At 30.3% G+C, this 57671-nt stretch carries 52 protein-coding genes (2 of these 52 only partly in view); 23 read left to right on the top strand and 29 right to left on the bottom strand.

Annotated elements, in window-relative coordinates; translation table 25 throughout:
- A protein-coding gene (locus tag GW846_03940) for a PilT/PilU family type 4a pilus ATPase (protein ID NDK09905.1) crosses the window boundary here: on the top strand, nt 1-378 show its 3' portion. It extends 705 nt beyond the left edge of the window; the window shows 378 of its 1083 coding nt (coding positions 706-1083); the start codon falls outside the window, past its left edge; it ends in the stop codon at nt 376-378.
- Between the two features lie 74 nt (nt 379-452).
- Here the strand turns inward: GW846_03940 and GW846_03935 are convergent, their stop codons facing one another.
- The 6 genes from GW846_03935 to GW846_03910 form a co-directional block, all read right to left on the bottom strand.
- On the bottom strand, nt 453-1085 hold the full coding sequence (locus tag GW846_03935) for a type II secretion system protein (protein ID NDK09904.1): 633 nt from the start codon (nt 1083-1085) through the stop codon (nt 453-455).
- A gap of 233 nt (nt 1086-1318) precedes the next feature.
- On the bottom strand, nt 1319-2539 hold the full coding sequence (locus tag GW846_03930; protein NDK09903.1) for a type II secretion system F family protein: 1221 nt from the start codon (nt 2537-2539) through the stop codon (nt 1319-1321).
- A gap of 9 nt (nt 2540-2548) precedes the next feature.
- On the bottom strand, nt 2549-4450 hold the full coding sequence (locus tag GW846_03925; GenBank protein ID NDK09902.1) for a SpoIIE family protein phosphatase: 1902 nt from the start codon (nt 4448-4450) through the stop codon (nt 2549-2551).
- Nucleotides 4451-4458: 8 nt separating this feature from the next.
- Entirely contained in the window at nt 4459-5694 is a 1236-nt protein-coding gene (locus GW846_03920) for a type II/IV secretion system protein (protein NDK09901.1), read from the bottom strand.
- A gap of 103 nt (nt 5695-5797) precedes the next feature.
- Nucleotides 5798-6943, bottom strand: a complete 1146-nt coding sequence (locus GW846_03915) for a hypothetical protein (GenBank protein NDK09900.1) — start codon at nt 6941-6943, stop codon at nt 5798-5800.
- 148 nt (nt 6944-7091) lie between these two features.
- Nucleotides 7092-7871: a prepilin-type N-terminal cleavage/methylation domain-containing protein gene (locus GW846_03910; protein NDK09899.1), complete on the bottom strand. Its 780-nt coding sequence runs from the start codon at nt 7869-7871 to the stop codon at nt 7092-7094.
- 151 nt (nt 7872-8022) lie between these two features.
- Here GW846_03910 and GW846_03905 point away from each other — a divergent pair, with 151 nt between their 5' ends.
- From GW846_03905 to GW846_03895, 3 genes are all read left to right on the top strand, one after another.
- Complete coding sequence (locus GW846_03905) at nt 8023-8739, top strand: hypothetical protein (protein ID NDK09898.1); 717 nt, start codon at nt 8023-8025, stop codon at nt 8737-8739.
- A gap of 14 nt (nt 8740-8753) precedes the next feature.
- A complete protein-coding gene (locus GW846_03900) occupies nt 8754-12074 on the top strand; it encodes a hypothetical protein (protein NDK09897.1) in 3321 nt (1106 codons plus the stop codon).
- Nucleotides 12075-12199: 125 nt separating this feature from the next.
- A complete protein-coding gene (locus tag GW846_03895) occupies nt 12200-12544 on the top strand; it encodes a hypothetical protein (GenBank protein ID NDK09896.1) in 345 nt (114 codons plus the stop codon).
- Between the two features lie 69 nt (nt 12545-12613).
- On the opposite strand, the gene GW846_03890 is transcribed toward GW846_03895, so the two are convergent.
- A complete protein-coding gene (locus GW846_03890) occupies nt 12614-13054 on the bottom strand; it encodes a hypothetical protein (GenBank protein NDK09895.1) in 441 nt (146 codons plus the stop codon).
- Between the two features lie 84 nt (nt 13055-13138).
- Between GW846_03890 and GW846_03885 the strand changes: the two genes are divergently transcribed.
- The 3 genes from GW846_03885 (at nt 13139) to GW846_03875 (ending at nt 16300) form a co-directional block, all read left to right on the top strand.
- Nucleotides 13139-13738 (top strand): prepilin-type N-terminal cleavage/methylation domain-containing protein, encoded by a 600-nt coding sequence (locus GW846_03885; GenBank protein NDK09894.1) that lies wholly within the window; start codon nt 13139-13141, stop codon nt 13736-13738.
- Nucleotide 13739: 1 nt separating this feature from the next.
- On the top strand, nt 13740-14900 hold the full coding sequence (locus GW846_03880) for a hypothetical protein (GenBank protein NDK09893.1): 1161 nt from the start codon (nt 13740-13742) through the stop codon (nt 14898-14900).
- Nucleotides 14901-14977: 77 nt separating this feature from the next.
- Entirely contained in the window at nt 14978-16300 is a 1323-nt protein-coding gene (locus GW846_03875) for an HlyC/CorC family transporter (GenBank protein ID NDK09892.1), read from the top strand.
- Here GW846_03875 and GW846_03870 read toward each other — a convergent pair.
- On the bottom strand, nt 16263-16973 hold the full coding sequence (locus GW846_03870) for a hypothetical protein (GenBank protein ID NDK09891.1): 711 nt from the start codon (nt 16971-16973) through the stop codon (nt 16263-16265). The two genes, GW846_03875 and GW846_03870, sit on opposite strands and share 38 nt — an antisense overlap.
- A 79-nt stretch (nt 16974-17052) precedes the next feature.
- Between GW846_03870 and GW846_03865 the strand changes: the two genes are divergently transcribed.
- The 3 genes from GW846_03865 (at nt 17053) to GW846_03855 (ending at nt 20824) form a co-directional block, all read left to right on the top strand.
- Nucleotides 17053-17523 carry a hypothetical protein gene (locus GW846_03865; GenBank protein ID NDK09890.1) on the top strand — a complete coding sequence of 157 codons (471 nt, stop codon included), beginning with the start codon at nt 17053-17055 and terminating at the stop codon, nt 17521-17523.
- A 1204-nt stretch (nt 17524-18727) separates the two neighbouring features.
- The gene (locus GW846_03860) at nt 18728-20065 is read left to right on the top strand and encodes a type IV secretion system DNA-binding domain-containing protein (GenBank protein NDK09889.1); all 1338 of its coding nucleotides are present in this window, start codon (nt 18728-18730) and stop codon (nt 20063-20065) included.
- Between the two features lie 72 nt (nt 20066-20137).
- Nucleotides 20138-20824 (top strand): ATP-binding cassette domain-containing protein, encoded by a 687-nt coding sequence (locus tag GW846_03855; GenBank protein ID NDK09888.1) that lies wholly within the window; start codon nt 20138-20140, stop codon nt 20822-20824.
- A gap of 25 nt (nt 20825-20849) precedes the next feature.
- On the opposite strand, the gene GW846_03850 is transcribed toward GW846_03855, so the two are convergent.
- Both GW846_03850 and GW846_03845 read right to left on the bottom strand, forming a co-directional pair.
- Nucleotides 20850-21416 carry a class I SAM-dependent methyltransferase gene (locus GW846_03850; protein ID NDK09887.1) on the bottom strand — a complete coding sequence of 189 codons (567 nt, stop codon included), beginning with the start codon at nt 21414-21416 and terminating at the stop codon, nt 20850-20852.
- Between the two features lie 45 nt (nt 21417-21461).
- A complete protein-coding gene (locus tag GW846_03845) occupies nt 21462-21827 on the bottom strand; it encodes a hypothetical protein (protein ID NDK09886.1) in 366 nt (121 codons plus the stop codon).
- Nucleotides 21828-21974: 147 nt separating this feature from the next.
- On the opposite strand from GW846_03845, the gene GW846_03840 reads away from it, so the two are divergent.
- Nucleotides 21975-22697 (top strand): J domain-containing protein, encoded by a 723-nt coding sequence (locus GW846_03840; protein ID NDK09885.1) that lies wholly within the window; start codon nt 21975-21977, stop codon nt 22695-22697.
- A 4-nt stretch (nt 22698-22701) separates the two neighbouring features.
- On the opposite strand, the gene GW846_03835 is transcribed toward GW846_03840, so the two are convergent.
- Nucleotides 22702-23256: a hypothetical protein gene (locus GW846_03835; GenBank protein NDK09884.1), complete on the bottom strand. Its 555-nt coding sequence runs from the start codon at nt 23254-23256 to the stop codon at nt 22702-22704.
- A gap of 75 nt (nt 23257-23331) precedes the next feature.
- On the opposite strand from GW846_03835, the gene GW846_03830 reads away from it, so the two are divergent.
- The 5 genes from GW846_03830 to GW846_03810 all read left to right on the top strand — a co-directional run bounded on the left by GW846_03830 (nt 23332) and on the right by GW846_03810 (nt 26165).
- On the top strand, nt 23332-23730 hold the full coding sequence (locus tag GW846_03830) for a hypothetical protein (protein NDK09883.1): 399 nt from the start codon (nt 23332-23334) through the stop codon (nt 23728-23730).
- Between the two features lie 2 nt (nt 23731-23732).
- Nucleotides 23733-24671: an RluA family pseudouridine synthase gene (locus GW846_03825; GenBank protein ID NDK09882.1), complete on the top strand. Its 939-nt coding sequence runs from the start codon at nt 23733-23735 to the stop codon at nt 24669-24671.
- Nucleotides 24672-24749: 78 nt separating this feature from the next.
- On the top strand, nt 24750-25211 hold the full coding sequence (locus GW846_03820) for an Hsp20/alpha crystallin family protein (GenBank protein ID NDK09881.1): 462 nt from the start codon (nt 24750-24752) through the stop codon (nt 25209-25211).
- 9 nt (nt 25212-25220) lie between these two features.
- Nucleotides 25221-25460 (top strand): hypothetical protein, encoded by a 240-nt coding sequence (locus GW846_03815; protein NDK09880.1) that lies wholly within the window; start codon nt 25221-25223, stop codon nt 25458-25460.
- A gap of 45 nt (nt 25461-25505) precedes the next feature.
- Nucleotides 25506-26165, top strand: a complete 660-nt coding sequence (locus GW846_03810; protein NDK09879.1) for a hypothetical protein — start codon at nt 25506-25508, stop codon at nt 26163-26165.
- A gap of 44 nt (nt 26166-26209) precedes the next feature.
- Here the strand turns inward: GW846_03810 and GW846_03805 are convergent, their stop codons facing one another.
- The 4 genes from GW846_03805 to GW846_03790 all read right to left on the bottom strand — a co-directional run bounded on the left by GW846_03805 (nt 26210) and on the right by GW846_03790 (nt 32326).
- Nucleotides 26210-27784, bottom strand: coding sequence for a DUF916 domain-containing protein (locus GW846_03805; GenBank protein NDK09878.1), 1575 nt, complete (start codon nt 27782-27784; stop codon nt 26210-26212).
- A gap of 120 nt (nt 27785-27904) precedes the next feature.
- Complete coding sequence (locus tag GW846_03800; protein NDK09877.1) at nt 27905-28351, bottom strand: hypothetical protein; 447 nt, start codon at nt 28349-28351, stop codon at nt 27905-27907.
- 78 nt (nt 28352-28429) lie between these two features.
- On the bottom strand, nt 28430-28576 hold the full coding sequence (locus GW846_03795; protein ID NDK09876.1) for a hypothetical protein: 147 nt from the start codon (nt 28574-28576) through the stop codon (nt 28430-28432).
- A 129-nt stretch (nt 28577-28705) separates the two neighbouring features.
- Nucleotides 28706-32326: a cadherin repeat domain-containing protein gene (locus tag GW846_03790; protein NDK09875.1), complete on the bottom strand. Its 3621-nt coding sequence runs from the start codon at nt 32324-32326 to the stop codon at nt 28706-28708.
- Between the two features lie 287 nt (nt 32327-32613).
- Here GW846_03790 and rsmA point away from each other — a divergent pair, with 287 nt between their 5' ends.
- The 3 genes from rsmA to GW846_03775 are packed head-to-tail and all read left to right on the top strand — an operon-like array spanning nt 32614 to nt 35610.
- Entirely contained in the window at nt 32614-33423 is an 810-nt protein-coding gene (gene rsmA, locus GW846_03785; GenBank protein NDK09874.1) for a ribosomal RNA small subunit methyltransferase A, read from the top strand.
- Nucleotides 33424-34623 carry a glycosyltransferase family 4 protein gene (locus GW846_03780; GenBank protein ID NDK09873.1) on the top strand — a complete coding sequence of 400 codons (1200 nt, stop codon included), beginning with the start codon at nt 33424-33426 and terminating at the stop codon, nt 34621-34623. It begins immediately after the preceding gene.
- A 3-nt stretch (nt 34624-34626) separates the two neighbouring features.
- Entirely contained in the window at nt 34627-35610 is a 984-nt protein-coding gene (locus GW846_03775; protein ID NDK09872.1) for a glycosyltransferase family 4 protein, read from the top strand.
- A gap of 1 nt (nt 35611) precedes the next feature.
- Here GW846_03775 and GW846_03770 read toward each other — a convergent pair whose 3' ends face one another.
- From GW846_03770 to GW846_03750, 5 genes are read right to left on the bottom strand one after another with little or no spacing between them, the layout of a single operon-like run.
- Entirely contained in the window at nt 35612-36484 is an 873-nt protein-coding gene (locus GW846_03770; protein NDK09871.1) for a glycosyltransferase, read from the bottom strand.
- 8 nt (nt 36485-36492) lie between these two features.
- A complete protein-coding gene (locus GW846_03765) occupies nt 36493-37578 on the bottom strand; it encodes a glycosyltransferase (protein NDK09870.1) in 1086 nt (361 codons plus the stop codon).
- Entirely contained in the window at nt 37569-39485 is a 1917-nt protein-coding gene (locus GW846_03760; GenBank protein ID NDK09869.1) for a glycosyltransferase, read from the bottom strand. The genes GW846_03765 and GW846_03760 overlap by 10 nt, the downstream gene beginning before the upstream one ends.
- A gap of 5 nt (nt 39486-39490) precedes the next feature.
- Nucleotides 39491-40048 carry a class I SAM-dependent methyltransferase gene (locus GW846_03755; protein ID NDK09868.1) on the bottom strand — a complete coding sequence of 186 codons (558 nt, stop codon included), beginning with the start codon at nt 40046-40048 and terminating at the stop codon, nt 39491-39493.
- A gap of 10 nt (nt 40049-40058) precedes the next feature.
- Entirely contained in the window at nt 40059-40820 is a 762-nt protein-coding gene (locus GW846_03750) for an NAD(P)-dependent oxidoreductase (GenBank protein ID NDK09867.1), read from the bottom strand.
- Nucleotides 40821-40961: 141 nt separating this feature from the next.
- Here GW846_03750 and GW846_03745 point away from each other — a divergent pair, with 141 nt between their 5' ends.
- Nucleotides 40962-41792 carry a hypothetical protein gene (locus tag GW846_03745; GenBank protein ID NDK09866.1) on the top strand — a complete coding sequence of 277 codons (831 nt, stop codon included), beginning with the start codon at nt 40962-40964 and terminating at the stop codon, nt 41790-41792.
- A 23-nt stretch (nt 41793-41815) separates the two neighbouring features.
- On the opposite strand, the gene GW846_03740 is transcribed toward GW846_03745, so the two are convergent.
- The 4 genes from GW846_03740 to GW846_03725 all read right to left on the bottom strand — a co-directional run bounded on the left by GW846_03740 (nt 41816) and on the right by GW846_03725 (nt 46635).
- Complete coding sequence (locus tag GW846_03740; GenBank protein ID NDK09865.1) at nt 41816-42811, bottom strand: polysaccharide biosynthesis protein; 996 nt, start codon at nt 42809-42811, stop codon at nt 41816-41818.
- Nucleotides 42812-42821: 10 nt separating this feature from the next.
- Nucleotides 42822-43865 carry a UDP-N-acetylglucosamine 2-epimerase (non-hydrolyzing) gene (gene wecB, locus GW846_03735; GenBank protein ID NDK09864.1) on the bottom strand — a complete coding sequence of 348 codons (1044 nt, stop codon included), beginning with the start codon at nt 43863-43865 and terminating at the stop codon, nt 42822-42824.
- A 1-nt stretch (nt 43866) separates the two neighbouring features.
- A complete protein-coding gene (locus GW846_03730) occupies nt 43867-45387 on the bottom strand; it encodes a polysaccharide biosynthesis protein (GenBank protein NDK09863.1) in 1521 nt (506 codons plus the stop codon).
- Nucleotides 45388-45471: 84 nt separating this feature from the next.
- Nucleotides 45472-46635 (bottom strand): NADP-dependent malic enzyme, encoded by a 1164-nt coding sequence (locus GW846_03725; GenBank protein NDK09862.1) that lies wholly within the window; start codon nt 46633-46635, stop codon nt 45472-45474.
- A 149-nt stretch (nt 46636-46784) separates the two neighbouring features.
- On the opposite strand from GW846_03725, the gene GW846_03720 reads away from it, so the two are divergent.
- Complete coding sequence (locus GW846_03720; protein ID NDK09861.1) at nt 46785-49988, top strand: hypothetical protein; 3204 nt, start codon at nt 46785-46787, stop codon at nt 49986-49988.
- A gap of 85 nt (nt 49989-50073) precedes the next feature.
- Nucleotides 50074-50874 (top strand): high-affinity iron transporter, encoded by an 801-nt coding sequence (locus tag GW846_03715; protein NDK09860.1) that lies wholly within the window; start codon nt 50074-50076, stop codon nt 50872-50874.
- A gap of 18 nt (nt 50875-50892) precedes the next feature.
- Here the strand turns inward: GW846_03715 and GW846_03710 are convergent, their stop codons facing one another.
- From GW846_03710 to GW846_03690, 5 genes are all read right to left on the bottom strand, one after another.
- Nucleotides 50893-51201 (bottom strand): divalent-cation tolerance protein CutA, encoded by a 309-nt coding sequence (locus GW846_03710; protein NDK09859.1) that lies wholly within the window; start codon nt 51199-51201, stop codon nt 50893-50895.
- Between the two features lie 27 nt (nt 51202-51228).
- Nucleotides 51229-52101: a hypothetical protein gene (locus GW846_03705; GenBank protein ID NDK09858.1), complete on the bottom strand. Its 873-nt coding sequence runs from the start codon at nt 52099-52101 to the stop codon at nt 51229-51231.
- Nucleotides 52102-52186: 85 nt separating this feature from the next.
- The gene (gene tgt / locus GW846_03700; protein NDK09857.1) at nt 52187-53335 is read right to left on the bottom strand and encodes a tRNA guanosine(34) transglycosylase Tgt; all 1149 of its coding nucleotides are present in this window, start codon (nt 53333-53335) and stop codon (nt 52187-52189) included.
- Between the two features lie 78 nt (nt 53336-53413).
- The gene (locus tag GW846_03695) at nt 53414-54001 is read right to left on the bottom strand and encodes an HD domain-containing protein (GenBank protein NDK09856.1); all 588 of its coding nucleotides are present in this window, start codon (nt 53999-54001) and stop codon (nt 53414-53416) included.
- A gap of 13 nt (nt 54002-54014) precedes the next feature.
- Nucleotides 54015-55376: a hypothetical protein gene (locus GW846_03690; GenBank protein NDK09855.1), complete on the bottom strand. Its 1362-nt coding sequence runs from the start codon at nt 55374-55376 to the stop codon at nt 54015-54017.
- Between the two features lie 137 nt (nt 55377-55513).
- On the opposite strand from GW846_03690, the gene GW846_03685 reads away from it, so the two are divergent.
- On the top strand, nt 55514-57671 hold the 5' portion of the coding sequence (locus GW846_03685) for a hypothetical protein (GenBank protein NDK09854.1). It continues 1925 nt past the right edge of the window; only the first 2158 of its 4083 coding nucleotides appear in the window; it begins with the start codon at nt 55514-55516; its stop codon lies off the right edge, out of view.

Genomic DNA, 57671 nt, shown 5'->3' with positions numbered 1-57671 from the left:
TCGACGCTTCATACTCGAAGTGCAGCTCAAACTATTTCAAGAGTTATTGATATCTTTTCTGAAAATGAAAAAGACCAAGTTCGTATGCAACTCTCAGATGCATTGGTAGCCGTGTTTTCTCAAAGACTTCTTACAAGAATAGATGGGACTTGAGTTCATATGGTAAAGGAAATACTCGTTAATAATAGTGCCGTATCCAATCTCATCAGGGAAAATGATATACATCAAATACCTACAGCCATGCAAATGGGGAAGAGAGAATGAATGCAGCTTCTTGAGGATGATATACTGAAACTCATTCAACTTTGAGAAATCACTGAGGAAGAAGGAGTAAAATATGCAAATAATCCAAGAATTATTTTAGAACAAAGAATGTAAAAAATTAGATATAAAAAAAGACTCTCGAATATTCGAGAGTCTTTTTTTATATCTAAGATATTGATTACTAAGAATTAGTAAACAAGACCACCAGAAATATTTTGGTTATTAACAATACCAGTTGTTATAGTAGGTGTAGCAATAATACCATCAATTGCACTTCCATCAACTTGAAAGAAATTACCTGTAACTGCAGAGTTAAAGTTAACACCATCAGCTTGAGGGATTTGACCAGCAATTTGGTAAACAGCGTACCCGTCTCTTGTTGCAGTGTCGCTATCTAGGTCACCATCAATAAGAACTGACATTACGTAAGGTCTTTGAGTGTTTCCAACAGCATAAGAGAAGTTATCTCCATTTTGTTGAAGAGCAGCAAAGTTAACAGCACCAACTTTGTAGTTTCCAGATGCAAGAGCACCAGAAATAGTTTTAACAGTTGTTGCACCAGAATAGTAAACAGCAGTACTAGCAAGTGTGTTACCAGAACCTGTAGTTTGGTTAACTACATTTCCAAGAGTAACTGTACCATCACTGATACCAGTTTCTACAGCTGATGTAAGAGTTCTTAGGTCAGAAGTAACCTTAGAGTTCTTAGCATCTTGAGAATATCCTTGTAGAGATATAAATGCAATTGTACCAAGAATAGCAAGAATCGTGATAACAACGATAAGCTCGACAAGGGTAAACCCTTTTTGTACTTTTTTCATAAACGAAAGAAAGTTACGCAAATAAAATAAAATTAAGTTTCAGAACTTAAAGCTACATACGTAGGTATATAACTGCATAGGATAGTACTCAATATCTTGACTAAAATCAAAATATAACACCTTTTTCCTCTTGCATTTGAGAGTAATTGTTTTTAAAAATGTTGTGTAATAGAAGTGTATGAAAAAAAATACTTCAATGAAGAAGTATTTTTGTAGACTTATTATTATTGGTGTTACAAGTTTTTTGCAACTTCACCCATCGAGAAGAATGGCATCATTATACCGATAATAATTGTACCAACGAGTGCACCAACAATTACGATAACAATCGGCTCCATCATAGATGACATATTTCAAATATATCTCTTGAGCTCGTTGTTATAATTGGTTCCTATCTTTTTGAGTGAGACGGAAAGTGTCCCTGTTTCCTCCCCGGTACTTACTACGTAAGCAAATTCTTCAGAAAAAAGTTTGTTAAGATATACATTTGTATCATAATCCAGGTTAAGCCCCAGTGATTTTGACATAGTCAGTCCAACCTCAACCTCGTTCTTTATACGAATAATTTCACGTTTATAGAGCATATTTGGAACAACCTTACTCGATGTTTTTATTGATTCAAGTAAGAGCACTCAAGCGTCGAGGAGAATAGTAAACGACTTTATGAAATATATGATATTTGATTGGCGAACCACGAGTCCAAATATAGGTGCATGAAAGGCTATTTTAGCAAATACGAGTTGGCCTGTATAGGTAAGTTTAAATACTTTCATTGTTATAACAAACAACACAATTCCAATTATAAGTTTCCACCAACTACTAATAAAGAAGTTTGAAACGGCAACTATAAATTGTGTCAAACCTGGAAGTTCAGCTCCAGCTTTTGCAAAGGCTGCAGTAATACGAGGTACGATAAATACCATCATAAATACCACCATACACAGAGTCAGCACCATTAGAACCATAGGATATACCATGGCTCCCTTAACCTTTCATTTGAGCTCTATACTTTCAAGTAAGTTCATATCTAACTCTTGCAGAATTTTCCCTAATTGACCAGTTTTTTCTCCAACTTCAATCAGGGCAGTGGTCAGTGAATCAAATACTTTAGGATACTGAAGCATTGTTTCATGAATTGCGACTCAGTGATCGATATTATTTCTCATTTCTTCAACGATTCTTTTTATGAGTGGATTTTTTGATTGTTTTAAAAGGATTCAAAGGGCTCATTTTACATCAATACCAGAATTAATAAAGATTGAAAACTTATTAATAAATTGCCATACATCTTTTTGACCAGCATGAGCAAATAAAACTATCTCTTTTTTTGCTTTTTTCTTAACTCCAAACTCCGTTTTAAGTTGTTGTTTTTGAGCTTTCTTTAAAAGAGCGATAATTTTTGCATTATCAAAATTTCAGCCTTTATCGTAAAATTTTCTTTGTAAGATACCCATTTTTTGTTTTTATATGTTTCAATCCTTTGATATAATCTCGTTGCACTCTTGTATAACTGTATTGAAGTCTTTCTTTTTAAAGAGTTCAAGTAAGACATTATATTTATTTTCCAGTTTCGTATTTCTCTGACTTATTTTATATTCCTCTTCGTTGTCTATAGCTTTCTTAAGATAATAATTTATTTTTTTATGAATGAATCATTCTCGGATATATCTTGTAGCTTCTTGTTTTAATTTTAAAAATTCGCCAGTATAATACAATCATTTCAGTGTATTAATAATCATCAGAGTTTGTTTATCTTTTTTTATCTCTTTAAGTTCTTCTTCAAGTTGATCTTTTGTTTTTCATTCTAAACGTTTTACTTCTTTATTGCTCAGTCATTCTTTTGCTTTAATCTTTTCTATTTCATCAGATCACGCATTGAGAAGATCCTTGTCAGAATTTCTTCTGAACATGAGAATAGTAGTATCATCTAAGAAATTACTTCATCCTCTGTAAAGTTTTAAATCTTCTATCAGATCATTATAGATTTCTCTGATGTCTCAGGTTGCTTGTGATGACTGAAGAAATATTTTTTCAAGCCTTTCAATTCCATATATTTTATTATCTTCATCTTTTGCTTCAAGTACACCATCACTATAGGTAAGAACCACATCTTGGTCTAGTAATTCAAGAGTTTTTGGCTTGATGTCTTCTATTTTCTTGATTAAACGAATTCCTCAAGCAAGTCCTCATGCTATAACTCTTTCTATCTTTTTTTCTTTATGTCTATATATAAGAAGAGGCTCATGTCACATTCCAGATATATTAAACGCATTTTTATATTTTTTATCTAGTTCAAAAAATATTCATGTTACAAAGTTTTTACTTTGGAGATTTTCCTTGAGGGTATTGTTCACTATATATGTGAGATTAACAATATCGTCTTTTGGAGCCTCTTCTTGAAAGGCTTTTGAGAGGAGTGACACAATAAGACCTGCTCTGACTCAGTGACCAGTTGCATCTCAAATATAGAAGCTATATTTATTTTTTGTTTCTGTGAATCAAATACTATCACCAGATATCTTATCGGATCAAAGAATCTTTCCAAAAATATCAAATCAGAGCATATTTTTCTTCTCTACTTCTTTGATGAGTCCTTTGTGTATATTTTCTAGCTTTTTCTCAGCAATTTCTAGTTTAGCTTTTGATTCTTCTTCGATGAGAATCTTAACTTCATCCAAAAGTTTTTTTCTATCATACTTTTCTTTCATCCTCTTATGAAATTTTAGTTTTTCAATAAGTTGAGGAATAAATCAATTTTGTTTTTTCTCTTCCTTGAGTCTTTTTCTTTCTTGAGCTTGTTCATTTTTATCCTTGAGTGTTAAACCTGCTAATCGAATAGCTTCAAGTTCAGCGTTGTCACTGATTCGTTTTTTATCAAGACTTTGATTTTTTTGAATACTTTTTAGTATATTTTTTTTCTCTTTTGCATAATAAGTAATTACTTCAGAGTTATCTTTATTATCTTCAAGAAAATGATTGAGTAAATTGAGTGCTTCATTATTATTTTTTGAAGTTGTAAGTTTTCTTACTTCTTGTTTAATCTTTTTAAACCTGATTTTAAATCTTTCTGCTACTATTCTTCTATCGTACTTAATTTTATCTACTTCATATTTTTTTTCTAAAGCAGTGATAGTGAGCATATTTTTTTCAAATATTCTTCTTTGTTTTTGTAACTCTCTATAGTCGTTTTTAATTTTATATTCAAGTTCACTAAACGCTGCTTGTTCTTTTTGCTTGATATCTTGAATCGCACTTTCTGCTAAATCCCATTCTTTCAAGTATATATACGATTTAATAGCCTTTACTGCTTCAGTAAAAGTGTGGATATTTTCTGTATTTATTTCTTTTCTTTTTCTTCAGAACATACTTTGTATTATACGAGTTTAAAGGCTTCTTCAATGGTCGTTTCTCAAAGAGCAGCTTTGAGAATCGCATCTTGTACTATAGTTATCATACCATGCTTCACAGCCTCTTTGGCCATATTGTTTGCACTATCTTGAGCCAATATAAGTGGTTCCAAATAATCTTCAACAATCAGAACTTCATGTATACCAAGCCTTCATTTATATCATGAATCGTGACATTTTTCACATCAAGCACCATGATAAAATTTTATTTGATCAATCTCACTTTCTTCCATAATATCTATAAGAAACTCTTTTATTTTTTTTCTCTTGAGATCTGTAAGTTTGATTTCTGCTTTACAATGGACACACAGTCTCTTCGCAAGTCTTTGAGATATTACCATTTTCATGGCACTTGCGAGGAGAAATGGCTCAACTCACATGTTAATCATACGTTGAATCGTACCAGTTGCAGAGTTCGTATGTATCGTAGATAACACCAAATGTCAGGTAAGTGCTGCTTCTACTGCCAATGTTGCAGTCTCCTTATCACGTATTTCCCCGACCATAATGATATCAGGATCCTGACGAACAAGACTTCTTAGACCAGATGCAAAGGTATAATTGATACCTGGATGAACTTGAGATTGATTGACATACTCGATGTCATACTCGATAGGATCTTCGAGAGTTGAGATATTATATTCAAGGGGATTAAAGTTTTTTAAAATACCAAAGAGGGTAGTAGATTTACCAGAACCAGTCGGTCAGGCTACCAGCATAATACCGTACTTACTTTTGAGTGCTTCTCGTACTTTTTCTAGATTGACGTCTATGAGTCACAGCGCTTCAATATTTGTAAGGTTCTCATCTTGTTTCAAGATACGCATAACCACTTTTTCTCAATAGTTTGTTGGCAGAGTTGAGAGACGAATATCGATATTTTTCTTTGTATTATCTTCAGGACTATACACTATCTTTCCATCCTGAGGTTTTTTATTTTCATCAATCTTAATCTTTGAGAGTACTTTTAGTCTCGTGACTATAGCTGATATATTGTCTCTCCCTATCTTATCAATTAAATGAAAGTCACCATCTTGTCTAAACCGTATGAGAAGAAATTTTTCTTGTGGTTCTATATGTATATCAGAAGCATCAAAAGAAACTGCCTCTTTAAAAATGTTATTTACATATGCAACAACATCTCCAATATTATTCTTTATTGGCATCTCTTTTATCTCGTCACGTTTATCTATATCTGGCATAAATGTTCTTTTTTATTAAGCTACTATTCATAGTACCATATAACTATTTAATATAACAAAAAAACCCTCTTGATTTACAAGAGAGTTATGGTGCAAGTATGTTTTATTGTGATTGAGAATATTTATCTAATAAATAGCTTTTGAGTCTTTGTCTTGAAATTTGTTCATTACTCAACTCAGAATTTTCTTCAGAATTGAGATTATCTCAGATTAATGCTTCAATTTCCTCATCTGTGATTCATGTTTGAGTATCTTCTACTATAGGTACTTCTACCACTGGAGGAACTATTGGTTCTGGACTTATTATTTCATCCTCATCAGCATTATATATATCTAAAATACTTGCTTTATAAATCGAAAATGAGTGTTTTTCTGGAAACAGTATCATTATAGATGCTATAAATATGACACTGAGCGATATAATTCAGATAACAAATCAGGTTCGAGTTTTTGGTGCGTATTTAAAATTTTGGATTTTTTTTATGATATTTACTGACTTTTTTTGAAATCATGATTCGTAATTTGCAAACTTTACTGATTTTTTAGGATCTTTTTTATCATCTTCAAGTTCTTCTTTTTCTTTATCACTTGCAGCTTTTTCTTTAATTTCTTGCGCAGCCGAAGCTTGTATTCTTTCCTCTTTTTTTCTTGATATTTGTCCCAGTATAGATATTTTGTTACTCGGTTTTGCTTCTATTTCTTCTTCAGTAGTGACATCTTCTTTTATTGGAGCTTGTTGTTCCAGTGTTTGTTCAATTTCAGATTCAATTACTGTTTCATTAATATCTTTTTCTGTTTCTGCTTTGTTATCTGAAACTATATCATCAGAGACTAATATATCTTTTTGAAGCTTCACTTCTTCTCAATCTAAAGAAATAGCTACTTTATCTCATTTTTTTTCACTTTCTATTGGTTCTACATCAATTTCTGGAGTTGAAAGTGATTCTGTGTCTATATTTTCAGTTATCTCACGAGTATCAGGTTCTACTTTTTTAATAGCTTTGAGAGATATTTTTTTTATGAGTGGTTTATCTTCGGGTGTTGGTGTACCGTCTTTTCATTCATCATCTCAAGGAGTCAAAATCGGATTGACTTCTTTTTTTAATTCTGAGGCTGATTCTTGTACTGCTGTATCTCCAACAGCAATATTTCAAGCTTTGACTGCATCTTCATCAATTATTTTTTTCTCTTTTTTATCTTTAGACATTGCCTTGAGATTTAAAGGAGCTTTTTTTGTTGTTTCTGACATAATATACTTAGTTAGTAATAGGACATACACTAACTATAAAATACTTTTTTAAATAAGTCAAAAAATATAATAAATAAAAGTCAACATTCTACAAATAAGCACTAGAAAATCATTCTAATGCTTATTTACATAATATATATTAGCTGAATTAAGGTGCTAAACATCAAGTATTTGTAAGGGTACCTGACGAATTGAGAATCTGATACTCATCTGTTGTACCACTTGGACTAATTCATTTTGCAGCAGTGAATATTTCTCAGCAACTTCTATAATCAATATTTTGCCAGTAAGTTGATTGTACATCTAAGAGAGCAGTACTAAAGGGAGTGCCATCACTTTGAGGAGTAGCATTCTCAAAACCATAAGGGAGGTTATGAAATCCCTGATCATACACAAATAGGGTACGATTTATATTTCCGTTCGTAGCTGTTTCACTTGCATTTATTTCTACAGCTCATTGACCACTGAGAGCTAATACAATGGTAGGGAGTATGTTTTTAGAGACGCTTTTATAATTTCATTGCACTAAAGCTAGAGGGGAATCATTGTTTTCTAAGCTCATTGCGATTTGGTATTCTTGTTTGGACCTTGTAACAGAATACACATAAGGTATATCTAAATCTGGATCAAGGGAAAGACTCTCAGCAGTCGATAAACTAACATCATTATTCAAAAATCATTGATTTGCGACTAAAAATCAATGGTTTACTATTTGAAAACTATTTCCAGGAGCAGGAAATGCTCATCTTTGTCTTTTATAGAGATTTAGTTGGGATCCTATAGTTGCTGCGTCACTTTTTCTTTTTCAATCTCGAGCATCAGCAAGATTATTGGTATAACTATAAAATCATATCGTAGTGAGTATTACAAGTATGGTTGCTGCTACAATTATTTCTACCAATGTAAATCAAGAGTCGTTTTTTTTCATAAATGAGTTTTTATTAAATCTTTTACAAGCTAATATTTTTTGTAAGAATATATATGAGAAAATAGACAAGTACTTTTGGTCTACTTAATTCGTTTTTACTTTAAAATATGCTATTGTAGTTACAGTTTTCTTACAAATAGTATAATTCAAAATGAGTACACAAAAAATTAACTTTCAAAAATACGTTGCTTATACATCAATTGCTTTTTTTATAGTTTTTGCAATTCAAACCTACGCTGCTGATATTCCATATACGATATCTACGCAATGAGCTACTCAATCTTGATCAAATAATTCTATTATCAGCACAAACTCAAGTTGGAGTGGAGCTTTGAGTTATGTAAATAAATGAGATAACTCAAGTGTTATATGAAATTATTTTACAGGTATATACTATGATAGTGTGTATTGATTTTTTAAGACTGATTGGTCTAGTACTCCAAGTGAAAATGTAAGAGTTATAGATTCTACTTCAAAATGTTCAAGTGGTTATGGGTATAAGTTAGGTTGATTTGCAAAAAGTGAGGATTTTTGATATGTTGACTTTGACTATAACTCAAATATTTATGTGTACTATTGTGTATCTGATTGAGCTCTTCATGGCTATAGTTACAGTTTGAATAATGGATTTCAAAATTTTGAAGGAATCGCTTTTGAAATACAAAAACAAGCTTCTAATCCATCCGCGAATCCTAGTGGGACATGAGTTTTCGTAAATGACGAATCAACTATTACTCAGCCAGGAACTAACTCTCTAACTCCAAATGAATGAAATGCTATAAATTCTAATTTTACTCCTGAAACAATTCAAAATGATAGTTTTAAGTTTGAATCGGTGAATGAGTCACTTTTTTATATTATTAAATAATCCTAATTTTGTCTATGAATGGTACTAGAAATATAAATACATCAGTGATAGTAATCTTGCTATTATGTTTCGTAATTGGAACTCATGCTGCAGATACAACAGAGGATTTCACAGCTACGAAATCTAGAGTTGATTCCATAAAAAGAATAAACTCATCTCTTCCAAATGTTCCACAACAGAAGTGAAACATTTGAGAAATTGTTTCTAAAATGTTTAATACTAATGGAAGGATTTGAAACTTATATATAAAAGCATTTTCAAATATAACTTGAAATAGTAACAATAATATTCCTCTATGGAATGGGACAAGATTTGCAGCCTCAAGTATTACAAATATTTCAGGGAGGATTGGTATCTGAGTTCCAGTTCCTACTCAAGTTCTTGATATTGCCTGAAATGCTAAAGCAACTTCATTTATTTGACCACTTACTTGAAATGCATCTACAGCTTCAACGCTACAGACAGCTCGAACTATTAATGGAGTGAGTTTTAATGGATGAGCTAATATCACATTACCAACTGTTAATACGAGCGGAAATCAAACAATTAGCTGAACAAAAACATTTAGTTCAACCATCGCTTGAAACATAACTTGAAATGCTGCTACTACTACAAAATTATCGACTCCAAGAAATCTTAGTTTTACATGAGTAGTGAGTGGTTCAGCATTGTTTGATGGATCAAGTGATATTTCACTTACTTCATCGCTTGCAGATAATTCAATAGATGGAACAAAACTGGTAAACAACTCGGTATCTGAAACACAGATAAATGATAATTTTGTTGCAAGGAATTCAACTTTACTTAATGGGAACTCAAGCTCAGAATCGAATGTTTGAGGGAGTGTAGCAGTTAGAAATATTAACTGAGATATTAATGCGAGATTGTTTCGTTCAGAATATGATACTACAAATGCTACTATTTGATTCATCATGACTCAAATAGATACTGCATCCAATAATTATTTTAGACCAAGTACCCCAGCTCAGTTTCGAGCTTGAGTGACAGACGGAGCATATATAGGTATAAATACGAGTTGAGACCAAATTTTAGATGGAACAATAGATGGAACAGAAATTGAAGACAATTCCATTACTTGAGCTGATATAGCTGCTAATAGTATAAATGGTAGTGAATTGGCAGCTAACTCAGTAAGTTCTTCTCATATAATGGATGGCCAGGTTACAGGTGCAGACATTGCGAGTAACACTATTAGTGAAACACAAATATCTGACAGTTTTGTGGCAAGAGACTCTCAACAATTAGATGGTATAAGTGGGAATCAATATACAAGATCAGATGTATATACTTGAACAGACTTTAACGCATTAACTGATTCATCAAGAGTTACATCTATAAATGCAAATACTAATACTCCATTTTGATCGGCCTGGTACAATGTATATAATTCACGTCATAGAGGAGGTATAACTGACGGAAATGCATTTTGATCTCAAATTGCAATTTGAATGACTAATTTCCAAAATAGGATAGCATTCAGAAATCAATCAAGCTGAACTTGGGGAAGTTGGTATGAAATTTTTAAATATTGAGATAGTTGAGATAACATCCAAGATGGAACAATTGATTGAAGTGAAATACAAGATAATAGTATTACGACGACAGATATATTGAATAACACTGTAGACGAAAATGATATATCAGATTCGTTTATTGCGAGAGACTCTCAATTACTAAATTGAGTCGCAAGTTCCTCAAACAATGTCTGAAATACCGTTGCAGTAAGGAATGTAAATTGAGACATCAGTTCAAGACTTTTTCGTTCAGAATTTGCTGATCAAACTTGAGTATCTCAAAGCTCTAGTATAGCGTTTAGAAATAATGATTCTTCGGACAATTTTATCAGATTTGTAGATAGAAATGGACTTTTAGCTTATATTTGAAAGTCTAATGATTCAGATCTATTAGATGGAATTAATAGCACTCAATTTATACGTAGTGATAGTGATGATTCATTTAATGGTAGGCTCTCTCCAGTAAGTACGAATAGTAGAAGAGCATGAATATATTGAATATATGATTCTACTCGAATAGGTCATGTATGGTCCATGTGAACTCAGTATGCAATAGATGATAATGGAGCAACATATTGAAGTTTGTATGGATTAGCGTATAAACACACAAATAATACAACTTGAGGTACCATGGCTTGAGGTCATCAAATTTCTTGGGTTGAAAACTGAGTACCTAAAGTGTCACTATGAGACAATGTATGGACGAGTGGGAGTTTTATTTGAAACGGAGCAAGTATAACTAACATCAGTGGAGATAATATACAAGACGGAACAATTGATGGATCAGAAATACAAGACAATACTCTTACAGCAGCAGATATAGCATCAAACAGTATTACGTGAAATGAACTGAGTAATACCTCAGCATTTACCATGTGAGCAATTACAACGAATGGAAAACTATTTCTAAATCAAGGTACTGCTTATGATTTATGGATAGAGTGAAATGGGACTACTGGGACGAGCCCAAGAAATCTTGCATTTTTATGAGTTAAATCTACTGATCAATTAAGAGTAAATTTTTGATGAGAGTATAGTTGAGGAACGTTAATTCAAGGTAATGTGTGAATTTGAGTATCTCCAACTCAAGCCTTGGATGTAGCTGGAAATATTGATGCTTCATGAAATATAACTGCTTGAGCGGGTATGTTTGTCTGATGAAGTGCTATAATTATGAGCGGAGTTAATAATGTTTGAACGGCTCCAGATATACAGTTTAAGTCTGCTTGAGGTATGGCTGCAGAATGAGGAATGTATATAAATATAGATTCTGATAACAATGAAGCAGATCAAGATTTTTCTATATGAAATGGTACAAATACCGTGAGTACTTGAAAACTATTTATCGTTACCGAAAGTGGGTATAATGGTTTTTGAACTGATACTCCTACGTACCGTATTCAACTTCCTAATGTTACTAATAATAAATGAAGATGACAAGCAAACTCTTGGGTAACGTATTCTGATGGTCGATTCAAAACTGATAAAAAAATTATAGATAACGCACTTTCTAAAGTTCAAAAAATAAATGGTATTACTTATAGATCCATTGAATGAGAAAATGCAATCAACAATGATAGGCAAGTATGATTTATAGCTCAAGAAGTATACAAAGTACTTCCTGAGGCTGTCAGCATATCAGAAACAACAGTTTTGGTAGATTGAGAAACAAAAGTGATACCTGATTATCAGTCTATTTCATATGACAAAATAACAGCTCTTCTGGTTCAAGCTATGAAAGAACAACAACTTCAAATAGAAGAACTTCAAAATCAAATCTTAACTCTTTCTCAAAAATAAAAATATATATAATTTTATTTTTAAACATATTTCTTACAATACTCAATTTACTTTAGAGCTTTAATATTTGAAATACAGAAGTCAGTCCTATACTGACTAGTACTATTATTTATTAAATATTGTTTATGGCACTTACGACTAAAACAAAAGTAAATCGATTTTCAAGCTGGAGAGATTATTTGCTTCCAGCATACTTGATTATATCAGCTCTTATTATACTATTGGTTATTTATAATTTTATAACTAATTCAATTTATGCTGTTTGACTTCAAAATGGAGCGAATCAAGGATACCAAGCAGCAGTTGGTCAACTCATCGAACAAGTAAAAGATAAGTGTGATCCAGTTGAAGTCACTCTTGATAATGTTGCTACTGTTCAAGTTATAAATGCTGCTTGTATTCAACAAGCATCTTCACAACAAGCTGCTCCAACACAAATTGATACTCTTCAACAAGAGGCCACTCAATAATCATAATACATTAAAAAAAACAGTCTCGAGACTGTTTTTTTTAATGTAATTTTTACTAGTGTATGTTAACTAATTCACTTTTACTAATTTTTTAATACTTGCTCTTATAATCTGATTTTCTTCAAGAAATGTGATATCTTCCGTATCAACCCAAAGTGTTTGAGAATATATGTCCCCATCATAGCTATTAATATCAGCAATAAATTCTCCTTGCTCATTGATATACTTGTATCTCTCGTTTGTAGCTCAGGTAAAGATCTCGTATTCTTTTGTAGCAATATTTTTGTAAACATAAAAGACTTCTTTTTCTTGAAGGAGGGAAGTATCAGTATTCTTTACTGCGTTTGATATGTTCTGTTTAAGTACTTGAGTTCTATTGTTATCATTATACTTAACAGTTAAGTCAGTACTGAAAATGAGTATGTTTATAATTCACAACATTACAAAAGAGAGGATGAATACTCATACAACAATTCAAACAAATGACTCTGCTTTCGTATTTACTCGCATTGATAATATATTTTTTTAATTATAATACTTTATATTAAATATAGATTTTTTTTACTATATTGCAAAACTACTCGTGTTTAAACTATGGACAATAACAAAAATGCATTCACGCTCGTAGAACTTTTAGTTTCTATAATTATTTCCACACTTTTACTTTGAGGGATCTTTTATCTTATTAGTGACACGATTCTCGGCATTTCTACTACAACCAGAAATGCTGATTTTTTAATGGATTTTAACAATTTTGCAACTATATTCAATTCTTGAAATATGGTTATAGTGAAAGATGTAGCAGAAAACTCTGGTTTTGACGCAGGATATCTTCTCAATACCCAGTGAGATTCAGGCGTATTGGTAGGAGTTGTAAATAGAGACACGCTTACCCTTGCAGTTGACTCTGATTTTGACATATATTATCCCAACATACTCTGATACAGAGTATTATCTGAATCTGAAATCAGTCAAATTGTTTGAGACCCCACAATTATTGAGACTTTGAAATTCAATTGAGATGCTACATTTCCTGATTTTTATGTGAAAGATTTTCAAATGAACTTTTATAATTCTTGAGATATTCTTGATATTAATTTAAAACTATTCCCAGTGTTTAATGAGGCACGCATATGAGTTGATTGGACTGAAATAAATAGAGAGGATATATTTGAATATACATTGACATTTTAATATGAAAAAAATAAATAATATACTTCGTTGAACTGTTTTAGTCTATACACTCGTGCTTGTAATATTAGGAGTTATCATGGCAACGGTTATTCTCAATGTTGCTGTACAGCTCTCTACAGAGTATGATTTACGAAATATAGATCTCTCACTGAACAGTATAATAAAATCTAAGTCAGATTTAACTTATAAGTACGCAAAGGATCTCAATGCAAATGGAAGCTGATTTGTTGATATTGTAGGGTGTCCTACAAACTATACTATGAGTGGAGCAACTCTCAGACAAACAAATTTAAGCAGTCAACTTACATATACTTGATGAATAATTTCATGTGAATGATCATTTAATGGAAATCCTGTTAGTTTTTATTTTAATTCCGGATATTCAGATCTACAATTTGCACAGTATCTTTGATCACAGCTTATAACAAACTCTTGAAGTACGAGTTGAAATTTTCCAGATGCAGAAAATACATTTATTGACCTGAGTCTATCGTTCCCACTTGTTCCAGACGGTATAGATGACAATTTTAACAGTGATAACTATACTATAAGCTCAACGTGATCTCAAATGTATCCAAATTGATATGTAGATGATGACGCTGGTGCCAGACTCTTATCCTATTGATATGTACTTGATAATTCGTGACTCTACAATATATTTTGGTCAAATACTAAAATGAAACAATATATTGAAAATAATTCGAACAATACTGATACTATCTATAAGAAAATACAATGACTATCAAATTGATATCTCAAACTTGATATTAACAAGACTTTTAAAGCAGTTTTATACATCATAAATAAATCGAGTTATGATGAAACAAATGAATTAATAATTCAAAATACATTAGTTTGAACAGGCGAGCTTGCTACTATCTGATACTTACAAAATGACATGAGTATAGCCTCTGGGACCTGATCTGCCTTTCAATTTGATTTTACTAGTTTTGATTACGCATTATTTATAGAAAATACCTCAGGATCTGGGGCTCTCTTGTACAAGGTACAACTCGAGGATGCACTCACAGGATCATGAGTATATATGAATCCATTAGATGATTCTCAAACAGGAATACTCTGATATTTAGGATCTCATATACTCATAGATGCAGAGGGGAGACTTATTTGAGAACAGCTTGAGAACTTCACTTTAAAATAATTTTCAAATTATAGATTTTTCTTTATAATTCTTCCGAAATCTCTTTTTGAGAGCTAATTCTTTATTGTTAAAAATTTATGGACCCCTCGATATACTTTATATTTATTTTATTGTTTGTGTTGTCTGGATTTTTTTCTTGAACTGAGATTGCACTAATGAGTCTTCCAAGTCATAAAATCGAAAGTATTGTGAAACAAAAGCTGTTTGGGGCAAAATCCTTAGCTATAATTAAATCAAATACTGATAGACTCCTTATTACCATTTTGGTGGGAAATAATCTTGTAAATGTTTATACAGCTGCTCTTGCAACTCAAATTTCACTCACATTTGCTCAAAATTCTTGAATGGAGGAGGCAGTAGCAGTCGCGATTGCTACCTGAGCCATCACTTTTCTACTCCTTATGTTTTGAGAAATAATCCCTAAGAGTTTTGCGAGTAAAAATGCTGAATCAATATCACTTCTCGTATCTCCAGTATATAGATTTCTCATGATTCTTTTGTTTCCAATTATTTGGATTATAGAAAAAATTATCAAGTTATTTACAGGAACAGCTAAACCAATTAGTATATCTGATGAGGAAATAGAGACATTTTTAGATATGTGAAGATCTTCATGAACGCTTGAGGATGATGATCATACGAGACTCAAAAATACGCTTGAGTTTTCAGATACACTTATAGAGGAGATTATGATTCCAAGAGTGAAACTTGAAGCACTTTCAGATGAAAAAACCGTATCAGAAGCTCTTGAATTTTATATGAAACATACGCATAGTAGAATCCCAGTTTTTCATGAAACAATTGATGATATAGTTGGTATTATCACAATTCGTGATCTACTCAGAGAAAAGTCACAAGGGCACGAATCTCGTAAACTCTCAGAACTTCATTTTAAAAAGCTTATCAAGGCTCCGCTCAGTCAACCTATAGATGTATTACTTGAGATATTCAAAGAGAGTAGGCAACATATGTCTATTGTTATTGATGAGTATGGTTGAGTAGCCGGAATAGTAACTCTGGAGGATATTATTGAGGAAGTTTTTGGTGAAATTCATGATGAGACAGACTATGAGACTGATGAAATAATTGAAAATGGAAACAATAGTTACACTATAGACTCATCAATTTCTATGGATGATATACTTGAGGAGTTTGAACTTGAATTTTCAGATATCGGTTTTGATGAAAAAGAGTTTGGTTCTGAGACGGTAAGTTATATTTTGACTCATGAACTTGAAAGATTTCCAGAAAAAAATGAAACTATATGTTTCAATGTCCTAGATGATAAAGAAGAAGCAAGTTGAAATACGCTTTGTTTTACTATTTTAGAAGTAGAGGATGCTATGATAGGAAAAATAGAAGTTACACTGAATCTTGTAAAATCTGATCTCGAATGATAATTCGCTTATCCTCATTGTGAAATTTTAGCATCGTATCAGTTATTATAACTCAATAAGGTTTTCACAATTGTGAGAATCTTTTTTTTGTCCGTGGGAGAAATATACTTTTGAAAATCTTTTCAATAAAATTTCAAACTCGAACTCACTTTAGTTCACTTTGTAGATGAGTTATTCTAGAATTATCACTCTTTTCGGGAGTAATAATATTTTGATAGGAGTTAGCTTTTTGAAATTTTTCAAATGTTTCATTCTTATTTATGATTGGAACAAGCGTTTGTATCCAATAAGCTAAATATACATCATTTTCAAGAGCAATTTCACTGATATCTAAGTTCTGCTCAGATATAAAAAATGAAAGACAAAATTTTCAAGCATGATTGTACTTATTTTTTCTTTGTCAGGTAAGTATCATACTTAGTGTCATCATTATTCTGGCAGTCCAGAGTCTGTTAGTTTTTGAAATAATAAAAAGATCTATATCAGAATCTTTATTTGTTGCGTTCATAGCAAGTGAATTGCAGACACATATACACTGTATTCAAGGCAATGAGTTAAATAATTTTAAAAATTTTTCTACCTTTTTCCATAAGCTCTTTTCATGTTCATTTTTTTCACTTTTTACTCATAAATGATTTTTAAGCTTTTGAATATGAGTGGTTGAGATATTTTGCATAAAAAAATTTGATTATTGAGAGACTTTGTCATAGTATATGAATAATACCTAATGTTTTAAATTTTTTTACTTTCTTCTTATGAGATTTCTTTGTGTGAATTGTAGTTACATATACGACGAGTCCCTTGGAGAGGAGTCTGATGGAATTGATGCTGGGACGGGCATTGATGAAATTAGCGAGGAAGTACATTGTCCCTCATGTGACTGAAGTTTCGAAGATTTTTCACCTATAGAAGATGAAGTTTTGTATGCTGAAAATCCTAAATATTTAAATCAAATAGAAAAAGAGCATATCCCATCAATTGTATACCAAGATTCGGAAAGAGTGGAGGTGCAAATCTGAGAAGAGATGCATCCTGTTTGAGATGATAATAGAATCACATCTATCTATCTAGTTGATGAAGAAGGTCATATTGTTGAGGAGATATTTATAATGGAGGAAGAAGATCCAGTGGCTGAGTTTGATATATCATGATTGGACTCATATGAAATACGAGCAAGTTGTTCTCGTCACTGACTTTGGTCAACTGGACTCTTAGAGGTAGAATAACACATAAAAAAATTCACTATTTTAAAAAAATATGCTATACTACAAGCATATTTTTTCTTTATATATGCAAAAAAAATACTTAGAAATACTTGTAGATAGGCAAAATGAAAAAGGACCAGATATTTTCCACGAAATTCTGGTTATTTTACATAAGGCGTATTCAGGAAAAAATAATTGAGATTCTTTCACTTTTGAAGTTACAAAACTCTGAAATAGAATTAGGTTTTTTATAATATGTTCTGAGAAATACTCTTGATTTCTTAAGAATCAAATATACGCTCATTTTAATAATGTTGAGATATATGAAATATCTGACTACCTTGAAGCCATCCCGAATGATAAAATCTCTGTTTGAAAAATTGGAGTTTCTAAACATTATTTGTATAGCCTCAAGACCTTTGAGGACCCAAGTGTCAGTGTTTGAAAATTAGGAGTGATAGATCCATTTAGTTCTCTTACTTGAGCGCTTTCTAAGACTTGAAAGTATACTCTCAATACATTTCAAGTTAATTTTAGACCTGTTAATTCCAAAAATTGGAAAAAAGATGCCAAGAAAAAAATACAAATTCTTAGCTCAGATTCTCCTCAATTTATAAAAGACCTTCTTTTACATCCAGGTTTTCCATATTTAAAATTAATTTTTTCTCCATTTATATTATTGGCAAAATTTTTAAGACTCATTTTGTGAATTTGAGCTTCTCAGGAAGCTGATAACACACAAGTACTTGAAAGAGAATCTCAGGATCTACGATCTGATTTACAGGATAATCCAGATTCAATTGATCCAAAGTTTTTACCAAAACTCAGAAGTGAATGATTTGAAATAGATGTAAATCTTATATGTGCCTGAGAGGATCAATTTGAAGTAGAAGCCTCTATTAAAGAGATAGCTTCGACGCTTTCGGTGTATTCAAATTTTGGACAAAATAGTTTTAAACTTGATTACATTTCTCATGAAGTTATTGATATTGAATCTGCAAAACAAAGAAAAATAACGAGATGAAATATTGTTTCTAGTGCTGAGCTATCATGACTTGTACATTTACCAACCAGTTATGTTACAACTCCATATATAAACTGGGTTTCCAGTAGAGCCTTTGAGCCACCATCAAATCTCCCGATTATTGATCCTGATTTAGACGATGATATTCATCCTCAATCAATTCTTACTCCTGTTTGAAAAACTAATTTTAGGGGTACAGATATGAGTTTTGGTATTAGTCCAGATGATAGACGTCGTCATATGTATATCATAGGGAAGACGTGAATGTGAAAATCTGTCTTGCTTGAAAACATGATTATGGATGATATTCATAAAGGTCGTTGAGTGGCTGTTATAGACCCACACGGAGATTTGGCTGAATGAATTATAGGGCTTATACCAAAGAGTAGAACGAACCAAACGATTATTTTTGATCCATCTGATACAGATTGGCCAATAGCATTTAATATGCTTGAAAATATCTCTGATGATCAACGTTCTTTTGTAGCTTCATGACTTGTTTGAATATTTAAGCGTATTTTTGGTGAGTCGTGGGGACCTAGACTTGAGCATACGCTCAGAAATACAATTTTAGCACTTATGGAATATCCAAACACGACTCTTATTTCTATTCCACTGATGTTAACCAGTGAAGTATTTCGGGCTAAGGTAGTGAAGAAAATAACTGATCCAGTTGTGAAAAAGTTTTGGACTCATGAGTACGGAAAACTGACTCCTCAACAACGAAATGAAACTGCAGGACCAATACTCAATAAAGTTGGACAATTTCTCTCTAGTACAATTCTAAGAAATGTTCTTGGGCAACCAAAGAATTCATTTTCACTGCGATGGGCTATGGATCATAAAAAAATTATTATAGTTAATCTCTCAAAGTGAAAGATTTGAGAAGATGCTTCAAGTTTGCTATGAGCGATGATTGTCACAAAATTTCAGTTAGATGCCATGAGTCGGGCTGATATACCTGAGAGTAAAAGAATAGATTTTTATCTCTATGTAGATGAGTTTCAAAACTTTGCAACTGATAGTTTTTCTACTATCTTATCCGAAGCTCGAAAATATAAGTTGAACCTTGTAATGGCAAATCAGTATATTGATCAAATGACTGAAACGGTTCGAGGAGCTGTGTTTGGGAATGTCTGAAGCCTGATTTCATTTCAAGTGTGATACAACGACTCAAAAATGCTTGCAGAAGCATTTGCTTGAAATATTGAAGCAGATGACCTGATGAATCAAAAAAAATATACAATTTATATCAAAGAACTCATAGATGGAATGCCATCTCCAATATTCTCTGCCGTGACCTTTCCTCCACACCCTAAAGATGAAGAAGAATTTCAAGAGAGATATCAAAAAATACTTCAAGTTTCAAGAGAAAGGTACTGTAAAAAGCGATCTGTAGTAGAGTGAAAAATAAATCAATCAATGGCAGATATAGAAAAATCTGAAGAAGAATGGGAACAACGAAAAGAAGAATACAAAGAAAAAAAAGAACAAGAAAAACGTGATAAACAAAGGGCTAGAAATACCGAAAAACAATAATGAATACTTGCAACAAGCTTGCAATTCTCAGCTTCTTATATATTCTCAATGAGAAATAATTAAAAATATAGTATGAAAATAGACAATCTCACTCTTAGTTTTAAAAATAAAATAGTTCTTAGGAATATAAATCTCAGCATAAAACCTTGAGAATTTGTATTTTTCATTGGATACTCAGGTTCAGGTAAAACCACACTTATTCGCTCTATAATATGAGATTTTAAACCTGAAAGATGAGATATCGTACTGGATAATGGTTGATTCTTATACAGAAATCTCACTGAAAAATTATTACTCGATTATAGAAGAAGTATTGGAGTAATATTTCAAGATTATAAGCTTATGGAGTCAAAATCAGTGTATGAAAACGTTGCTTTTGCAATGGAAGTATGTGGGTATAAGGATCATCAAATACAAAAAAAAGTCCCTCAAACTTTGGAGCAGGTATGACTTCTTACTAAAAAAGATACATCAGTACAAGAACTTTCAGGGTGAGAAAAACAAAGAGTTTCAATTGCCAGAGCACTGGTGCATGATCCAGCTATCATTATTGGAGATGAACCAACTGGGAATCTAGACCCTGTTACTGCAGCTGAGATTATGAAAATATTTTTAGATCTTAATAAAGATGGTAAAACAGTTATCCTCGCGACTCATGATAAAAATATAGTGAACTCTATGCACAAAAGAGTCATAGTATTTAAAGATAAATCTATAGTTGCTGACCATATAGGTTGAGAATATAATTTAGAGTTTTAAAAAAAAGAGCAATTAGCTCTTATTTTTACATTTTTGAAGGAATTATTATTTTATCAAAAATTCATACGAGGCTATTTGCTCTAGGCCGTATTAAATCAATCTCTTTCATAATTTCACTAAGTTGATGGTATTCTTCTCAATAATACAATCCGTCTGGTTGTAAATGAGAATGAATTCATTGTAACATATTACTCCTAAATCAGTCATTTTGTTGTTCCCTGTAATAATCTTCATCAAAGACTAAATTTGTGTATACTACATCAAATAATTTTTCATCAGGTTCTCTACTTTTCATTTGAATAGCATTTATATCGACAATACTACTAAGTTCTGGATATTTACGCATGTGACGAGGATTCATATCTAATCATCTCACATCATGAAATCAAGCACTTAAAAAAGCATTTAATAATTCTCAATTTCAGCTTCCAACTTCTAAAATTCTTAATGATCTATCATTGAACTTTCATACTAACGAATCAAGCCCATATCTTTCTAATCTTACTCATATTCATTGAACAATCTTGGGAGCATAATTTTCCTTTGTGCAGTTTTCCCAATAATAATCACTAAATTCATCATTTCTATTCATTTTTCAACTTTTAATTAAAGTAATTTAATAATTCCAACATATTCTTTAATTCCTTAAAATACCTTGAACTTTTCAGTAACTCATTCTCATTTGAGAGTAGCCGTTTACTATGGCTGTTTCTATTTCTTTACCTCTGAGTCATCTCTCACTTCTATCTATGTAGCCAAATGTTTTTCAGGTATGATAAATAAATAGTCAGTATGTTCTAATGAGATCTTGAAGCTGATATGTAGTGATGTTTCATTGAGCATATTGAGATATGATTTCATTTCTCAGTACAGCGTCCACATGCCTGAATCTGTTAAATGTAAATTGAACATTTGGGTTCTTAAAAGTTCTTGGGTTGAGTGTTGGGAGGTTTTGAAATTTATAAATTTCTGTCCCAGTTTCAAGTTGTAACAGTTGGCTCATATATCCCTCTTGTGCGTGACTCACAAATATGCTTGAAAAGAAACATAATAGACATATAATAGTGAGGTGAATAGTTTTATTCATACAAAAAAAGAATTAAAAAATATAAATAATTTATATTATAAAATTAATAAAAGTCAAATAAATATGGCACAAAACTACTACGATATCCTATGAGTTTCTAAAACTGCAAGTGCTGATGAAATCAAAAAAGCTTACAGGAAACAGGCAATGAAATATCATCCAGACAAAAATAAAGATGATACCTGAGCTGAAAAAAAGTTTAAAGACGTCAACGAAGCGTATCAAACACTTTCAGATTCAAGTAAAAGGAAGCAATATGATACTTTTTGAAGTTCAAAATGAAATCCCTTTTGAGGTGCTTCATGAAATCCTTTTGGTTGAGCAAGTTCTTGAAGTTATAGCTCTGGGTGAGCATCTGGATTTGAGGATATTTTTTCACAATTTTGAGGCGCATGAAATAGTCGATCTCGAGGTCAAAATGTGGAATTTGATTTTTGAGATTTATTTTGAGGTGGGATGTGAAGAGGATCTTCTGGAAGTAGACAAACCCAAGAGGAAGCAAAGAAACCTGAGACACTTGATTTTGAAAAGGTATATCAAATCCCAGTTTTTGATATGATTTTAGGGTGTAAAATAGAAGTAACTGGAGTTTATGGCCAAAAAGCTAAGCTCACTATACCTGCTTGAACGAAACCTGGGACAAAGTTTAGAGTTAAAGAGTTTTGAAAATCTGAGGGAAATAAAAAATGAAATCTCATTGTCAAAGCTGAGGCTCTTATGCCAAAAAATATTTCTGAAGTTGATAAACATATGTTAGAAAGAATCAGAGAAAATATTGGATACTAAAAAATTAGAGCAATTGCTCTAATTTTTTTTGTGTTTCTTCAGGTATTTTCCCCAGTCTAAGAATATCAGAATATGAATGAGTATGTATGAATTTTAAAATTTTCTGAACTAATGGGTCAGAATTTTTATCTGGAAGATTTCATACAATTCAAACTATTTTAAGGGAGGTAATGATGAGTTGTTGAACATTTATTTTGTCTCAGTACGCAATCATTACAGTCAGTAGATTAAATATTTCATAATGTGGACTTCAATAGGGGAGTTCTTTGTAAATGAGTGCTAATATTTTTAAAAATTTTTCTAATTCACTATAAGTCCTTTCTACACTTTGAAATGACGAAATGATACTAATTTGAGAGAGAGTTGCTAGGCTCTTTGAGTGAGAAGTGAGAACCTCACAGCTTATATGTTGTCATATATCTATAGATTTTTCCTTGTTTTTCTTTTTTCTGCTTACTCGAAGTACTCCATAATCTTTGAAAAATACTGTATATTGTATCTCTTTTTCCGTTGCTTTAAAAACCTGAAATACGACTCACTCAGTCTTGAATATACCCATAAATCAAAAAAAAATTGAATTTGTTAAAATTTAGTTATAATTTTAGTGAATTTTAGATTTTAGCAAATATATCTCATGTCCGATAATCAAATCACAGAACAACAAGTAGATAGTATTATTCATGAGCTTCTATGACTTCACTCTGATAATGTAGATATAAATACTTGAGATTTTCAAGATTTACTCAAACATTCTCTCTCACTTAATACTATGGAAAAGAAGAGGGTAGTTGACGCAGTCCCAACTCTTTCTCAATTTCAATTTGATGAGCTTACAAAAGTTTTCACTGAAGAAAGAGATAAATTTAGAGATCTTGCAAAGGATCATCCTGAAGATATTAAAAAATTGCTCACAAAGCAACAAAACGAATGGATTCACCTTGGAGATCTTTATAAATCAGAACTTGAAAATAAAGAAAAGGAATCTGAAGACAAAGTAAAACAAGACGAAATAAAAAAATCCCTTTGACTATAATAATGAACTACAATTTCTGCATACACATTAACAAAGCTACGAGAGTTGATATCTATCTATCAGCTCTTTTTTGAGAACTTTCACGTTCATATATACAAAAACTCATTGATACAGGATGTGTGAGAGTAAATGGTGAAACGGTAAAAAAGAATCTTAAGCTTCAGCCAAGAGATGCTATTACAATTCAAGAAATAATAACGAGTTATGAGATTCTTGCTGAAAATATTCCTCTTGATATCATATTTGAAGATGAAAATCTATGTATAATCAATAAGCAAGCCGGTATAAATGTCCATCCAACTCCCGGAATAGAAGGCAAGTCAGGGACCCTTGTAAATGCATTATTATACCACTGTAAAGAAAAACTCCCAGTTATTTCAGGAGAACAAAGACCTTGAATTGTTCATAGATTAGATAAAGATACGAGTTGAGCTCTCATAACTGTAAAAAATGATATGATGATGCATTATATTTCTGATATCATTAAAAATAGAGACATAAAGAAATATTATATCGCTATAGTTGCTGGAGTGCTTACACAAACAGATTTCACTATTACCTCTGATATAGGACGAGATCCCTACAACAAGATTAGGATGACAATTCAAAATCCTCTCAATCCAAAACATGCAATTACGCATTGAAAGGTTATTTGATACGTTGATGAAGAATATAGTATTATCAAAATAGATCTTGAAACTGGGCGAACACACCAAATCAGAGTTCATTTAGCGAGTATTGGGTACCCAATTTTAGGGGATAGTGTGTACTGAAATCCAAAGGTAAACAAAAGAATAGCAACAAAGCACCAGATTCATAGACAAGCACTACATGCGTATAGACTTGATTTTGAACTGTACTCAAAAGCTGTTTCATTTATTGCTCCACTAAAGCATGATATGCAAAGTATGATCTGAGAATTAGACCTTGAAAATATTTAAAAAAAACAATCTTTTAAAAGATTGTTTTTTTGATGCTTTTTCCTACAATATTATGTATTATATTTTAGAAAATGAGATATGTTTAAGCTCTTTGGTCTCTGAGATGAAGATAATCACGAAAAAAAAATACACGTACGTTCAGAAGATGATTTTGATGGTAGCGATGAGCATAGTGAGTCATGAGAGGCAAGTGAGTCAGAATTAGGACAGATATCACTTGATGTGCTTGAAAATCATCAGAGTATATATATATTGGCTCCTGTAGCAGGTGTAGAACTCTCAGATATAGATATTTCAGTTCATGAGACTACACTGACTATTTCTTGAGTGAGAAACAAACCGAAAGAGTTTTATGAAAACTCTATGGAAATAAAAAACGAAGAATGTTTCTGGGGGAACTTTACTAGAAAAATAATACTTTGAGAAAATATGGATTTTTCTCAGATTCAAGCAGTTATGGAAAATAACCTTTTAGTCATCCATATTCCAAAAATACGTTTTGATAGCAAAAATATCAAAATTAATAGAATACAATCTTAATATACTCCAATGATTTTCAGAAAAAGCAGAAAAACCGTTTCAAAAAATGTTTGAAAAGTTGATAAATTTATTACCGGAATAGTGATAACAGGTGCCGCTGCATCTATTTTTTGACTCAGTAGGACAGAAAAATGAAAACAAGTCAGTCAAAAAGTCAGTACATCGAGTAAAAATATCTTTCAAAAAGGAGTTACTACTTTTTGAAAATTTACAGTTGGAGTTTTAAATATATTTTCAAAGAAAAAATAAATGAATAGAAAATATTTCTATATTCCGATTTCCTGTCTCATTTCAATGAGTATATATTCTTGAAATGCTTTTGCAGCTGAGCTAGAGTGTGAATATGCTTCTGCCTTCCAAACTTGTAAAATCGCACAACAAAATGGAAGTTCTAGGAGTATAAAAAATCCAATATGTACTTCAAAACCTTCAAATGAAGCTATCTTAGATCAAATAATTTTGGATAGTACGTTTCGAGAAATAGATGATGAAATTAATCAATACCTCGGTCAACTTGCAAGTCAAAAGGATGCATATTTCGGTCCTAATAAACAAGATGATGTTTCTCGAGCTATAGATGATGTCACAAAAAATCTTTCTGTAGAGGGAGTATATTATAAGAAGTACAAGACACTTTGTAATGGTGGAATACTTGCTGAAAGAATTAAATGTAGTTGATCTATTCCTAATCTTGCTGCAGCTCCTCTTCTAGACCAAGATTTTGATGCATCATCTTGTATGAGCCTTGTTAATTTTAAGATGGATGTTTATAAAAAAGTAGCTATGAGTACCTTGATTGAAAATAAAGTACAAGTTCAAGCTGATAGTCATAAGAAATATACGCAAGAACAACGAACAAAGTATGATGGTTTACTGAGTATGATGCAAACAATTGTAGGTCATATTGGGAGACTTGCAAGAGGAGTAACTCATTGGACTCCAGATCCATTATAAAACAGTACAAAAAAACTCTCACTATTGTGAGAGTTTTTTGTATATTACTTTTTAGTTTTTGAAACTCTTGTCTTTGGAGTTGGATTTTTTACAGGACTTTTTTTAACGCTTTGAACTTTTTTATTTTCAACTTGAACTTGAGATTGTTGCTCAAATTTTCGATGTTCTTTTTTATTTTGAATTGTTTTACAGTATGGACACGTTTCCCATGTTGATTTAATTTCCTCTTTACAGTTCCAACATTTTCTTTTTCTTCCAGCTGCAAGCCACCATCTTATTCATAGGAGAGTGAATACTCAGGCAAAACCAAATAATAAGAGTCACAGTATTACATAAGGATTATTAGTGATTTGTTGTTCAATATACTGAACCTCAAACTCTTGAGCAGATTCAAAAACTATTTCTTCTCCATTTTCATCATAATATATTATTTCTATATCGGCATCTATAATTTTGTTTTGTCTTTTTTCAGATACTCGTTCCCAAAACATTAAAAATCATGCATCATCTTTATTTTTTTGGGTATAGTATTCACTTGGAGTCCAATAGTTGATAATTTGATTTCAACTATCATCATATGATTTATATGGAAATCATTTCCATTCTGATTCAAAAAGCCTTTTAGTTTTAGGAAGAACATTTCATCCTTGATCGTTAAATGGAATATAGTCTACAATTTTTTCTCCAATTACTGCTCATTGTTCGTTGGTTATTGATTCTTTTCCAATTCATTTAATCACATTTCCATCTTCATCTTTAAGAACTATTTTTCAATTTGGTTTTATATGTGTGTTTCAATTATTTTTAATAGGGACTCAAAATGATACATTAAAGTCACCAGTAAATAAATCAGGATTATTGAAAATGTTTGACCTAGGATTATTTCAGCTTTGATTTACCGAGAAACACAAGTTATCAAATCTACTACTCGTAAAGTCTCACAGGGGGCAATGATCTGGGATTTGATATATTTTTACTCCACCAACATTTCAAAGATACCAAGAGTTATCATCAGGTTTTGTTGATATATTATCCAAATCTTTCAGACTTGATGCTGATCAACTTCATGTATATGTAGATCATCCAACATTAATTATAGGATTTCATATTTCAGCATCGACGATAACTTCTCAAGCAACATTTACTAAAATTATTATTCCATAATCTACGTTTATTCAGATATTACCTCAAGTACTTGTTTCTGAACCTGCATTATTAAATATGACAGCTCAGTAATGTCATCCTGGAGTGGCTGTTTCAGGAACAGTAATATTAAAATTAATAGTTCATTCTTCTCATGGAGCTAGACTCACGCTGTTATTTTGTAATGTAATCCAAGTAGAGAGCTCTTGATCTGGAAAAACGAGTTCTGACTTACGCACGAGACTGGGAACTCACGCAGTTCCGTTTGATTGAAAATCGGAAGTAGTTATAGGAAGAGTGACTGTTTTATCAGAATTATTCTGAATACTTGCAGGAAAATTTTTAGATTCCCCTGGTTGCATTTCAAGCTCATACTTGATTGGAGTGAGGGTATAATTTATAGCAGCATATGAATACTCAACAACTGATACAAAAAATATAAAAAACATACAAACGACTGAAATTACTATTTTCATACATAAAATCTAGAAATAATATATCAGAATATTAACTATAAAGTCTAAAAATCAAAAAAAGTCTCGCATTGTAGCGAGACTTTTGATGCTTTTGCAGTGTATAAGAGTTTTGCTTTGGTATTAGAAGTTTCAAACAACAGTAAATGTTACTCTATCTTCATAATCACCAGCAGGAGTTTCTTGTTCTGCAATAGCAGATACAACGAATTCTACATCATCTTCTAGATTAGTAGCTTCTCCTTTATTAGTAGTATACACTACATTTTCAGCAGTATTATTGTTTACCTCAACTTCTGTAAGTCCAGTAGCTGCAAATGCTGTAGAGCTAGAGTCATCAGTAGCATTAGGTGTTGATTTGTATGTATAACTTTCAGCAAGACCATCAGTTGTAAGGTCATTGATTTGTGTACCATTTTCAGCAGTATTTGTAAGACCTCCAGATTGAGATCTGGCTGTGATAGATACTCCAGATCGTGCATTTGTTCCTATTTCTAGAAATAATGACCCACTTGAAGTTACTCCAGCAGCGAGAATACCTAGATCAATTTCTTCTGCAGAAATTGTCATATTAAGAGTAGGATTTACTCTTGCCTTAATTTTAATATTAGAAACAGATCCAGTTGCGAAACCTGGGAATGCTTCATCCTATATAATAGGAGACGCAGATCCTCCAGAACCAGTAATAGATCCAGTACCAATTTGTACTGCTGCAGATACTGCAGAGAAGTTAGTTGCACTTACTGCAACAAGCGCTAAGATTGCGAGAATCTTTTTTGTTTTTGTTTGTATCATAACGTAGGTGTTATAAAGAATAAAAGTGTTTGCTAGCAAAAGCAACTACATTGTAACATACATTTTATAATAAAGTCAAAAAAACACCGATTTTCATCAGTGTTTAATATATATATGATAATAAGATTACTAATAATCAAGTTGAATCTTGAAATCTAGTTTTCATAAGTAATCTCAAGCTGCTTGTTGTTCATCTATATCTGCTCAAATTTGAATATTATATGTGTAGGTATTAAGATTCCCATTAGTATTAATATTTTTAGATTGAGTTTTTATTAACTCATTGCTTGCAATAGCTTTGATGGTTCACGAGAGGGGAGTCACATCATATCAGTATCCTTTGCTTCCGTTCCAGTTTTGAATTATATTTGTGTTTCCGTCTGTAAGTTCTCCATTTCTATTTAAAAATAATTTAAATGGTGCTCAAACCGTTCTTACTGTCAGTGTAGTACCAGTAGAAAATTTCTGGATATTTGCATTTAGATTCCCTATATCTATTTGTTCATTTCAAATAATAAAGATTGGTTCATCAACATAAAATACTGAATTAAATATTGCACTATTATTTCACGCATTGTCGCTCACTCTAAACACAAACATATATTTTCCAAATCAGAGACTATTGGTTGCGTAATTGGCCGTAGTTGTATTTTTGGCACCATTAGTTATTCCTGTTCCAGATATATCTGCTCACCAGTCTGTTCCATTCCATTTATAGAGTTCACGAATAGTTGAGTTTATATCTATTCCACTATCATTATCACTGTAATTTATGATAAGAGTGTGATTTCAACCTGGAAGGAGTGAACCACTTGCAAAATTGAAGTTTGTAATAGTAGGTGGAGTTGTATCTGCAACATTGTTAGAATACTGAATGTTATCAATGTATACTTTATCAGCTCATGCTGCTCAACTTACATTTTTAATATAACACCATTTATACATATGAGTTCAAGCAGTCATCTCAGGAGAATTATAACGTGACCAAGGAGTTTCACCACTCCATGCCTGTTGCTCAACATTATCAACATAGTATCTCAGGAAATCTGCATCTACTTCTGAGGAAGTATTATAATCAAAACTTACCGTTCATGTGCCAGTATCAGTATGTTCGATTTCAAAACAAGCCTGTGTAGCATCGATTCATACAATATCACTTTCAAAAGAGAATAAGCCTTCATTTACATTTCCATTATTTCTAATCCAACTTCATGAAGTTACACTATATTTATAACTTTGTTCAGCTTGTTCAAAATTTATAATACTTGTTATTCATTCTCAAACATCGTTTATAGTTATAGTAAATGTTTTTTGATACACTCATGCATTTCAATCGTTGGTTTGAATTCTAATCGAGTAGGTATTTTTTATTTCAAAGTCAGGGGAGTGTATGATTCTTAGTACATTAGTGTTAGTTGTAAAATACTGATTATCGGTGTCTCATAAACCTGGAACGAGAGAATAGGTATGAGTATTAGCTGCATCTGCGTCTGTCGTTGTAAGTGTTCAAATAGTAGAATTTGCAGCAATATTTTCATTTACTGTATTGTTCGAAAGGGTAATATTGGTTGGTATATTATTTGCTCATTTTTGAGTTGCTATGGTGAATATTTGCCCATTAGACATATTGATAGCATTTGTTTTCCACAGGTTTCCAGAGGTATTAGTCATAACGCTCGGTGTCTCATCTGTAAGTGACCCATTATTATTTGAATCGTACACAAAATTATACACAGTACCTGCATTAAGATTTGGAATATCAAAGTTAGGATTTGCAACATCAAATTCAAGAGTCACAGTTCCAACATCTCATACTTCCTGTGCTTTCCAAACTCGAGTGAGAGTATCAAATCCAGATGGAGATCATGTCGAACTCCAGTAGTTTCAAAGATTATTGTTAGATATAGTGAAAAATTCTTTATCAGTCATATCAACAAAGCTTGGTGCAGTATTGGATCATTCTCCCACGGCTTCTAGGGTAATTACTGAGTCTTTATTTACTGATTTAGATTTCACGTTGGTGAGAGCTTGGAGATTATCTCGCCCGATACCAAAGACATTACTATTAAATGATCCAGCAGTTGCTGTGCTCCACATAAGTGTAGTTCCATCAGATGCTATATAATTTTGATTTCAATTATTAAGAGTTACACCATATTTGAGAGACAGATATGATTCTATTTTAGCTTTATCAGTATTACTTAACCTCTCATTATAATTTATTATTTCAACGACGTCACCATCATAATAAAATGGAAAAGCAGGTTCAAGCGAAGCTCAGAGACTATAGTTTGTGTTGGTAGCAAATATTTTATTACCTGTAGAAAAATTATTGATTTGTACTCATTTTTCAAAGACTTCAGATATGTCTCATGCAGCATTTTCATTTACTGTTACGAGCATTGGTTTTTTTGCTTCATATGAAAAGTTTCATGTTTGCGATGAACGATAGTTTTGTGAAGATCACAAGGCGTGTGTTACAACTTCATCTGGTATTGCGAGAGTAAACGATCCAAGAACAAGTCACCCAAATGCGAGATTACAGACTCAAGTATTAACTGTTGCGTCAGTACACTCCGTACTAAATGGGACTCATCAACTTAAGGTCCCATCTACTTGATTTGTAGGGACTACTACTGCAAAATAGTTTTTTGAACTAATTCAACCATTTGAATTTCTCATGTATTGATCTACTCCATTAAATTTAACAACTGGATAAAAATTAAGGTTATCAGTGGTGTTATTTCTATATAACGGGGCAACTACAGAGTTTGCATTTTTCCCATTTCCCGATTGATCATTCCAAGTCGCAAGATTTGTGTTATTGGTTGTTGTACTGGTACCAGCATTTGATTTAAGCCATAAATTAAGTCACGTTGATACTCAACCAGGTTTTGGAACGATGACTTGATTAACAGTAATTACAAAGTTTTTATCAAAGGTTCAGCCAAGTCCATCATTTGTTCGTACACATATGTTATAAGTAGATTTCGTTGCAAAATTAAAAACTGCATTGGAATTAAGGTTGTTTCCAGCAATGGAAAAGCTTGCACTATCGGCTCACGGTACAGTACAAGCAAAGCTATAAGTATGTGTATTTCCTACATCTGGATCAACAGTACTTAACAGACCTACAGTAGTTCCTGCAGGTTGTCATTCGTTGATTGTATTATTAGAGAGGAGTATATTTGTTGGAGGGTTATTAGGAGCAGGTGTATAATCTATAGTGACTCGTACTCTATACACGTTTACCATATGTTGAGCTCAAGCTGTAGAAATATAATTGAGTAACACTCAAAAATTAGCTGATCTGAGTTCTGTTGCGGTCCAAGTAGTACCCCATAAATCTGCAGCACCTCCGTATGTTCTGAATGCTTTTGCAGTTTGCGTCACTCATACGGCGCGGTTCAAACCTACAGCAACGGTCCCATTTTTTGTTAATTGAACTTGATTTGTAATAGTAGCATTATCTGTGTTAAACTCTACTTCAGCTCTTATTCAGTTTATAGTTGCTGTAGCTGGTAAGCCAGCAGCTGCGAGATTAAAATTTGTAAGGGCAAGAGTATCAGTAGTCTTAGCGTTTCAATTGAAAGCACTCATGGCTGATGTTAGTGTTTGATTTCATTGAGCATTTGTTGGAGTCAAGAAAGGATTTCATTGAAGTGCTAAGTTCGTTGCAGTTCCAACATAGGAGAGAGTAGTAGATGCAGCATTTGCGTTTTCAATAGAAAAATAGTGTGATAAAAACATACTTGAGTTTCCAGCAAAAAACAAATGAAGAAATAGGAGGATGTATGCTGTAAATTTTTTCACGAGAGTCTTTATCTACTATATATAACTTAATTATTTTAGCATATTCACTCGGTAAAAAACGACAGTTGTAAGATAAATAAACAAATATTAGCTTTACAAAACTGCATAAATATCTAAAAATATTAACTTTTAGATTTTCTTATGTTTAGAGCTTATAAATCTTTCTTTCAAAAAATATGAAAACTTTTATACTACAGTAAATTAAGTCTTTTAAATTTCAAATAATGTCTCAAGAAATCCTGGATAAATACCATATCAGAGCCAAAAAATCACTTGGTCAAAATTTTTTAGTTGATACAAATCTATTAGACCAAATATCTCTCGCATGAAATATTGAAGGGGACGATATTATAGAAGTCTGACCAGGCTACTGAGCACTTACCGAAAAACTTATTGATAAAAGTCCTAAGTCACTCACTCTAATTGAGCTTGATAAAGATATGATTTCAGTTTTGGAGGAAAGAATATCATTTTCGGAGTTGGATTTTTGAGATACAAAATATGAGATAGTGAATCAAGATATTTTACAATATGAACCAAGTTTAGAAAACTACAAAGTTATTGCGAATATTCCATATTATATTACTTCACCAATACTGAGACATTTTTTATACGAAGTATCAATCAAGCCAAATATTATGTTAATCCTTATGCAAAAAGATGTTGGAGATAAGATACTTCGAAAAAACAAATGAAAGTCATCAGTTTTGAGTCTTATTGTAGAAAAAAAATGTAGAGTTAGTGAGAATATATTAGTTCCCAAAGAATCATTTATCCCTCAACCAAAAGTAGAATCAAGTGTACTACGTTTTGAAACTCATACTGATTATAGTGAAATTGATGATGATAATTTTTTGAGGATTATTAAAATTGGATTTTCAGAAGCTCGAAAAAAACTCATCAAGAACTTAGTAAAGTGAGGTATTGAGAAGGACAAAATTTTAGAGTTTTATAGTCAAAACAATTTTTCAGAAAATACGAGAGCAGAAGAACTTGATATTAGACAGTGGTGTGATCTTATAAAAACTATATAAATGGAATCCAAAATTAAAAAACATATTATTCAAATTCTTCCATATTTTCCACCTCATATTTGAGGACTTGAAAAAGTATGAGAGGATATTTTTTTAAAGTGGACATACTGACAAAGCTATATATATAGCTGAAATATGTGTCAAGAATTAAAAAATACAAAGAGTAAAAAACCTGTCTATAATGATTGATTTAAAACTATTATAGACAATGACAACAAGATATTTTTTCCAAGTTATGAGATTATAGACAACTTTCCGATACCTTTATTTTGGACAAAAGATTTTTGGAGCTCTCTGTGATATATAAATTCTATCATAAAAAAAATAAAAAATCAAAAAGATGAAGAAGTCATCATAATCACTCATACGAGATTTTTTGTCTCTAGCTTATTATGATGATACATAGCTCGAAGAAATAAGATTAAATGGGTGCATATAGAACATTGATCAGATTATGTATTACTCTCTTCTTCCCTTAAAAATAAAATAGCTTACATCTACGATAGACTTATTTGAAAATGGATTTTAAAAAATGCTGATACAGTCCTTGCAATAAGCGAAGCTTCTAAAAAATTTATACTTCAAGAGTTTTGAAGAAAAGATGTTACAGTTTGGTATAGAGGGACAGAGTTTCCAGAATATTTTTCAAAAAATATTTTGAAAAATATGTTTCCAAATAAAAAAATTATTTGATATGTTTGAAGACTTTATACCTGGAAAAATGTTTGATGATTATGTGAAGCATACTTATCTCTACCAGAAGAAATATTAAATAGTACTCAATTGGTTATTGTATGAACTTGAGAAGATTTTAAGTCATTAACTTATAACTATAAAGATTCATGAATTTACTTTAGTTGAGGAGTTGATTATAAGGATAGTTTAAGTTACCAATCGGAGTTTGATATTCATGTTCATCCTAGTTCTCCTGGATGATGATTAGCTACCACTCTTTTACAAGCTATGAAGCTTTGATGTTTAATTGTAGCAACACCCTATGAATGAGCAAAAGAAGTCATTAGAAGCTGAGAAAATGGTATATTGTTATCAAATGATTCTGTTGAAGAACTCAAAAGATGATTATTAGAAGCTTTAAGTGGTTTTAAATATAGAAATACATATGCTCAAAGAAATACAGAAATTCTTCAAGATCAATTTGATATGGATAAAAATATAAAAAAGTTATTTAAATTAATATAAATAATGAAAAAAAAGATAGCATTTGTAGCACCAGTTAGATGATGATGACCATATGAGTTATATAAAAATCTAGTTAAAGAGTTGAATGATAACTATGAGGATATTGATTGTAATTTTGTTTCTTGAGTAAAACCTTGGCTACAATTACATATAAATAGAGATAAATATGAGATTATTATTTCATCAATTCCTTTTTTATGGAAACCTATATGATCAAAATTTATCTTAAATATTAATGGTATTTTTTGGAAAGAACTAAGTTTTTCCCTCTGATGAATTATTGCATTATTGTATCCCTATAATTCATTATTTGCTGATAAGATTATTTATTCATCTGATTTTTTGAGAAAAAAGATAGGTTACTGAAAAATTAAATCTGATGTTATTTATCCATTTGTAATAAAAGAAAATCATAATCATAAGAAAAATAATTTTCTAAAAGAAAAAAAGGAAATTAACATGCTCACAGTCACAAGTTTTTCGTTTTTAGATAAAGCCAAAGGAGTTATTGATATAATTAAAAAATTACAAATTATAGATTGTGATAAAAATATTACTTTTACAGTGGTTTGAGGAGGGAAATATCTAAAATATATAAAAAAACAAGTTTCAAGTCTTGAATTAGATAAAAATATCAACATATTATTTACTTGAATGCTAAATAAATCTGAGGTTTATAACTTGTATATCAGTTCAGATATTTTTATTTACTCAACTTTCCAAGACACTTTTTGAATATCAATTATTGAAGCTATGAGTTTTTGTCTGCCAGTAATTTTAAATAACTATATTTTATTTAATGAAATTTTTCCTAATATTCTAAGAGTAGATGATTCAGAAGATTTTATAAATGTTCTAAATAATCTCATAAATAATTCTGATTTTTATGAACATTCTATTAAACAATCCTTAATAACATGTAATACATACTCATCTACGAATATTGTTCCCCAATGGTATAAAAAAGTAATTATAAATAATTTTTAGATTATTTTATAAATAGTTTTCTATAAATAGGAGCTAAAAAGTCATAAAATCAAAGTTTTTGACTTAAAGAAGTGAGAGAAAGGAGAATATTATTTTTTATAAATAAATATCGTAAATATATATAAGTGAGGTGTTTATTTATTTTTTTTCAACTTCATATATTTATATCATCAATAGAAAAACTTAAGAGTACTTTTTTTTGAGCATCCTTTATTTCTTTATGGAAGAGTGACTTCTTTTTTATACTATCTTGATTTCCGTGTATTCTATAGTCTACAAGATTTTCTGAAAGATTTATAAACTTATATCATCACTTTAAGCATCTTAACCACATATCATAATCTTGAGTTGTTTTTAACTTTGTATTGAAATATCATATATTTGTAAATACTTCCTTAGGAATGAGAAGAGTGCAACCATTGAGAGCGAAAGTATTTGAAATCAGTCCAAAAAATACATCCTCTATTTTATTTGGACTATTTATGTTTTTCAAGAACTCTCACGTCTCTGATATAAGTTTATAATCTGTAAATATTATATTTTTTCAACTATCAATGCTTTTTAGATGCTCAATACTTTTTTTAATTTTATCTTCGTGATAGATATCGTCATGAGATAACCAAGATATATATGCTCCATTTGATTTTTGTATTCAGTAGTTTAGTGAACTTGAAACTCATCAATTATCTTTGTAGAAATATTTTATTTTGTCATTAAAAGAAAGTGCTACTTTTTCAGTTTCTCAATTGTCATTAGAACCATCATTTACTACTATAATCTCTATATCTTTATAGCTTTGATTGAGTGCACTATTTATAGCCAGTTCTAAAAAATTAGCTCAGTTGTAAACTGGAATAATGATTGATACTTTCATAAAGTAGATTAAAATTTATCTAAAAGTGGCTTGAGTGACTTTTCCCATGTAAATTCTTTAATACAAATATCTTTAATTCACTGATAATCTGATATATTCATTTCGTTAGTTTTCTCTATTATATTTGTTAGTTTAGACTTTAAATTTCATAGATCATCAAAGAAAATTGTAAATTTTTCAGGATAATTCTGTCTTATAGTTCATACATCTCTGCTCAACATTACATTTCAACAATACATTGCATCAAACTGAACATTTGGTTCTCACTCTGAGAGGGAAGTGATAATGAATATTTTAGATTTGTTCAGAAGTTTATATAAATCTTTTTTGTCATATATAAATCAATGTAATATTATTTTATTTTTTAATTCTGGTTTCAGCTTTAAAAGATGATTGATTTTATCTTGAAAGTTTGTATGAATTTCTCAAATAAATTGAATATTCCAATTTTTTAAAAAATCATTATTTTCTTCTAATAGCATGTCAATAATAATCTCAAAATTTTTCTCCTTAGCTCCAAATCTTCAGCAAAGAGTAATAATATTTTCTTTTTTTAAAATTAATTCATCATTTTCTAGTTCAACAGCTCAACAAGGAAGGAACATAAATTTATTCTGAAATTTAGGAAATCGATTTTTAAAATATTTAAGTAAAGTTTTATCTTCTAGTCCTAATACATTTATATTTTTTAAGAAAATTCTTAAAATTATGTTTGGTATTATATTTAAACTAGTCCTTGTATCTATTCAATTTCTTAATAAAGACGAATCAGATTTTACATAGATAAATCATGTTTTATTAAAAAATTTATAAATTATAGAGATGAATAGTGTATCTCTTTTAATTCAGTACAAGTGTAAAATATCAATCTCCTTAGATTTTGTTATTAACTTCCATAAAAGAGAAATAATATTTTTACTTCATTCATATTGTGTACCCTCAACTGATAATCTCTTCGCTTGTTTATTTAATGACCAAAAAGAGAAATTAAATCACTTTACTTTTTTAAAAGTCTCTCAAATTTGAATTATGTCTTTTCAATAAAATTTCCGATCAATATGATTATATAATGGGAGTAAAGTAACTATTTTCATACGATTTTTATATATATATTATAGACTACTTTTTTATAGAAATTTGCATTCCAAATATTATTTATGTTGAAATTTTCTATTCAGGCAATAGATAGTATATTCCTTCTAATATATATCTCAATTCTATAAAACACATTGGGTTTACTATATGTGACTCAATTCAAACTAGATTTTGATTTTTGAATGATTAAAAACCTAGAAATAAGCTCAATCCATTTTTCAATCATCTTGTTAATATTTATTTCTTTATTCATTATTACTTCTCTTGGTGTATAGAAATTTTTATGCTTCAAAAAAATAAATATTGATTGTTCTAAATCATTTCAAAATATTCATAATTTATTTTTTTCTCATTGAGTGAATTCTTGGAATATTCAAATGTCTCTCATAATGATTGGAACATCACAAAGTGCTGCCTCTATTGCAGCTAAGCACTGAGTTTCAACTTTAGATCCTAATATAAAGAAATTAGCACAATTAATAAGCTCAGAAAGAATTTCTTGAGATACTTGAGAAAAAAAACTAATTTTTTCACTTTTAAATTCTTCTTTATATTTACTCACAATAATCCAATGAGATATTGATGTGTCTGAAATTATTATGTTTTTAATCTCATCCCATCATTTTGCCTCATTTAAACTTCATACAAATATTCAAACATCTCAGTTTGGGATTCAATATTTATTTCTTAATTCAGACTTATTTTGTGGTTTAAATATATTTTCATCTACTCAAATAGCTAAAACTTCAGAATCATAATCTGAATAAGACTCTTTAGTATAAAGTGAATTACTGATTATTAAGTCTGATTTTTTTAAGTTATCTTCTTGTAATATAGTACTATATCACATTTTTCTTATGTCATCTTGTAGATACATAATTGTTGGAATCTCGTTATCCATTTTTTCTATAAAAGTAGCATTTTGAATTATCAAACCTGTATTTCTATATTTCTCTTGGATAAGTGAATTTACTTTTTTACCTAAATTACCTTCTTTTCAAACAATCCTTTTATCTATTCAAAACACATTTCAAGGGAGTTTTTCTATTAAATAATTCCATAATACCTTTTCTCACATAGTTCATCAAACTATGTCATTGTATATACAAATATTTAACTTGTTTTCAATTTCATTTTTAAGATTATAAGATAATTCTCCAGCTTGAAAATGATATACTATAGAGTCAAAAGAAGTAGTATGATTGATTCAATGCAATTTTAATTTCTCAATCAGTGCCTCATCTCAGGTATAAGAAATTTTTTCTCATTTTTTTGCAATAATCGGTTTATATAAATCCGATCAATCTAATATGTTTCATTCCGGATATCATCATACTTTAAGAAAATCAGATTTCTTAATAAATAAAGGCATATATAATCCACCGTTTTTTAATATATTCTCTTGTTTATAATGATTTGTAAACTCGAGAAATTTAGATTCTTGATAATTAAAAAATTCTGTACCAAAGTTTTTTTCTAGTCAGTATTTTCAAGATAAATATTTACCTGATTCAATAAGCCTTGATGCGATGCAATTAGTTCAGTTGTATTTATTTGTAAGATTTGGTAGCCAATCGTTTGAAAAAGCCATATCAGAGTTAATAAAAACAACATATTCTCACTTTGCTTTTTCTACTCAATAGTTATATCATCTATAAACATTATTAATATACCACTCTTCTTTTTGAACTTCGTTAGATTCAAATATGTGATGTGGGATATAATTATGAACCAAATAATTTTTTACTTCAAGTGATGCATTATTAGCAATAAAAAAGAACTCTACATTTCACATATCAGTATGTTTTAATACTTGATTATATATGAAATCTAACCATTCATTGCTTTTATAAATAAGACATATAATAGAAATTTTTGGCTTGAAATCTAAGAATTTATTTTCCATATTTTTTATTTCCAATCTAAATGATTTTTTCTTTTTCTACAAATTGTTACTCATGGATGCATAGGTATTGTCATCATTTCGTATCTATCTTTTTCTTGTGTTAATTCTTTTATTGCTAGGTATCAATCTCAACAATAACCACTTTCTGTAAATTTTTTATTTCTTGGAAATCAATCATGAAGCAGAATGACTCATTGATCCGAAACCAAATTGAAATAGTTATCAAAATCTAATTTCACAGATTCTTTTGAATGGTTTGCATCAATGAATAATAAATCTATTTTCAAGTTTTGTTCTTTTAATTTTAAATAACATTCATCTGTGGTCATGTTATAAAATGTAGTTTTATCAGTTTTTTTCATATATTTTCAAGCATCAGTTGATAAATCAACTCAAATTAATTTCTTAGAATGAGGAATAATTCTATTAAATAATTCACATTTATATAATCATAGTTCTACATATACATTTGGTTTTAGTACCTTTGCTAAATGAACAATAAAATCTTCGTGCCAATTATCATTTGAACTTTTTATTAATAATTTTTTAAATTTTTGAAACATTTTTTGCATTTTAGTTATCGTTAAAATTACTATCCTCTATTTTATATGTGTGCCAATATTTAGTTGTAAGTGACATTCTTTTAGTAAGTGCAGGTCAATTGTAATCATCCAATGTCATAGGTTCAACTATACTTCCTCCTAGCTTTGCGTATTCAAACATAGATATTTCTCTATCTCAACAAATATGAATTATTGGTAAATTTGTTTTAGTCTCTATTATTTCCAATATTCCTTTTGCAACTCACTGTGCAAATAAATATGTTCCGAAACGATCTGTGAAGGCTTTAGGATATTCCCAAGGCATTGTTGTAAAATTTGTTCTAGCTATAATAGTTTGAAAAATATCTGAATTATAAGATTTAATTATTTCTTCTGCTATAAGTTTTGTGAGACCATAATAATGTTTCGGAGCAGGAATACTATCCTCGTCATACATAAAGTCTTCCTCTCAGCTAAAAATACATGCAGATTGTAGATAAATAAATTTCTTAACTCAATGTTTTTTTGATATTTCAACTAAATTTCTCGCTGCAAGGACATTTGTGTTCCATGCAAGATCTTTATTCTCTTCACATTTTGGAATGGATGCAAGAGCTGCAAGATGAATAATTGTATCTGGTTTAAATGTAACTATATATTGTTCAATATCTTTACTGTCTAAAATATCCATCTCTTTTCTACTAGGAAACAGTGCTTGAGGCAATATTTTTTTAAATGCTTTTCCAAGTCTTCAAGTACCTCATGTTATAAGAATTATATTAGTGTCAGTCATAAATATATGAAACAAGTAATTATAAAAAGTATAACAAAAATGACTATAATTCACAGTTAATATTTTTAATAGCACTTGTTTGCTCTTGCTATCAATATATTATAATCTATAATATATTAAAAATGCTTAATCATATTAAATATGAAAACTTTAGAGAGAGATTGGCAGCAAATAACACAGGTATGAATAAAAGAAATTAACTTTGATATTAATCCAAAGCTTTTATGAATACGTGATGCTTTTAATGATGATGTAAATAAAATCCTCTCGGAACAATGAAAAGTGAAACGAGCAGGAACTAATAGGTGAGTTGATGGATATGAAGATTTTATTCAGACAACGAATGGAAATATTATTATAAATCCTAAAATTGAAGTTAAAAATTGAATAGTTAACATATTAGAAGCTCAGATAGGGAAATATGAGACCTATCATGCATTTAACAATTTGAGATCTGGTAATAAAAATGGAATTAAAAGTCTTAATTTACAATCTTATAAATATGAAGTTTTATCAGCTTGAGGTATATTTTATGATCCTGAAAAAGAATCATTTTATTTGTATAAAAGACCTGACAATTCTCAAGAAGCAGCTGGACAAATTGATATAATCTGAGGGTGTATGAATACTAAAGATTGAATAACTGAAGAAGGGAAAATAGACCCTGCATTTTATACAGCTTCTCGACTCAGTTCTAAGTGAGGAATAGATATTACGCCCGATACATTACAATTTATGTGAGTTCAAAAATTTCAAAAAAGAGGATTTCAAAACCTTGTTTATCTTGCTGTTTTAGAACCTTGAATTTCAGAGCAATTAAATTTCAAGAATGTATCAGAAATACCATTATCTCAAGTTGAGCAATATATGAGTCAAGATAATCCTGGTTGAGCAGGCTTATCAATCATACTCTCTCATCCTATGTTTTGTGATAATTGATATGGTCCTGAAATAATGAAAGATAGAATATAGTAATTAAAGAGCTTTAAAGCTCTTTAATTACTCAGAAATCATCAGTCTTGAAGCATCTGTTTTATTTCGATTTTATTCATAAGTTCATCATTGGAAGTGTATTTGTGTTCAACCATCTTAGGATATTTGTCATACTGCTTTTCCAAACTATGAGTCATAGGAAGAATAATTCTAAAATTATCACTCTCTACTGTGTTTATTGATTCATACTCAGATACAAGTTCTTCGTGAAGTTTTTCTCAAGGTCGAATTCATATAACCTCATAATCTAATTCTTTTTTATAATAATCAGCCAGCACTTGAGCAATATCAAGAATATTACAAGCAGGCATTTTAGTTACAAATATCTCTCATCAAAAACATTGTTCTGTTGCTTTAAAAACAAGTCAAATTGCTTGTTCTAAAGTCATAAAATATCGGGTCATTCAGATATCAGTAATTGGTAGTTTTTTATCTGTATTTTTAAGTAAATCCTTAAAAAATGGGATAATTGAGCCATTAGTTCACATTACATTTCATGCTCTTATACAAACAAACTTAGTAGTAGAATGTTCATCGTTGGCTTGAATCATAAGTTTTTCTCAAAGAGACTTGCAACTCCCATAAACATTTATTGGATTACATGCTTTGTCTGTCGATACATCTATTACAACTGAAACATTATTGAGTTTAGCTGCTTTCACTACATTTTCAGTTCCTGTAACATTTGTTTTCACACTTTCTTCTGGGTAATCTTCACAAACAGGTACGTGTTTTAAAGCAGCAAGATGAAATACATAATCTACATTTTTCATACATTCCATTAGTCTGGTAAGATCTCTTACATCACCAATTGCATATTTTATATTTTTATAGTCAGAAAATTTTCGAGACATCATAACTTGAGCTAGCTCTCATCTTGAATAAATTATTATTTGTTTAGGATTATACTTTTCAAGAAGTTGTTTTGTGAGTTCATTACCCCATGAACCTGTCCCACCAGTTATGAGAATTCTTTTATTATTGAAATCTAGATGCATAATATGTATGTTAAATATGACGTAATATATTTTTTAAAATTTTTTCAGAAACATTCAAGTCCTTATAATCAGATGGAATCTCTCATATGCTTGTATTGATTGCAACTTCGAATGCTTGAACAATCTCTTCATATCTAGTGCCACTAAGTACCATAGAATTATTTTCTAAGAGCTCTGGTCGTTCTGTCGAAGTTCTGAGTAATATACAAGGAGTTTTAAATATAGAGCATTCTTCCGGCACCGTTCCACTATCAGATAAAACACAAGTAGCAAATTTCTCTAGGCTTATAAATTCTGAAAAAGTAAATGGAAGATGTCATTCTATGTAATCTCACAACTTAATATCATATTTTTCAAGCATATTTTTTAATTTCGGATGCAGCGAGAGAACAACTTTTTGTTTTTCTGAAATTTTTCTTAATGCTGAAAATATTTCTTCTAATTTATTTTTATCAATCAGATTTTCATGTCTATGGAGTGTTACCAATACATATTTCTCTTTAGATATATTTTCTATAATAGTATATTTTGATATAACCTCAGAAATTGGATTTCAAGTCACTATAATTTTACTTGGATGATATCATTCTAAGAGGAGATTTTCACGACTTCTCTGGGTATAAGGCAATAAATAAGTTGAGAGAGAATCAATAATTTTACGGTTATTTTCTTCTGGAACTGTTTCATCAAAACATCTATTTCCTGCCTCCATATGAAAAATAGGCACTCAGTACATTTTTCCTACATAGGCAGAAAGTGCAGAGTGAGTATCTCAAAGTATTAAAATAGCATCTGGTTTTTCCTTAATGATGACTTTTTCTACATCAAGATACATTTGACCTATAAATGCTAAACCATTTTTTCAGATTTGATTAAATTGGTAATCTGGAAGACGAATATTTAAATCAGTAAAAAAATTATCATGTAACTCTTTCGTAAAGTTTTGTCAGGTGTGAACAAAAATATGTTGAGTATGTTTATCCAGCAATTTAATAATTTCACTCATTCGTATGAGTTCTGGCCTAGTTCCGACTATTGTAAGTATTTTTTTCATATTATTTCCGTAGTTTTTTTATTTCGCTATAAAAATTCTGAAACATACTATAGTTTATTATAAAAAATATACAAAAATAAATAAGTGAAGTTCATAGTAATATAAAAAATCAAAATATCCTAGATATATTGAAAGTAAAATATGTAAAATTTCAAAATATATAAAGTATTATAAAAGATAATACTCATAAAAATAATACATTTTTTATTATATTTATTTTATCTAACTTAAGAGGATAATCGTCTCTCGTAAAATATTCAGTTGCTCCCCACATGTATATCCAACCAATTCAGGTAGCTATTGCGGCTCAAATCACTCAAAATAAATATATGAATATAATGTTAGTGACAAAATTTATTCATACAGCAGCGAGAACAATTTTAAGTCTTTCTTTAACTTTTCACACTCAAGCAAGAATACTAAAATTAATTTGTAGTAAAAAATTAAAAACAAGAAATAGGACAGAATATTGTAGTATAACTCCAGAAGTTAAATACTTTATTCAAAATAGGACATACGCTATTGGAAGAGAGAAAGTAAATAAAAATATATTAAATGCTAGTCCAATAATTAAAAAATTGTTTGTAAATATACTTTTTACGAGTGTGATTTTATCATTTTCTCACTTACTATGTAACTCTGAGAAAACAGGGAATAACAATCCAAAAATTGGACCTATAATCATAAATGGAATTGATATTATGGAGAGGTAGTTGGTATAATATCAAGCGTCAGTCGTTCCAAGCATGAAAATTATCATTTGCATATCTATTTGACTGAGTATAACTCAAGCCTGACTTCATAAAAATACTAATCCTCAATATTTAAAAATAGTTATGAATAAATCTTTATCCCAGAGTATTCTCTCATTTTGAAAATATAGTTTGAAATATTTAAAATAAAATAATGTTACTGCAAATATAATTCAAATATATATCCCTAATACCCATGTATAACTATAATTTACGAGTGAACCGTAATCCATCATAAATACTCATACAGTAAGAAGGAGTGTACAAATCATTCTAATCAGCTCGATTGATTTTTGAAGAAAAGTATTTTGGATAGATTGTAGAAAAACTGTCAAAATTTGTAAGACATTTATTCCAAGAAAATAAAATGCAAATACTTTGAGTGATCAAGCTGCAGCAATAGATTTAAAATAATGTTCTGATATATAATCAGCTCAAAAATAGAAAAATAAAGCAATTGATATTCCTGTACTCATCTGAGCAATCAAGGCATATAACAAAATACTTTTTACTTTATCAAATCGTTTTTCAGTAACAAATTTTGGAACAAAATGGTTGATGCTTTCCGTCATTCAAAAATCATTATATGCAGAAATCATAGTGATGAGACTAATAATTCCATAGAGTATTCATAGTTCACTTACACTGAGTTCTCAAGAAACTATTATTTTTATAATATAGCCCATCGGAGCTATAATAAAACTAAAAATATAGAGCCACACTCATTTTTTTATGAATTTCTCAGCGAGTGATCAATGTTGGTCAATCATGAATGATACAAGTATTTAAATATTACAGTTCAGTATACTCAAAAAAAATATCTTCCAAATTTGGAAGATATTTTTATATTAAAATTATTTAATTGAAGCAGCTATTAAATCTGCAATTCATTTTTCAAATGGTCATGGTATTATTTTTTCAGGACTTGGATTTTCTACAGCGCTTGCAAGTGCCTTCGCTGCTGAAATTTTCATTTCATCTGTAATATTATTAACTCTTTTTTCTAGTGCTCATTTAAATATTCCAGGAAAAACTAATACATTATTTATTTGATTTGGGTAGTCACTTCTTCCGGTAGCAACTATTTTTGCTCATGCTTCATACGCATCTTCAGGCATAATTTCTGGAATAGGATTAGCCATAGCAAAAATAATAGCATCTGAATTCATAGTTTGAACCATTTCTTTTGTGAGAACTCAAGGAACAGAAACTCATATAAATACATCAGTTCATATAACAGCGCTTTCGAGTCATCATTTTATACATCATTCTCCATCCGGATTGAGAATACACATGGTATTAGTCAAATCAGTGAGCATTTCTTTCACTGGATTAAGTCACTCTCTCCCTTTATAAATAGTTCAACTGCTATCAACTACCACTATATTTTTTACTCAATACTTAAGAAGAAGTTTTGTAATTGCAACTCAAGCAGCTCATACTCAGTTTATAACTACTTTTATGTCTTCTTTTTTCTTTCAAACTATTTCAAGTGCATTTATAAGTCACGCGAGACACACAATTGCAGTTCCATGTTGATCATCATGAAAAACTGGGATATCAAGTTCAGCCTTCAGTCTTTCTTCTATTTCAAAACATCTCGGAGCAGAAATATCTTCTAAATTGATACCTCCAAAAACTGGGGCTATGTTTTTTATAGTTTTTATAATTTCTTCTGTGTCTTGTGTATCTAGAACGATAGGAAATGCATTTAAACCAGCAAAATTTTTAAAGAGTGCACATTTTCATTCCATAACAGGAAGGGCTGCTTCTGGGCCTATATTTCAAAGACCTAGAACTGCTGAACCATCAGAAATAACGGCCACTGTATTTCCTTTCATAGTATAGTCATACACGCTGTCCTTATTTTTTGCAATTTGAAGACATGGCTCTGCTACTCCAGGAGAGTATACTGTTGAGAGATCATCTTTCGTATTAATTTCTGCTTTTAAATAGGTTCAAATTTTTCATCGCAGCTTTTTATGGAGCTCAAGTGATTTTTGTGAATAGTCTGACATACAGTACAATATTTTAAGAATTATTTTTTCATGAAAATATAATGTATGAAAAGATAGAGAAATGTAAAGACTCTCGACATATAAAACTTTTACAATCTATACAAAAATCATACTATTGTCACAATAGCTCTACTTTATAATATGTATTCATGCATTATATTTCACGTTTTGTATTTTTGATTCTGACAGCCTGTGTAAGTTTTTATCTTTATTATATAGTATTTCCATTTCATTGAGAATCTAAAGATTTTTTCTGACTCTATATACTTCTTGTTGCTGTTTTATATGGGTCTTATAAACTATTTGAAATATGATTTATTGAACAGCAAAGTTGATTTACCATTTATAAAATTGTTTGAATATTTTTCTCTCAGTTATTTTTACTCTGTCTTTTGTATTTTTGACTTACGGGTCTTAGTATAGGACTTTGAGTGTTTCTGTTCCTCAAACTTACTGGATTATTACTCATACTCTCATTATTTTGGTTTTTGATTTATACTTTGTGACTCAGTGTCATAAAAAAAATATTAGATGTTTCTAAATTTGATTCATTGATAGTATTTCTGATGTCCTTTGGAATATGATTTGTTATATTTATGCTATGAGTATTTATTATTGCAGCAACGTGATTGTATTTAGGCCTAGCGATTGCTATTTGGATTTTAATTTGTGCTGGTATCTGATATAAAGAATGTATCCCTGAGCTATCAAAATTATCTCGAGTTACCATTTGAAATAAAATAGATGGTTCTTTAAGTGTTGAGAGAATAATTAATGAAGTGCAAGTTTGAATAATCAGTTTTTTTCTCTGAATCAATTTTATAAATGTATACAGACCATTTCCAATTGGTTGGGATGATTTAGGAGTATATATGAACTATCCAAAACTTCTTTCTCAAGCTTGAGAGTTACTCCCACTTGGGAAAATGTATGGCTGGGAGCTCTTTAGTGGAATCTGATTTTTATTTGGAAGTCAAACCTATGCGTTTCTACTCAATTCTTTCTCGTGAGTAACTGTTGTAGTTATCGCGTATGTTGCATTGAAGTATATCATTTGAGAGCATAAAAAATATTTTTCTCTTCCATTACTCGGAATCATAGTCCTTCTTATGCTTCCTATGAGTGTATTTCAACTCGCAAAAGATATGAAGTTAGATTATGGTTTACTTACATTTTCTATCATTCCATTTACACTTTTATATTCTTATATTTCAGAAGCTCATATAACGAGAAGTAAAACGAGATACATATATTTATTTATTATCTGAATACTTATTTGATTTATTTTTACTATAAAAGTCACTTCACTTCTTGTTCTATTAGCTGGTTTTTGAATGATATTTTATAAAAGATTTCAGCTTTCTGGTTTTTTTGTTTATTTCTTGTTGTTTCTCAGTATTTTTACATTCTGAAATCTCTGGAAGATAATGAATGTTGCAATAGATGTTAGCTCCCAAACTCGAATTATTATTTCCTTGATATTCTTAGTTCTTGCATGAGTGATATTTTGATATTCGTATCTGAAAAATAAAAATATTCTCAGTGATTATATTAAAATAACTATTGAGATAGGTTTTCTTATCCTAGGTTTTTTTCTCATACTCAGTCCTTGGTTTATTAAAAATATCTCTGAAAGGGAAGCGGATTTACCTGTAAGTATTTGATATATACTTTGATGATACTCTCAGGATTTTTTAGCAGATTATTCAAATCTTTATACACCTAATGAACTTGCTCAGATACAGTCTAATGGAGATGCCAGGATGAATAATGAATGAACTACAAATAATGAAGATTTTGGACGCTATTTTGGGTATGAAGAAGGTATAAATAATTATCTAAAGCTTCCATTTAATTTAAGTTTTCAACTTAATCAAAAATGAGAATTTACAGATATTAGTTTTATATTTTTCGCACTTCTTCCCATATTATTTTTATTCTTGGTTTTCAAAAGGATTCAGTATATGTATATTTTCGCTGGTATAATTGCATTGGTATTTGTGTATTATATTCCTAGTTCTGTATCTGCAGTTATTACACAAGCATTCTCAAATTTCTGACTTCCTGGATGATATATACTCATTGTTTTATTTTATGTATTTCCACTAATGTATTTATACTATACATTGGAAAAAAATAATCATAATAACAATATTCTTTCAGTCTTAAGTTTTTTAAGTATTTATTTATTACTTTGGGCTGTTTCCGCATTTTGAATTGTTTGGTACGGAATAGTAATGTATTTTGTATTTATAGTGCTCATTTTACTTTTAGTGAATACTTTTGAGCACTCCCTAGAATCTCAAAATCAAGGTATCAAAAAATATTCATGATCACTGAGCTACATAGTGGCTTGAATCATTGCTGTATATTTATTATCTTCAGCAATACCTCACTGAATTACTAACCTAAAAACTGCGTGATATTCAGATTATAAAATATGACTTCAAACTGAAGAAGCTGCAGTCTTTGAGTTTCATCCAGATTATTTTAATATTTTGTATAATCTTAATTTAGGAAAAGGTGAACAAAATGATTTTTTTGTTTCAAGTAGAAATAAATTACTAGAAATTATTGATGACGATCCAAATAACATCGACGTAGTTGAAATGGTTCGTGATATAAAGGACATTGAAAGACTATTTCAGGTTTTACAACAATTAACTCGTTACAACATTGAATGAGGACTCAATGAAGACATAGAGAGCCTTCTTCAAGAGATGTATGTAACTATTCTTTACCCCAAACAAGAACAAAGAAACACACAGGTTATATATAGAGTTGGGACATTCTTAAAATATTTTATAACGGAAAATAGTTCAAGAATAATGGAAGATTCTCTTCTCACTGCTTTTGATGAGTATATATATGATGAAAACTTAGATGTGAGCCATGAACGATTTAGAAAACTCTGACTGAGATATATTTTATTAGATCTCAATGCAGCGACCATAGATCAAGATCCTGAAAAAAGATTAACTCAAAGATATGAACATCTCCTTGCTTTCCTTACACATCCTAAAGTTGAACTCATAAGCAGCGATAGCGTTTGCTTGAAGCTAGCCAATGATGTATTTAAAGATAATAAAAACCTAAAATCCTATATTGAACTTGCGGGAGTAAATTATGGGTCAGTAGAAATGAGGACTCAAAAAGTAGAGAGCTGTTTGGAATCTATTTCAAGGGTAATTTCAAAAAATATGGTTACAGAAAATAAATATGAATATCTACTTCCTTATAAAAATGTTGTAATACAATCAGAAACTGATGTTAATAATTTTGATGAAGTAAAAAAGACTCTTACTCCATATATGCAAATGAGTTACAAGGCATTATATGAAGTCTTAGATTAATAAGATTAGCTATAGGTAATAAAAAATTGACATACTTTTTATATTTACTATCCTGTCGATATATTATTGGATTATATGAATTATTTTGGCAATATTTTTAGTTACCTTTCGTGAAACATTAGAAGCTTCCATCATTGTAGGACTTATATTTTCACTGTTACAAGTATTTTGAGTTTCTTTTAAAAGAAAAAGATATATAGGTGTTTGAATTGCAGCTTGAATTTTATGAAGTGTTATTTTTGCATTTTCATTTCAATATCTGTTTTGAGCTTTTGAATGAAACTCTGAAAAAATTTATGAATGAGTACTCATGATACTTTGAAGTTTATTTATTACTCGTTTTGTAATATGGACTCAACATCATTTTCATAATATTTGAACAAATGTAAAAAAAATCTCAGATCAATTCAAGCAGAGTGATCAGTTATGGTATCTCTCTTTATTAGTAGCCTTGAGTGTCCTAAGAGAATGAGTTGAAACAGTGATTTTTCTCAATGCATTGAGTTTTAGTTCAGAAAAATGAGATATAGTATTAGCGATTTTAGGAATTATTTGAGCTTTAATTATTTCCGTCATTTTGTATATAAGCTTAAAGAAAGTAGAGATTCAAAAATTACTCGTTTTCACTAATATATTTTTTATATTTATTGCTTGAGGTCTTTTGTCACACGGGATTATAGAGTTTCAGCAAGCATGAGTATTACCAAATTTTATAAATCCTTTGTATGACATTTCTGGAATTCTTTCTGAAAAGCAATGACTAGGTAGTATTCTTAAAGCAGCTATTCATTATGATGCTAATCCATCACTTCTGTCTTTCTTAGCATATATAAGTTATATGTGAATAGTATTTACCTTATTTTTTAAAAATAAAAAAGAGAGATAATATCTCTCATTTTATTAATTAATTAATAATACTGTTCATCCATTCATTGTATTTCTCGTCGCTTTCCATCTCTAGTATGGAAATTTCTGGAGTATCATAGGGATGATTTTTTTTGATATAACTGAGTAGTTTTTCTTTTTTTTCTGGAAGTGTTTTTATGAGTAAGATTAATTCACTAGAACTTGTGATTTTTCCCTCCCACATATAGAAAGACTTAACGTTATTGATTCTATTGACGCATCAAGCAAGTCTTCCACCAATTATTCACTGAATAAATTTTTTACATTCTCTTGGGGTGTTTGGATATGTAGTTTTTATAAGAAGCATTACTTTTTTTTAATTCTATTAATCTAATTATAGCAAAAATTGAGAATTTGCATTATTTTTTACTCTATAATATGTCTCATATCCTTTTATAAGGACTCAAACGAGATCTCAGTATAATTCTGGAATATTTAATGATTGAGCTAATCTCAGTAAAAACTCGTCAGTATTTTTTAATTTTCTCAGTCTTTTTTCATTATCATATCTATATTCCGGCATAGTTCTCAGATTATGAATTCGATCTACAATTCTAACAATAGCTATATCTCGGGCTAATTGTGTTAATTGTTCTGAACTTAGCATTTCTCACAAATTTTTATTTGATTGCTGGGTTAATTTTTCAATTAGTGTTTTTATATCATAAAAATCTTTGTAATACATCTCATCTCTTGAAAATTTTTGCTCGAGTCTTACGGATTTTATATCATTTATTTTTGATTTTTTTCTTGATTCATCAATATGCGGAACTTTTTGTTTTGTGAGAAAATTTACTCAAAGTGCAACTTCATATCAGTCCTCACGTAAAATATCTAAAAAATTCACTTTCTTCATTGATTTAGTATCTTTATGTAAATCTTCTATATCATCATGTCTGAGTGCTATTATTAATCAGGAAATTGTTGCATATTTTCAAGCATAGAGAATATAAAGCTTCGCTACTTCATAGAGATGACTATGATATTCTCTATATTCACCCGTAAGTCTTGTAAGTCATTGAAAGTTTTCTTCAGTTTTTTGACAGACTTGAAAAATTTTTTCAAAAAAATAAAACTCCAAATCATCATCTGATTGGAGCTTTTTAAAACTAATATTATTCTGTATACAATCTCTTAAAAAATCTAAGAAGGCATCTCAATAGATTGATAATGAGTTCATTCAGTATATTTCTCAATTATCTTGCATGAGCTGTATTATAAATGAGTGATATACATATTGTATATCAAACTACTAATATATCAAATATATAAGCATTTTCTTATATTATATATTAATTCGAATAATTTTCCCAAAAATTGTTCCTAAATTTGCTGTATTCTCAATTTTGGATTGCTATTCTAGCTCCATTTCCTATTTCTATTAAAAATGCGAGATTGTGATACGAAAGGAGTGATTTTCAGTACATTTCGTCTTCATTTATGAGATGTCTGATATATCATCTTGAATAACTTTTACATACTTTACACGGACACTTGTCATCAAGTTTCAAATCTGAAAGCTTATGTTTTTCATTTTTTATTCGTACGTTTCCATACGTTCAAAACGCAAGTCAATGCCTTCCAACACGAGTAGGGAGGACACAATCAAACATATCTACTCATCTATAAATTCACTCGATTAAATCCTCTGGTGTACCAACTCACATCAAATATCTCGGTTTATTATCTGGAAGAGTCTCTTTCATCACATCAAGTATTCTGTACATATCTTCTTTTGATTCTCAAACGGAGAGTCATCCTATTGATATACCAGGAGTATCAAGCTCGGATATAAATTTAGCAGACTCTTTACGTAGATCATCAAAAACGACTCATTGTACTATTCAAAAAAGAGCTTGTTCATGTAATCCAGAATTCTTTCTCAGTTCATTATTTTTAAGCCACTGAGTCTTACTTCTTTCTGCCCACCTGTGAGTTCGGTTCATGGCAGCCCGAGCATATTCTCGAGTGCTTTCTCATGGAGCACATTCATCAAATGCCATAATAATATCTGCTCCTATATTTGATTGAATATCCATCACTTTTTCAGGAGTGAAATAATGCTTACTTCCGTCTATAAAACTTCGAAAATGTACGCCATCTTCAGTTATTTTAACGAGAGAATTTCATTCTCTCGTTTTTCATAACGAAAACACCTGAAATCAACCACTATCAGTAAGTATAGGTTTATAATAGTTTTGAAAACTGTGTGATCATCCAAAATGCTTCACTATTTCATCTCAAGGTCTGAGGTATAAGTGATAGGTGTTATTGAGAATAATTTGTGCTCACATTTCATCCAAGTTTTCAGGTGAGATTCATTTCACTGTCGCTTTCGTACCTACTGGCATAAAAACAGGAGTTTTAATATTTCCATGTGATGTTTCTATGGTTCATGCTCTTGCAAATCAATCAGTGTTTTCTAAAGTGTATTTGAACATACTATGAATTAAATATATATAAAAAAGATACAAATAAATGTATCTTCGTATTTTAAATGTATTATATAAAGAAAAAAATTATTCTCCAAGTTGTTTTCGTAATTCTTCTGTGTTTTCAATTAATTTTTGATTTCTTTCTTTTATTTGAGTTGGGGTATAAAAACTATGACCTTGAATAATATCAAGTGCTGCATGGTGCCAATCGGGATCTCTTATTTTTATTTTTTTGATCGTCTCCCTTTCATGTTTCAGCTTAGAGGCTATGTCAAAAAAATCTTCTCTTCACAGATTATCCATATCTGCATCTTTTATAATCTTTTCTAAGAGAGTTTTGGGTTCTTTTTCTGGAGCTGTTGCAAGTATAAGATGTTCTATGATTTTAATTTTGTCTTCTGGATATAGAATTGTTTTAAGAAAATTTTGAGCTATTTTTGCTCCTATATTTTCATTATTATCGTACTGTATCACAAATCATGTATCGTGAAAGAGGGAAGCAATACAAAGAAGCTCGATATCACTACTCTCACATCATTCCATAGTGGCGAGATACATAGCTCGTTCCATTACACTCAATGCATGTTCATAATGATGATAATAGAGTTCATCAAGAGGAAGCATGAGATAATTTACGTAGTTTTTGACGTCAATAATGAGATTTTTATTCATCGATAATCTGATACTAAAATAGTTTTACTATATCATTATATGCTATTAGAAATGAAAGTGCAATGAGAAGAATGAAGAAAAATATATGAGTAAGATTTTCAATTTTTTGAAGAGAAGCATTTTTTCAAAAGATAGATTCAAGGAAACTACGAATCCATAAAAGTGCAATTCTTCCTCCATCTAGAGCCGGAATTGGTAAAAGATTAAATACTCAAAGATTCACAGATATCACTGCAGCTAAGATTATTAAGAGTGTAAATCCTCATGCAAGAGATTGTGTTATGATACTAACTATTCCAATAGGTCATGCTACTTGATCAAGGGCTTCTTGTCTTTGGACAGGTGTTTCTGGAGCAAATATGTTTTTCACCAAAATTCAAAGTCCTGATAACGTGAGTCTACTTTGGTAGTATGTCTCTAAAAAACCAAATTTTAAAGAATCTATAATTCCAAATTTATACTCAAATCATTCCTCAAGTTGCAAGTTTGGAGCTAAATAGGAACCTATCATATTTTCGCTGTTTGGAGAGAGTTGTACTTCTAGAAATTCTATTATGGGACAAGTTTCTCACTCTGTTTCTCCTGGAGAACATTCTATTATTCTTTGAATATATAAACTGAGTGGAGAATTCAAGGGATTTTCCTTGATATATGATTGAAGTTCAGATATATCTGAAAATATAATATTATTCATCCGTAATAATATATCTCATTCTTGTATTCATGCAGCTTGTGAAACCGAATCTTCAATTGGATAGAGAAGTATTCCAGGGTTTTTGGTAATCAGTCCAGATTCAATCGCTTGGTCAATTGTTGGAATAATCTTAGATGGAAGCTCTGTAGGTATAACGGAGTTTATCCCAATAGGTTGTACTCACATAAAAAATAATCCCGTAAAAATGAATCCTGCAAGTAAAAAGTTCATAATAACTCACGCTAAAAGAACAGAAGTTTTTTGGAAGATATTTTTTTCATAAAAGTTAGCTCAAGCATTATGATTTTGAATATGTGATTCTAGAAATTTTCTCTCAATTTTTTTAATTTCTTTTCCATTCACGTCATAAATATCTTCGTGTTTATGCAGTCTCTTTTGTATTTGTTCTAGTGTAAGATGTTTTCATTTTCATGAATAATACCGAAACTCTATTTCAGATTCTCACGCTATTTTAACAAATCCTCACAATGGAATCCAGTTGAGTGAAAATAAAGTTCAATATTTATTTTTCCAGAGTTTTTTTGCTCTCGGAGGTATTCATAGACCAAATTCTTCAACGTGTATACCAAAAAATCTAGCTGTTTGATAATGTCAATACTCATGGAAAAGTACAATGATACTAAAAATAACAATACTCACGAGAATTCAGAGGAATATCATAGCCTATAGAATCAAAAATTAATAGACTCATAGTATCGTATTTTAAGCCAAGTGCAATATTATTTCTTCAAGTCTTTATTTTTGATTTTTATAGCATATTATTGTATAATATTTAAAATATTCTTAAATAGAGAAATATGACTGGACCTACACTTGGTGAATCTGGAGAAGATAAGGTAAATAAACCAATAAATAAAAATAATTCATATGCTGAACTTGTTTCCTCGTATGTAAAAAACAGACTTAATAAAAAAGAAGATAGACTCACATTTGCAAAATCAATCGACTGAGTCAATGATTTTACTCCTGATCAAATTCAAGACATAAAAAACTTTTCTGGAACTGACTCTAGGTTCTCAGGACTTGAAATATCTAATGACACGCTTCAAGTAAGTAGTTTTAAAAAAGAAATTGCTCATTTTCTGGCTTGAATTCGTTCAAAAAAAATAGCTATCCAAGATAGTTTCTTGCAAGAATTTGATATAGATACCAAAAAATATTCATCAAAAATTGCTCCAAAAGTTGAAAGTATTGAGAGAGAATCGGAACTTGAGCTTTTACTAAAATCAGAAAAAGAGCGTAAAAAATTTATTAATACGGTCTATGGATCCACTCATACTCCAAATGTAAAGTTATTTTCATGAGTCTTACAGGACATGCAGATTGAAAAAAGATTTTCACGTCTTCCAGATCACGAACAACGAGCAATAAGTATTGTTAATAACAAAATCAAATCTCGACAAAAATTAGATACAGCTGATGTCATGACTCTTTTTGAATCATCTATATTTACTGTAGATGAAAAACAAAAAATTATTGAGTCATATATGCCAAGTATGACCGTTGCACAAGCAATAGAACTTTGAATTATTGATAATCAAGCTGCAAAATCTATAAAAAAAAGCGCTTTAGAAACTTCAGTTGAAACAGGACTTTTTGGAACTACGGGGATTGATGTTGAGAGCTATATATCTCAAATTAGTGATGAAGAACTCCTTATGTCTACGCAGTGACTTTTATCACATGCGAGTTCTCAAGAGCAACTCTTTGAAAAGAATTTTTTCTATGATCTCTTTGCAAGTGATTATAATACTCTTATAGCTGATATTGAGACGAGACTTGCGTCAGAGAGTGTTCAATCACTGGATGAAGCAAAAAGTATATTATGAAGTTTAGCAAATGTTGAGTGAGTTGAAAACTTCCATGCTGGAGCAATTATTGTTTTAACTCAAAAACTTCAACATCCTGAAACGAAAGTTCTGCAAGAAGTAAATCTCTACGCTGAAATAATAAATACTTGAAAAGTTGGGACATTTTCACTCGTTGATAGATGATCTGAATCCTATGACGCGAGAGCAAGTAGTGATGTTTCGAGACAAACGTACTCTCAATTTATAGACTTTGCAAGCAAGGCTCAAAATCAAGAACATTGAGTTCCTAAAATTGAGTTTATTTCGAAGCAAACACTCAATCATAGAATCCAAACATGAAAAATAACTGATAAACATTGAGCTGACAACTATCAGGATAAAATACAAATTGAAAGAGAAAAAACTCAAATTGCAGAACAAATTCAAGCGAGAAAAGATGAGTTAAGAAAACAATGAACTCCAAAGTCACAATGGAATGATGATTCAAAGCTCAATGAATTACTCCTCTTACAAGACGAAAAGGAACAAGTGTATCTGAACGTTTCAAGTCAAAATACAAAAACTTTGCACGCGCAACTTGATGAGCTGGATACTGAGTGAAAGGCATTTTGAATCGAAAAAGGGACTACATTTACGACCAATGGAAAAAAATGAGAAACTTTCAGTGTTCTTAGAGTATTTGATGATAATCAAACAATAGTTGTTAAATGACTTAAAGGAGAAGAATCCCTGACCTATCAACAATTTATTGAAGCTTTTAAAAGTCAAAAAGCAGTGAGAGTCTCTAAAATTACTGACTTTCAGGAGCTATTTACTCAAACTGACCAAATGTATACAAAATGGTCAGAATTTGAATTAAAATCTGGTAAAATACAACACAGAAAATCTAAAACGAATGTTAATTATGATTTTTTGGTTCCTATTTCATGATGATCAAAACAACTTTTTAAAATCCATTCTATTGATGGAGAGATGGTCACAGTAAGTTTTTGAGAAGTTGCTGATAAAAAGAAATCTGAAAAACAAAAAAATTGAGAAACGAAGGATAAAAAAGTAGGTGAAATTTTCAAGGTTGAGAGTCAGAAATATACTATGAGTGTATGAGTTTTAGATAGATATATTGTTGATAATAAACTTGAACTTA

It is taken from the genome of Candidatus Gracilibacteria bacterium (genome assembly GCA_010119145.1).
Taxonomy (GTDB): Bacteria; Patescibacteriota; Gracilibacteria; order BD1-5; family UBA6164; genus JAACSU01.
Note: the sequence above shows the minus strand (reverse complement) of the source record. Positions and strands in the feature narration are given on the sequence as shown.